This is a genomic window from Alcanivorax sp. 24, assembly GCF_004360225.1.
Classification (GTDB): Bacteria; Pseudomonadota; Gammaproteobacteria; order Pseudomonadales; family Alcanivoracaceae; genus Alloalcanivorax; species Alloalcanivorax xiamenensis.
Map to the genome: position 1 here is coordinate 1 of NZ_SNUA01000004.1, position 55,082 is coordinate 55,082.

General features: G+C 61.8%; 60 protein-coding genes. 32 read left to right on the top strand and 28 right to left on the bottom strand.

Features of this window, described 5'->3' with window-relative positions; genetic code table 11:
- Positions 1–156 precede the first annotated feature (156 nt).
- Complete coding sequence (locus tag E0L37_RS06770; protein ID WP_133491021.1) at positions 157–1,059, bottom strand: AraC family transcriptional regulator; 903 nt, start codon at positions 1,057–1,059, stop codon at positions 157–159.
- Positions 1,060–1,248: 189 nt separating this feature from the next.
- On the opposite strand from E0L37_RS06770, the gene E0L37_RS06775 reads away from it, so the two are divergent.
- From E0L37_RS06775 to mmsB, 4 genes are all read left to right on the top strand, one after another.
- Positions 1,249–2,754 carry a CoA-acylating methylmalonate-semialdehyde dehydrogenase gene (locus tag E0L37_RS06775; protein WP_133491022.1) on the top strand — a complete coding sequence of 502 codons (1,506 nt, stop codon included), beginning with the start codon at positions 1,249–1,251 and terminating at the stop codon, positions 2,752–2,754.
- Between the two features lie 78 nt (positions 2,755–2,832).
- Positions 2,833–3,984, top strand: a complete 1,152-nt coding sequence (locus E0L37_RS06780) for an acyl-CoA dehydrogenase family protein (protein WP_133491023.1) — start codon at positions 2,833–2,835, stop codon at positions 3,982–3,984.
- A 61-nt stretch (positions 3,985–4,045) separates the two neighbouring features.
- Positions 4,046–5,164, top strand: coding sequence for an enoyl-CoA hydratase/isomerase family protein (locus tag E0L37_RS06785; RefSeq protein ID WP_236563938.1), 1,119 nt, complete (start codon positions 4,046–4,048; stop codon positions 5,162–5,164).
- A gap of 53 nt (positions 5,165–5,217) precedes the next feature.
- Positions 5,218–6,111 (top strand): 3-hydroxyisobutyrate dehydrogenase, encoded by an 894-nt coding sequence (gene mmsB / locus E0L37_RS06790; protein WP_133491025.1) that lies wholly within the window; start codon positions 5,218–5,220, stop codon positions 6,109–6,111.
- A gap of 187 nt (positions 6,112–6,298) precedes the next feature.
- On the opposite strand, the gene thpD is transcribed toward mmsB, so the two are convergent.
- On the bottom strand, positions 6,299–7,243 hold the full coding sequence (gene thpD / locus E0L37_RS06795; protein WP_133491026.1) for an ectoine hydroxylase: 945 nt from the start codon (positions 7,241–7,243) through the stop codon (positions 6,299–6,301).
- A 193-nt stretch (positions 7,244–7,436) separates the two neighbouring features.
- On the opposite strand from thpD, the gene E0L37_RS06800 reads away from it, so the two are divergent.
- Both E0L37_RS06800 and E0L37_RS06805 read left to right on the top strand, forming a co-directional pair.
- Entirely contained in the window at positions 7,437–8,189 is a 753-nt protein-coding gene (locus E0L37_RS06800; RefSeq protein WP_133491027.1) for an SDR family NAD(P)-dependent oxidoreductase, read from the top strand.
- A gap of 1 nt (position 8,190) precedes the next feature.
- Complete coding sequence (locus E0L37_RS06805) at positions 8,191–9,111, top strand: LysR substrate-binding domain-containing protein (protein ID WP_080531761.1); 921 nt, start codon at positions 8,191–8,193, stop codon at positions 9,109–9,111.
- 147 nt (positions 9,112–9,258) lie between these two features.
- Here E0L37_RS06805 and E0L37_RS06810 read toward each other — a convergent pair whose 3' ends face one another.
- The 4 genes from E0L37_RS06810 to E0L37_RS06825 all read right to left on the bottom strand — a co-directional run bounded on the left by E0L37_RS06810 (position 9,259) and on the right by E0L37_RS06825 (position 13,330).
- The gene (locus E0L37_RS06810; RefSeq protein ID WP_133491028.1) at positions 9,259–10,566 is read right to left on the bottom strand and encodes a TRAP transporter large permease; all 1,308 of its coding nucleotides are present in this window, start codon (positions 10,564–10,566) and stop codon (positions 9,259–9,261) included.
- Positions 10,567–10,576: 10 nt separating this feature from the next.
- A complete protein-coding gene (locus tag E0L37_RS06815; RefSeq protein WP_097059080.1) occupies positions 10,577–11,134 on the bottom strand; it encodes a TRAP transporter small permease subunit in 558 nt (185 codons plus the stop codon).
- 91 nt (positions 11,135–11,225) lie between these two features.
- On the bottom strand, positions 11,226–12,335 hold the full coding sequence (gene dctP / locus E0L37_RS06820; RefSeq protein WP_133491029.1) for a TRAP transporter substrate-binding protein DctP: 1,110 nt from the start codon (positions 12,333–12,335) through the stop codon (positions 11,226–11,228).
- 125 nt (positions 12,336–12,460) lie between these two features.
- Positions 12,461–13,330 carry an HAD family hydrolase gene (locus E0L37_RS06825; RefSeq protein WP_080531762.1) on the bottom strand — a complete coding sequence of 290 codons (870 nt, stop codon included), beginning with the start codon at positions 13,328–13,330 and terminating at the stop codon, positions 12,461–12,463.
- Positions 13,331–13,519: 189 nt separating this feature from the next.
- Here E0L37_RS06825 and E0L37_RS06830 point away from each other — a divergent pair, with 189 nt between their 5' ends.
- Together E0L37_RS06830 and E0L37_RS06835 are read left to right on the top strand one after the other, a co-directional pair.
- Positions 13,520–15,238 carry a hypothetical protein gene (locus E0L37_RS06830; protein ID WP_133491030.1) on the top strand — a complete coding sequence of 573 codons (1,719 nt, stop codon included), beginning with the start codon at positions 13,520–13,522 and terminating at the stop codon, positions 15,236–15,238.
- On the top strand, positions 15,228–15,839 hold the full coding sequence (locus tag E0L37_RS06835; RefSeq protein WP_133491031.1) for a hypothetical protein: 612 nt from the start codon (positions 15,228–15,230) through the stop codon (positions 15,837–15,839). Before E0L37_RS06830 ends, E0L37_RS06835 begins: the two co-directional genes overlap by 11 nt.
- Positions 15,840–15,846: 7 nt before the next feature.
- On the opposite strand, the gene soxR is transcribed toward E0L37_RS06835, so the two are convergent.
- Positions 15,847–16,308, bottom strand: coding sequence for a redox-sensitive transcriptional activator SoxR (gene soxR, locus E0L37_RS06840; RefSeq protein ID WP_133491032.1), 462 nt, complete (start codon positions 16,306–16,308; stop codon positions 15,847–15,849).
- 161 nt (positions 16,309–16,469) lie between these two features.
- Between soxR and E0L37_RS06845 the strand changes: the two genes are divergently transcribed.
- Together E0L37_RS06845 and E0L37_RS06850 are read left to right on the top strand one after the other, a co-directional pair.
- The gene (locus E0L37_RS06845) at positions 16,470–17,429 is read left to right on the top strand and encodes an ABC transporter ATP-binding protein (RefSeq protein WP_133491033.1); all 960 of its coding nucleotides are present in this window, start codon (positions 16,470–16,472) and stop codon (positions 17,427–17,429) included.
- The gene (locus E0L37_RS06850; RefSeq protein WP_133491034.1) at positions 17,426–18,187 is read left to right on the top strand and encodes an ABC transporter permease; all 762 of its coding nucleotides are present in this window, start codon (positions 17,426–17,428) and stop codon (positions 18,185–18,187) included. The genes E0L37_RS06845 and E0L37_RS06850 overlap by 4 nt, the downstream gene beginning before the upstream one ends.
- Before the next feature lie 4 nt (positions 18,188–18,191).
- On the opposite strand, the gene E0L37_RS06855 is transcribed toward E0L37_RS06850, so the two are convergent.
- Positions 18,192–18,416, bottom strand: coding sequence for a hypothetical protein (locus E0L37_RS06855; protein WP_133491035.1), 225 nt, complete (start codon positions 18,414–18,416; stop codon positions 18,192–18,194).
- Positions 18,417–18,503: 87 nt separating this feature from the next.
- On the opposite strand from E0L37_RS06855, the gene E0L37_RS06860 reads away from it, so the two are divergent.
- Positions 18,504–18,845: a DUF3301 domain-containing protein gene (locus E0L37_RS06860; RefSeq protein WP_133491036.1), complete on the top strand. Its 342-nt coding sequence runs from the start codon at positions 18,504–18,506 to the stop codon at positions 18,843–18,845.
- 220 nt (positions 18,846–19,065) lie between these two features.
- Here E0L37_RS06860 and E0L37_RS06865 read toward each other — a convergent pair whose 3' ends face one another.
- From E0L37_RS06865 to E0L37_RS06880, 4 genes are all read right to left on the bottom strand, one after another.
- Positions 19,066–20,994 carry a hypothetical protein gene (locus E0L37_RS06865; RefSeq protein WP_236563937.1) on the bottom strand — a complete coding sequence of 643 codons (1,929 nt, stop codon included), beginning with the start codon at positions 20,992–20,994 and terminating at the stop codon, positions 19,066–19,068.
- A gap of 376 nt (positions 20,995–21,370) precedes the next feature.
- Positions 21,371–21,988: a glutathione S-transferase family protein gene (locus E0L37_RS06870; protein ID WP_133491037.1), complete on the bottom strand. Its 618-nt coding sequence runs from the start codon at positions 21,986–21,988 to the stop codon at positions 21,371–21,373.
- A 51-nt stretch (positions 21,989–22,039) separates the two neighbouring features.
- Positions 22,040–22,849, bottom strand: coding sequence for a mechanosensitive ion channel family protein (locus E0L37_RS06875; RefSeq protein ID WP_133491038.1), 810 nt, complete (start codon positions 22,847–22,849; stop codon positions 22,040–22,042).
- Between the two features lie 153 nt (positions 22,850–23,002).
- Positions 23,003–23,479 (bottom strand): peroxiredoxin, encoded by a 477-nt coding sequence (locus tag E0L37_RS06880; RefSeq protein WP_133491039.1) that lies wholly within the window; start codon positions 23,477–23,479, stop codon positions 23,003–23,005.
- A 266-nt stretch (positions 23,480–23,745) separates the two neighbouring features.
- Here E0L37_RS06880 and E0L37_RS06885 point away from each other — a divergent pair, with 266 nt between their 5' ends.
- The gene (locus E0L37_RS06885) at positions 23,746–24,465 is read left to right on the top strand and encodes an SDR family oxidoreductase (protein WP_097059075.1); all 720 of its coding nucleotides are present in this window, start codon (positions 23,746–23,748) and stop codon (positions 24,463–24,465) included.
- 13 nt (positions 24,466–24,478) lie between these two features.
- Here E0L37_RS06885 and E0L37_RS06890 read toward each other — a convergent pair whose 3' ends face one another.
- The 3 genes from E0L37_RS06890 to E0L37_RS06900 form a co-directional block, all read right to left on the bottom strand.
- Positions 24,479–26,548 (bottom strand): VIT and VWA domain-containing protein, encoded by a 2,070-nt coding sequence (locus tag E0L37_RS06890; RefSeq protein ID WP_133491040.1) that lies wholly within the window; start codon positions 26,546–26,548, stop codon positions 24,479–24,481.
- 289 nt (positions 26,549–26,837) lie between these two features.
- Positions 26,838–27,332, bottom strand: a complete 495-nt coding sequence (locus E0L37_RS06895) for a hypothetical protein (protein WP_133491041.1) — start codon at positions 27,330–27,332, stop codon at positions 26,838–26,840.
- Positions 27,333–27,366: 34 nt separating this feature from the next.
- Positions 27,367–27,852, bottom strand: coding sequence for a YajQ family cyclic di-GMP-binding protein (locus tag E0L37_RS06900; RefSeq protein WP_133491042.1), 486 nt, complete (start codon positions 27,850–27,852; stop codon positions 27,367–27,369).
- Between the two features lie 168 nt (positions 27,853–28,020).
- On the opposite strand from E0L37_RS06900, the gene trmY reads away from it, so the two are divergent.
- Complete coding sequence (gene trmY / locus E0L37_RS06905) at positions 28,021–28,620, top strand: tRNA (pseudouridine(54)-N(1))-methyltransferase TrmY (RefSeq protein WP_133491043.1); 600 nt, start codon at positions 28,021–28,023, stop codon at positions 28,618–28,620.
- A gap of 12 nt (positions 28,621–28,632) precedes the next feature.
- Here the strand turns inward: trmY and tmpT are convergent, their stop codons facing one another.
- From tmpT to E0L37_RS06920, 3 genes are all read right to left on the bottom strand, one after another.
- Entirely contained in the window at positions 28,633–29,292 is a 660-nt protein-coding gene (gene tmpT / locus E0L37_RS06910) for a thiopurine S-methyltransferase (RefSeq protein WP_133491044.1), read from the bottom strand.
- 68 nt (positions 29,293–29,360) lie between these two features.
- Complete coding sequence (polA, locus tag E0L37_RS06915; RefSeq protein ID WP_133491045.1) at positions 29,361–32,126, bottom strand: DNA polymerase I; 2,766 nt, start codon at positions 32,124–32,126, stop codon at positions 29,361–29,363.
- 159 nt (positions 32,127–32,285) lie between these two features.
- Positions 32,286–33,317: an alpha/beta hydrolase gene (locus E0L37_RS06920; protein ID WP_133491046.1), complete on the bottom strand. Its 1,032-nt coding sequence runs from the start codon at positions 33,315–33,317 to the stop codon at positions 32,286–32,288.
- Between the two features lie 163 nt (positions 33,318–33,480).
- Between E0L37_RS06920 and E0L37_RS06925 the strand changes: the two genes are divergently transcribed.
- Entirely contained in the window at positions 33,481–34,398 is a 918-nt protein-coding gene (locus tag E0L37_RS06925) for a homoserine kinase (protein ID WP_133491047.1), read from the top strand.
- 53 nt (positions 34,399–34,451) lie between these two features.
- Here the strand turns inward: E0L37_RS06925 and E0L37_RS06930 are convergent, their stop codons facing one another.
- Positions 34,452–35,579, bottom strand: a complete 1,128-nt coding sequence (locus E0L37_RS06930; protein WP_133491048.1) for a cellulase-like family protein — start codon at positions 35,577–35,579, stop codon at positions 34,452–34,454.
- Between the two features lie 78 nt (positions 35,580–35,657).
- The gene (locus tag E0L37_RS06935; protein WP_133491049.1) at positions 35,658–36,533 is read right to left on the bottom strand and encodes a metal ABC transporter substrate-binding protein; all 876 of its coding nucleotides are present in this window, start codon (positions 36,531–36,533) and stop codon (positions 35,658–35,660) included.
- A 91-nt stretch (positions 36,534–36,624) separates the two neighbouring features.
- On the opposite strand from E0L37_RS06935, the gene znuC reads away from it, so the two are divergent.
- The 10 genes from znuC (at position 36,625) to E0L37_RS06985 (ending at position 43,761) form a co-directional block, all read left to right on the top strand.
- A complete protein-coding gene (gene znuC, locus E0L37_RS06940; RefSeq protein ID WP_133491050.1) occupies positions 36,625–37,404 on the top strand; it encodes a zinc ABC transporter ATP-binding protein ZnuC in 780 nt (259 codons plus the stop codon).
- A complete protein-coding gene (znuB, locus tag E0L37_RS06945; protein ID WP_133491051.1) occupies positions 37,397–38,182 on the top strand; it encodes a zinc ABC transporter permease subunit ZnuB in 786 nt (261 codons plus the stop codon). The genes znuC and znuB overlap by 8 nt, the downstream gene beginning before the upstream one ends.
- A gap of 1 nt (position 38,183) precedes the next feature.
- Complete coding sequence (locus E0L37_RS06950) at positions 38,184–39,482, top strand: MATE family efflux transporter (protein WP_133491052.1); 1,299 nt, start codon at positions 38,184–38,186, stop codon at positions 39,480–39,482.
- Positions 39,483–39,835: 353 nt separating this feature from the next.
- Positions 39,836–40,132: a hypothetical protein gene (locus E0L37_RS06955; RefSeq protein WP_133491053.1), complete on the top strand. Its 297-nt coding sequence runs from the start codon at positions 39,836–39,838 to the stop codon at positions 40,130–40,132.
- Between the two features lie 96 nt (positions 40,133–40,228).
- Entirely contained in the window at positions 40,229–40,963 is a 735-nt protein-coding gene (locus tag E0L37_RS06960; protein ID WP_133491054.1) for a hypothetical protein, read from the top strand.
- Positions 40,964–41,121: 158 nt separating this feature from the next.
- On the top strand, positions 41,122–41,610 hold the full coding sequence (locus E0L37_RS06965; RefSeq protein ID WP_255433139.1) for an MOSC domain-containing protein: 489 nt from the start codon (positions 41,122–41,124) through the stop codon (positions 41,608–41,610).
- Positions 41,607–42,302 carry a DJ-1/PfpI family protein gene (locus E0L37_RS06970; protein ID WP_133491056.1) on the top strand — a complete coding sequence of 232 codons (696 nt, stop codon included), beginning with the start codon at positions 41,607–41,609 and terminating at the stop codon, positions 42,300–42,302. Before E0L37_RS06965 ends, E0L37_RS06970 begins: the two co-directional genes overlap by 4 nt.
- Positions 42,303–42,391: 89 nt before the next feature.
- Positions 42,392–42,748 carry a DUF6624 domain-containing protein gene (locus E0L37_RS06975; protein WP_370450523.1) on the top strand — a complete coding sequence of 119 codons (357 nt, stop codon included), beginning with the start codon at positions 42,392–42,394 and terminating at the stop codon, positions 42,746–42,748.
- Between the two features lie 96 nt (positions 42,749–42,844).
- Positions 42,845–43,282: a VOC family protein gene (locus E0L37_RS06980; protein ID WP_133491057.1), complete on the top strand. Its 438-nt coding sequence runs from the start codon at positions 42,845–42,847 to the stop codon at positions 43,280–43,282.
- Between the two features lie 107 nt (positions 43,283–43,389).
- Positions 43,390–43,761 (top strand): hypothetical protein, encoded by a 372-nt coding sequence (locus E0L37_RS06985; RefSeq protein ID WP_133491058.1) that lies wholly within the window; start codon positions 43,390–43,392, stop codon positions 43,759–43,761.
- A gap of 92 nt (positions 43,762–43,853) precedes the next feature.
- Here the strand turns inward: E0L37_RS06985 and E0L37_RS06990 are convergent, their stop codons facing one another.
- Complete coding sequence (locus E0L37_RS06990) at positions 43,854–44,453, bottom strand: cysteine hydrolase family protein (protein ID WP_133491059.1); 600 nt, start codon at positions 44,451–44,453, stop codon at positions 43,854–43,856.
- A gap of 109 nt (positions 44,454–44,562) precedes the next feature.
- Between E0L37_RS06990 and E0L37_RS06995 the strand changes: the two genes are divergently transcribed.
- Positions 44,563–45,417: a LysR family transcriptional regulator gene (locus E0L37_RS06995; RefSeq protein WP_133491060.1), complete on the top strand. Its 855-nt coding sequence runs from the start codon at positions 44,563–44,565 to the stop codon at positions 45,415–45,417.
- Here E0L37_RS06995 and E0L37_RS07000 read toward each other — a convergent pair.
- From E0L37_RS07000 to rd, 5 genes are all read right to left on the bottom strand, one after another.
- The gene (locus tag E0L37_RS07000) at positions 45,393–45,971 is read right to left on the bottom strand and encodes a hypothetical protein (RefSeq protein WP_022997292.1); all 579 of its coding nucleotides are present in this window, start codon (positions 45,969–45,971) and stop codon (positions 45,393–45,395) included. The genes E0L37_RS06995 and E0L37_RS07000 overlap by 25 nt on opposite strands.
- A 90-nt stretch (positions 45,972–46,061) precedes the next feature.
- Positions 46,062–46,478, bottom strand: a complete 417-nt coding sequence (locus E0L37_RS07005) for a VOC family protein (RefSeq protein ID WP_133491061.1) — start codon at positions 46,476–46,478, stop codon at positions 46,062–46,064.
- A gap of 119 nt (positions 46,479–46,597) precedes the next feature.
- Complete coding sequence (locus E0L37_RS07010) at positions 46,598–46,978, bottom strand: hypothetical protein (RefSeq protein ID WP_133491062.1); 381 nt, start codon at positions 46,976–46,978, stop codon at positions 46,598–46,600.
- Between the two features lie 29 nt (positions 46,979–47,007).
- Positions 47,008–48,156: an NAD(P)/FAD-dependent oxidoreductase gene (locus tag E0L37_RS07015; protein ID WP_133491063.1), complete on the bottom strand. Its 1,149-nt coding sequence runs from the start codon at positions 48,154–48,156 to the stop codon at positions 47,008–47,010.
- A 53-nt stretch (positions 48,157–48,209) separates the two neighbouring features.
- Positions 48,210–48,374, bottom strand: a complete 165-nt coding sequence (gene rd, locus E0L37_RS07020) for a rubredoxin (protein WP_022997295.1) — start codon at positions 48,372–48,374, stop codon at positions 48,210–48,212.
- A gap of 246 nt (positions 48,375–48,620) precedes the next feature.
- Between rd and E0L37_RS07025 the strand changes: the two genes are divergently transcribed.
- The 4 genes from E0L37_RS07025 to phoR all read left to right on the top strand — a co-directional run bounded on the left by E0L37_RS07025 (position 48,621) and on the right by phoR (position 52,271).
- Entirely contained in the window at positions 48,621–49,142 is a 522-nt protein-coding gene (locus E0L37_RS07025; protein WP_133491064.1) for a chorismate lyase, read from the top strand.
- 27 nt (positions 49,143–49,169) lie between these two features.
- Positions 49,170–50,042, top strand: coding sequence for a 4-hydroxybenzoate octaprenyltransferase (ubiA, locus tag E0L37_RS07030; protein ID WP_133491065.1), 873 nt, complete (start codon positions 49,170–49,172; stop codon positions 50,040–50,042).
- A gap of 137 nt (positions 50,043–50,179) precedes the next feature.
- The gene (phoB, locus tag E0L37_RS07035; protein WP_133491066.1) at positions 50,180–50,884 is read left to right on the top strand and encodes a phosphate regulon transcriptional regulator PhoB; all 705 of its coding nucleotides are present in this window, start codon (positions 50,180–50,182) and stop codon (positions 50,882–50,884) included.
- 76 nt (positions 50,885–50,960) lie between these two features.
- Positions 50,961–52,271 carry a phosphate regulon sensor histidine kinase PhoR gene (gene phoR, locus E0L37_RS07040; RefSeq protein ID WP_133491067.1) on the top strand — a complete coding sequence of 437 codons (1,311 nt, stop codon included), beginning with the start codon at positions 50,961–50,963 and terminating at the stop codon, positions 52,269–52,271.
- A 98-nt stretch (positions 52,272–52,369) separates the two neighbouring features.
- On the opposite strand, the gene E0L37_RS07045 is transcribed toward phoR, so the two are convergent.
- Both E0L37_RS07045 and E0L37_RS07050 read right to left on the bottom strand, forming a co-directional pair.
- Positions 52,370–52,576, bottom strand: coding sequence for a SlyX family protein (locus E0L37_RS07045; RefSeq protein ID WP_133491068.1), 207 nt, complete (start codon positions 52,574–52,576; stop codon positions 52,370–52,372).
- Positions 52,577–52,609: 33 nt separating this feature from the next.
- A complete protein-coding gene (locus tag E0L37_RS07050; protein ID WP_240687437.1) occupies positions 52,610–53,197 on the bottom strand; it encodes a TetR/AcrR family transcriptional regulator in 588 nt (195 codons plus the stop codon).
- Between the two features lie 82 nt (positions 53,198–53,279).
- Between E0L37_RS07050 and E0L37_RS07055 the strand changes: the two genes are divergently transcribed.
- The 3 genes from E0L37_RS07055 to E0L37_RS07065 all read left to right on the top strand — a co-directional run bounded on the left by E0L37_RS07055 (position 53,280) and on the right by E0L37_RS07065 (position 55,073).
- Positions 53,280–53,639, top strand: coding sequence for a DUF2306 domain-containing protein (locus E0L37_RS07055; protein WP_133491069.1), 360 nt, complete (start codon positions 53,280–53,282; stop codon positions 53,637–53,639).
- 326 nt (positions 53,640–53,965) lie between these two features.
- A complete protein-coding gene (locus E0L37_RS07060) occupies positions 53,966–54,514 on the top strand; it encodes a TMEM165/GDT1 family protein (protein ID WP_133491070.1) in 549 nt (182 codons plus the stop codon).
- Positions 54,515–54,533: 19 nt separating this feature from the next.
- A complete protein-coding gene (locus E0L37_RS07065) occupies positions 54,534–55,073 on the top strand; it encodes a YaeQ family protein (RefSeq protein WP_133491071.1) in 540 nt (179 codons plus the stop codon).
- Positions 55,074–55,082 lie beyond the last annotated feature (9 nt).

Below are 55,082 nucleotides of genomic sequence, written 5' to 3' on the forward strand. Positions count from 1 at the left end.
TGTAGGTGCGGGGTGGGGTCATTTCTCCCACGGTCTGTACCCGAAGGGGTCAGAAGCTGCCTAGGTCCCGCCACCCCGACAAGTCTCTCTGCCTACTATCGACTTGCCACGCCAACATACAAGCTGCCTTGGCGGCGAATAGCGCACGCCCCTCCATCAGCGTTCCGATCTCTCTCGCCGGTAATCCCTCGGCGCCACCCCCATGACTTTCTTGAACTGGCGCGAGAAATAATAGGGGTCGTCGTAGCCGAGATCGGCGGCCACCTGGGTGATACTGAGATCGGTGATGTCGAGCAGATAGCAGGCACGGGTGATCTTCAAATGCTGGAACGCCTGCATCGGCGTCTGCCCGGTCTGTCGTTTGTATTCGCGGATAAAATGATAAAGCGACAGTTCGCTGGTGGCACTGACCAGTTGTTCCAGCTCGATGCGTTGGTGCAGATGGGCCTGCAACCAGGCCTGGATCCGCGGCAAATCCAACGCCACGTTGCGGGCCTGACGCTGCCGTCGCATCAATGCCATGAACGAGAGCAGGCTCTTGAGCAGATTGGCGGCGTAAATCAAGTGATGGGGACGGAAGCGCGTCACGGTGGTCAACAGCAGCTCCAAATCCTCGGTGAGCCGCGAGTGCTGCCCGACGGTGGCGGTGAAGCCGTCCGGGGCGCTGAGGATTTCGTTGAAATAGGTATCCACCTCGGCACCGCCCAGGTGCACCCAATAGATGGTCCAGGGGTCCTGAGGGTTGGCCCGGTAACGGTGACGCTGGCCTTCCCGCAGCAACAGTACGTCCCCGGCCCGCACCGGCTTGCGCCGCCCTTCCAGCTCCGCCACGCCGGATCCCGACAGGCAATAAATCACCAGATGATCCCGAGGCTCGGCACGGCCCATATGGTGGCCTGCGGCGGCGGGATAGAACCCGACGCCATGGGGCATGCAATCCCGGCACAGCGGATGTTCCGCCAGCTCCGCCACCAGCGTATGGGGGATCACCACCCGCCGACCGGTCTTCGGCAATGGCCAGCGGGAGGTTTCCACCGGCGGGGTAAGAATGTCGCTCATAAGCGCAATTTTATCCAGGTATAGTCAATTGCCGCTATCTTACCGTCCCCCGCCCTGTGATACACAATAGCCATACTGTTGGAAACGCCACCCCGTGCAGCAGCATGATGGTGCCACCTCGCTCCGAAGGAGCGGCCGGGCTCGGCGCGCGTGGCCCGTTATACCCCTAATAATTATTTGGAGAGCGTTATGTCCACCCGACTGCCTCAACTGATCAACGGTGAGTTCGCGCAAAGTGCCACCGACACCTGGATTCCCGTCACCAATCCGGCCACTCAGGAAGTATTGTGCGAGGCCCCGGCGGCCACCGGCGAGGAAATGGAGCAAGCGATCGCCGCCGCCAAGGCCGCGTTCGAGGAATGGCGTGAAGTGCCGGTGACCGAACGGGCCCGGCTGATGATGCGGTATCAGGCCCTGTTGAAAGAACGCCATGACGACATCGCCAAGGTGCTGGCGAAGGAAACCGGCAAAACCTTCGAGGACGCCAAGGGCGACGTCTGGCGCGGCATCGAAGTGGTCGAGCAGGCCGCCAACATCCCGTCGCTGATGATGGGCGAAACGGTGGAGAACGTGGCCCGCAGCATCGACACCCATTCCTGGATCCAGCCGCTGGGTGTTTGCGCCGGTATCACCCCGTTCAACTTCCCGGCAATGATCCCGCTGTGGATGTTCCCGATGGCCATCGCCTGCGGCAATACCTTCGTGCTCAAACCTTCCGAGCAGGACCCGATGACCCCCAATCTGCTGGCGGAACTGTTCCTGGAAGCCGGCGCGCCGAAGAACGTGTTGCAGGTGGTGCACGGCGGCAAACAGCAAGTGGATACCCTGCTCACCCATCCGGAGATCAAGGCGGTGTCCTTCGTCGGTTCGGTGCCGGTGGGTCAGCATGTCTATCGCACCGCCACCGAGCATCTGAAACGCGCCCAGTGTTTCGCTGGTGCCAAGAATCACATGGTGATCATGCCGGACGCGCAGAAGAGCCAGGTGGTCGGCAATCTGGTGGGCTCCTCCTGCGGCGCCGCCGGCCAGCGTTGCATGGCGATCAGCGTGGCGGTGTTCGTCGGTGATTCCAAACAGTGGATCGACGACATCAAGGACGAGTTCGCCAAGGTGCGCCCCGGTGCCTGGGACGACGCCGGCGCCGCCTACGGCCCGCAGATCAGCCCGAAAGCCAGGGAGCGCATCCTTACCCTGATCAAACAGGGCAAGGAAGAAGGCGCCACCTGCCTGCTGGACGGTTCCGACTGCACCGTGGACGGCCTGCCGGATGGCAACTGGGTCGGCCCCACGCTGTTCACCGACGTGAAGCCGGAAATGAGCATCTACAACGAAGAAATTTTTGGCCCGGTACTGTGCTGCGTGTGCGTGGACACGTTGGAAGAAGCCATCGAGCTGGTCAACAACAGCCCCTACGGCAACGGCACCTCGATCTTCACCGCCAGCGGCGCCGCCGCCCGCAAATACCAGCACGAAGTGGAAGTCGGCCAGGTCGGTATCAACATTCCGATTCCGGTGCCGCTGCCGTTCTTCAGCTTCACCGGTTGGAAAGGGTCCTTCTACGGCGACCAGCACGCCTACGGCAAGCAGGCGGTGCGGTTCTACACCGAGACCAAGACCGTCACCAGCCGCTGGTTCGAGGACGACATCGCCGATGCCACCCACAGTGGCCCGAACATGACCATCCATCTGAAATAACCTCGCCGGCCGGCCCGCTCCCTCACCCGTACCGGCATGAGAGAGCGGGCCCGCCCGCCAACAGCGGAGACCGATACCGTGGATTTCTCCCTCAACCAAGAACAACAGGCGTTCCGCGATACCGCCCGTCAGTTCGCCGAAAAAGAACTGGCGCCCTTCGCCGCCGAATGGGATGAACACAGTACTTTTCCCAAGGACACCATCAAACGGGCCGGAGAACTCGGCTTCTGCGCGCTGTACTGCGACCCCGATCATGGCGGCATGGGATTGAGCCGGCTTGATGCCGCCTTGATCTTCGAGCAAATGGCCGCCGGCTGCACCTCCACCACCGCCTTCATCACCATCCACAACATGGCCACCTGGATGCTGTCGAACTTCGGTTCCGATGCGTTGCGGGCACAATGGGCGGACGGTCTGATGAGCGGGGAGCAGCTGGCGTCCTACTGCCTCACCGAACCCAACGCCGGTTCCGACGCCGCATCCCTGAGCACCAGCGCCAAAAAAGATGGCGATGACTATGTGCTCAATGGCGCCAAGGCGTTTATTTCCGGCGCCGGCGACACCGATGTACTGGTATTGATGGCACGCACCGGCGGCAGCGGCGCCGGCGGCGTCACCTGCTTCGCCATCCCGGCGGACACCCCCGGCGTCAGCTATGGCCGCAACGAAGACAAGATGGGCTGGAAAAGCCAGCCCACCCGGGCGGTGATCCTGGAAGACGCGCGCATTCCCGAGCGCTACCGCGTCGGTGAAGAAGGCCAGGGTTTCAAGATCGCCATGGCCGGCCTTGATGGCGGCCGCATCAACATCGCCAGCTGCTCCCTGGGCGCCGCCACCGCGGCGCTCAATCAGGCGCAAGGCTACGTACAGGAACGCAAACAGTTCGGCCAGGCCCTGAGCCAGTTCCAGAACACCCAGTTCACCCTCGCCGACATGGCCACCCATCTGGTGGCGGCGCAGCAGATGGTGCGGCTGGCGGCATGGAAGCTGGACCAGGGCGACGCCGACAAGTCCATGTACTGCGCCATGGCCAAGCGGCTCGCCACCGATCTGTGTTTCGACGTCTGCAACCAGGCGCTGCAGCTGCATGGCGGCTACGGCTACATCAAGGAATACCCGCTGGAACGTTACGTGCGTGACGCCCGCGTGCATCAGATTCTGGAGGGCACCAACGAAATCATGCGGGTGATTATTGCCCGCCGCGTGCTGGGCGACCTGGCGTTCCTGTGAACGACCGGGATAATGCCGCGCGACGCAATCAATTGATGGAGTCCTGTTGATGGAGAGCACTGTGAGTGACAGCAAGGCCCTGGTGACATTCGAGATTCTGGAAGGCGATCACGGCCGGATCGGTCGTGCCACTCTGAACGCACCCAAAAGCCTCAACTCCCTGTCCCTGGAAATGATCGATCTGCTGGAGGAGCAACTTGCCGCCTGGCAGACCGACAACACGATCCAGGCGGTCTGGCTGGACGCCAACGGCGATAAGGCGTTCTGCGCCGGCGGCGATATCGTGCGCCTGTACCAAAGCATGGTGGATACATCGCAGGGAGAACGGAACCGGTACGCGGAAGCCTTCTTCGGCCGCGAATACCGGCTGGACCATCGCCTGCACACTTTTGGCAAACCGCTGATCTGCTGGGGCAACGGCATCATCATGGGCGGCGGCCTCGGTCTGCTGGCCGGGGCCTCGCACAAGGTGCTGACCGAAACCGCGCGCATCGCCATGCCGGAAATCACCATCGGCCTGTTTCCGGATGTGGGCGGCAGCTACTTCCTCAGCCGCATGCCCGGCAAGGTCGGCCTGTTCCTGGGACTGACCGGCGCCAACATCAACGTCAGTGACGGGCTCGCCATCGGTCTGGGTGACGTGGCTATCGCCCATGAGCGCAAGACCGCGGTGATGACCGCGCTCAACGAACTGAACTGGAACGATGACGCGCGACATCACGACGGCCAGGTCAGCGCGCTGCTGGCCGGATTCAGCCTGACCGCCGGGGACCTGCCGGAAAGCCCGGTCAGCCAGCACCGTGGGGAGATCGATCGGCTTTGCGATAGCGACGATCCGAGCTATGTGGTCGAGGCCATCACCGGTCTCGACAGTGAAGACCGCTGGCTGAGCAAAGCCGCCGCGACGCTCGCCAAAGGCTGCCCGCAAACCGCCGCTCTGGTATGGGAAAACTGGCACCGGGGCGCCGACATGACGCTGGCTGATGTGTTCCGTATGGAATGGCGGGTGGCGGTGCAGTGCACGTTGCACGGTGATTTTCAGGAAGGCGTGCGCGCGCTGTTGATCGACAAGGACGGACAACCCCATTTCAAACACCGCTCGGTTGCCGAGATCACCCCGGCCTACCTGGCGGAATTTTATCAACTTCCCGGCGTACCCGATCCGTTAGCGGACTTGTAAAAGAGACCTGCGAAACGGGCACCGCGCCGGCTTCAGCAGCTGGAGGAATAATTATGAGAATCGCGTTTTTTGGTGTCGGACACATGGGCGGGCCGATGGCCGCCAATCTGGTCAAGGCCGGTCATGAGGTGTCCGCCTTTGATCTGGTGCCCGCCCTGCTGCAAGAGGCGGTGAACGCCGGCGCCAGCGCCGCTGACTCACCTGCACGGGCAGTGGAAAACGCCGAGGTGGTGATCAGCATGCTGCCCTCCGGTGCCGCGGCCAAGGGGCTCTATCTGGGAGACAACGGCATTCTCGACGCCATCGGCCAGGACAGTCTGATCATCGACTGCTCCACCATCGATGCCGCCACCGCCCGCGAGCTGGCCGCCGCCGCCGCCGCCGACAGCGGCCGGGTGATGATCGACGCCCCGGTATCCGGCGGCGTCGGCGGCGCCAAGGCCGGCACCCTGACGTTCATCTGCGGCGGCCCCGAAGATGCGGTGGAGCGCGCCCGCGCGGTGCTCGAGTGCATGGGCAGCAAGATCTTTCGCGCCGGCGACAACGGCGCCGGGCAAGTGGCGAAAATCTGCAACAACATGCTACTGGCGATCCACATGATCGGCACCGCGGAGGCCCTGCAGCTGGGCGTCGATCACGGTCTCGATCCCAAGGTCCTGTCGGACATCATGTTCGCCAGCTCCGGCCGCAACTGGTCGTTGGAAGTCTACAATCCGTGGCCCGGAGTCATGGAGGGCGTGCCTTCCAGCAACAACTATCAGGGCGGTTTCGGCGTCAACCTGATGAACAAGGACCTGGGCCTGGCGCTGGAAGCCGCGCTGGCGAGCAAGTCCGCCACGCCCATGGGCGCTTTGGCGAAAAGCCTTTACGGTCTGCACGCCAACGCCGGGAACGGCGGCCTGGATTTCTCCAGTATCCAGCGGTTCTTCAAGCATCGGGACGAATAAACGGAGCACCTAGACGCGGTTACAGCGTGCCATTCGCCAGCAGGCTGGTTCCCACAGATCATGCCACGAAGCCGCTGTGGGAAGCTTGCTGGCAAGCGAATGAACAACGGCCCCGAGGCATTCGCGGCCAAGGCCGCTTCCCACGGCAATGAACTACGAAGTCGCCCTGTGGGAACTTGGTCCGGCATCAGAGGTCCGGCGCCCATTCCCGATCCGGGTGGTGGGCCAGAAACTCCGGGCGCCGGCGGCGCGCGGCGAACGGCGCCCGGCAACGATTGTCACGGCGGTTATAGACAAAAAACACATTGCTGCGCGGGTCCGGCGACATATTGGCGTTGGAACCGTGCAGCGTGTTGCAGTCGAACAGCAGCAGACCACCGGCGGCGCCGGTGGGTGCCTCGATACCATGCCGCCGGATCAACTCCGCCAGCACCGCCTCGCCGGGAACACCGATCTCCTGCCGTCGCAATGATTGTTCATGATGATTTTCCGGGGTTTCACCGACACAGGGTACGAACACTTTGTGCGAGCCGGGGATCAGCATCAGAGGGCCGTTGAAAGTGTGATTGTCGGTGAGCACGATGGAGGCGCTGACCGCGCGCATGGCCGGCATGCCGTCTTCCGCGTGCCAGGTCTCGAAGTCCGAATGCCAGTTGAACCCCTTGCCCTTGAAGCCGGGTTTGTAGTTGATCCGGGACTGATGCACATAGGGTTCACCGCCCAGAATCTGGCGGGCCCGCCCGATAAGGCGCGGATCCTCCGCCAGTTGGCGGAAACGCCCGGACAGAAAGTGCACCGCGAACAGCGACCGGATTTCCTGGCTCTCCGGCTCGGTGATGGTGAAAGGACGCCCGCGAAACGACGGCGTGTTCATCAGTGACAACATTTCGCGTCGCAGCGCCCGGACTTCTTCCGTATCAAGAAAACCAGGTTCGAACAGGAAACCCCGCGTCTCGAAAGCGTCCAGTTGTTGCGCCGAAAGAGGGCCTTGATCGGGGTCGCCTTTGACCACCGCTTCGCGGCGTTGCAGCCAGGGCTGGTCCGGCGTTCGCGCCAGACGAGTGGGATAAGGGTCCGCTGGTGAGCGGGGCGTATATTGAACAGATTGACGTGATAGCGTCGGTGCTGACATCAAATCACCTCCGGGATTCGCGATCAGTTCCAGCGCGGCGGCACGATCCGCCTGTTGACTGGGTGTTCAAGGGTTTTGTCCATGACGTGGTGAGGGATGGTGGTGATCAAAAGGGAAATTTCAAGGCTTTCGGCGTACAGTACCCCTTTGTTCGGCCCGGTTTGGCCGACATCAACGGGAACGGGAGAAAGCCATGGGATTCGATTTCAACGACACGCGCGTGGTGGTGGCTGGCGGCAGCCGTGGCATCGGCCGCGCCATCGCCTTGGCGTTCGCGGCGGCCGGAGCCCGGGTCTCGGTCTGCGCCCGTGGCGCCGAGACGCTGGGTGCCTTGCGCCAGGACGCCGCCGCCAAGGGGTGGGAACTGCATGTGGCCACCTGCGACCTGGGCGACAAGACCGCTATCGACGGCTACATCCGTGACGCGGCGCAAGCTCTCGGCGGGCTCGACGTGCTGGTCAATTGCGCGTCGGCGTTCGGTCGCGGCGACGACGAGAGCGGCTGGGGCATGAGCGTGAACGTGGATCTGATGGGCACGGTCCGCGCCTGTCACGCCAGCCTGCCGTATCTGCGCGAATCCTCCCGGGCGGCGATCATCAACCTGACCTCCATCGCCCAATTCCATCCTTCCGTGCGCACCGCCCCCTATGCCGCGGTAAAGGCGGCGGTGAGCCACTACACCAGCAGCCTGGCGTTGCGGCTGGCCGGCGACGGTATCCGCGTCAACGCGGTGGCGCCAGGGTCAGTGGAATTTCCCGGCGGAGTCTGGGACGACGCCCGCCGCGATAATCCGACGCTGTATCAAAATATCCTGGCCGGCATCCCGTTCGGCCGCTTTGGCGCGCCGGATGACATCGCCGAACCGGTGCTGTTCCTGGCTTCCCCGCAGGCGCGCTGGATCACCGGCCAGACGCTGGCGGTGGACGGCGGCCAGTTGCTCAGCTGAGATGGCCAACTCCACGCAGCGGCTGTTCTTCGACCTGGTGGACCTGCGCCTGTTCATCAATATCGCCGAAGCCAACAGCCTGACCCGTGGCGCCGAACGCTCCTGCCTGTCCCTGGCGGCGGCGAGCATGCGCATCAAGAATCTGGAAGATGCCATCGGTACCCGTCTGCTCAACCGCGCCAGCCAGGGCGTGACGCTCACTCCCGCCGGCCAGGCCATGTTGCGCAACGCCTTGCGCATCCTGCAACAAAGCGAGCGCCTGCTCGGCGATTTGGCGGAATACGGACAAGGGGTCAAGGGCCGGGTGCGTCTGTTCGCCAACACCACCGCCATGACCGAGTTCCTGCCCGCCGCGCTGGGCCGATTCTTGTCCGACCATCCACGGGTGGATATGGATCTGCAGGAGCGGCTCAGTCACGATATCGTCAAGGCGGTCCAGGATGGCGCCACCGACATTGGCATCGTCGCCGGCTCGGTGTCCACCGAAGGCCTGCAGGCGCTTCCCTATCACGGCGACCGGCTGGTGCTGACCACCGCCTTGAACCATCCCCTGGCCAGCCGCGCGCGACTGGCCTTCAAGGAAGCGCTGGGCCACGACTTCGTGTCCCTTCACTCCGGCAGTGCCATCCACACCTTTATGGCCCAGGTGGCCAGCGAGTTGGGCCTGGATACCCAGATCCGTGTCCAGGTTTCCAGTTTCGACGCGCTGTGCCGCATGGTGGAAGCGAACGCCGGCATCGGTCTGCTGCCCCGCTCCGCGGCGCGCCGGCTGGCCCGGTCCATGGATATCCATGTCATCGAACTGTCCGACGCCTGGGCCGAACGGGAGATGAAAATCTGTGTGCGGGAGCTGGAAGCATTACCGACCTTCGCCCGCGAGTTGGTGGACTACCTGCTGGCGACGCCGGGACCTGGGGCTTAACGGAATTGGAGATATGAATTCACGCCGTATTCGCGAGCAAGCACGCTTCCCGCAGCAACGGCCACGGAGCCGCTGTGGGAGCTGCCTTGGCGGCGAATCGGCTTGCAGCCACTCCCAGCGTGTGCGTTATGCGATACTTGTTTTTTCTCAGCCCACCAGATTCGGCAACCATAGCGCCAGCTGCGGGAAGCTGCCCAGCAGCAGCAACAGCAGCGCTTCACACAGCAGGAACCAGAGCAGCCCCTTGAACACGGTGCCCAAAGCCACCTGGTCACCCACCACGCTCTTCACCACGTAGACGTTCATGCCTACCGGCGGCGTCAGCAGTCCGACCTCGATCAGCTTCACCACCAGCACGCCGATCCAGATCAGATCCATGTTCAGGGCATGGAATACTGGCAGGAACACCGGCAGGGTCAGCAGCATCACCCCCAGCGGATCGAGGAACATACCCAGTACCAGGTAAACCAGTACCAGTGCCAGCAAGGCCCAGGCCACGGTCATATCCATGGACGTCACCAGTTCCACCAGCCCGGTGGACAAACCGGCCATGGCCAGGAAACGGGTCAGCATGACCGCGCCGATGGCGATGAAGAAAATCGATGCGGTGGTACGCAGAGCTTCCGCCAGCGACGCGCAAAAGGCACGCCAGGGCAAACGCCGTTGCAGCAGCGCAATGGCCAGTGTCATGGCGGCTCCGAGAGCCCCGGCTTCGGTGGGGCTGGCGACACCGCCGTAGATACTGCCGAGCACGCCCAGCACCAACAACGGCAATGGCCATACCGCGCGCAGACTGGCCATGCGTTCCGCCCAGCTCACCTGCTCATGCCGTTGCGGCGCCAACTTCGGATTGAGCCAGCAGCGGATCACGATCATGGAGGCGAAAAAAACGGCGGTGAGCAGACCGGGAATCACTCCGGCGAGGAACAGCTTGCTGATCGATTGCTCGGTGTACCAGCCATAGATGATGAACAGGATCGAGGGCGGAATCAGCGCCCCAAGGGTACCGGACGCGGCCACGGTGCCGGTGGCGAGCCCTCGGTCATAGCCATAGCGGAGCATCTCCGGAATCGCCAGTCTCCCCATGGAGGCGGTGGTGGCCATGGAGGAGCCGGATACCGCGGCGAAACCGGCGGAGCCGAAGTTGGTCGCCAGGGCGAGCCCGCCGGGCACCCGCATCAGCCAGAGCCGGGCGGCGTCGTAAAGCAGCCGGGTCAGGCCGGAATGGTAAGCGAACGCCCCCATCAGCAGAAACATGGGCACCGCCGACAGGGTCCAGCTGGCGCCGAATTCATAGGGCATGGCACGCAGCATGCCCAGCGCCGGATCGACCCCCCTCAGGGCAACGATTCCCCCCAGGGATACCACGCCCAGGGACACCGCAATGGGCACACGCAAAGCCATGAGCAGCAGCAGAATGCCGACGCCGCTCAGGCCGATCATCATATCGGTCATGACAAATTCCTCAGGCCACGGTGTCGTCTTGGTCCCACGCGGAGAACGGATTGATCGGCTCCAGTGAGCGTTGACCGGCAACGAGCATGATCAGGTCATCCACCGCGTGCAGCAGGAACAGTGCCGCCATCAGCAGACCGCCAGCGGGTACCAGCCAACGGGCCGGCCACACCACGATCTCGCCAACACCGGCGGTCCAGGTTTCACCGATCAGGGTCATATCCCAGGCTTCCAGCGCCCCCATCCAGATCAGAACGCCGACGTAAACCAACGCCACCACGTTACCGAGCAGATCGAGCCCGGCTAGCGGGCGCTCGCCCATATGCCGGGTAAACAGCTCCACGGTGATGTGATCACGGGTATAGGTCAGCAGCCCCAGGGGCAGGAAAATCAACGCCACCATGTAGTAGTTGGCGACCAGTTCCAGGGTGCCATCGATGGGGTGGTTGGCGAGCCAGCGCAACAACACATCCAGCGTCACCTGGCCCATCATCACCAGCATGGCGCAGGCGGCGATCAGGGCGAACCCCTGCACCAACCGCATCAGCAGACGGTCGAGAGCCTTCATTGTATTTCCTTAAAAAAGAGGCTTGAAAGGGCGTCTTGAAAAGGGAGGACACGGCGGCCACCGGTGAAGGCGCCGCCCGTCGCTCTATCGGCTACAGCTTGGAGAAAATTTCGTCTTGCAGTGCCTGCTGATAGGCATCGTAGTCACCGTCCAGGTCGGCGACGAGTTTTTCCCATTTGCTCAGAGTGTCCAGGAACCCCTGGAGAAAAGCGGCCGGGTCATCACCGCCAACCCCACGCTCCTTGGCCAGCGCCAGCACCCGCTGGAATTCGCTATCGACATGATCGGCCAGCTTCTTGCTCTCGGTTTCGGAAGGCTTGGCGAATACCACGCCGGCGGCTTCGCCTTCGGAACGCGCCTTGGCGGAATCATCTTCGTAGCCTTCGGTGACGTCGCGAACCAGTTTCGCCAACTGGGACGAGATCACCGCGCGCTCGTCATCAGAAAGTTTTTTCCAGGTTTTGTCGTTCACTTCCAGGACGGTGGCGCCGTAATAGGAACCGAACGGCATGTCACTGACCCACTTCACCACTTCCTTCAGATTGAGCGTGTGCATGTAGGCCAGCGGGCCGACGTTGCAGTCCGCCTGTCCACGCTGCAGCGCCTGATAGATGTCCTCGGTGGGGACCGCGACGATGGTGGCGCCGAATTGCTCCACCCAGTTCACCAATGGCGTGCTGGTGGCACGCACCCGCTTGCCGGCCAGATCTTCCAGGCCGTCGAGCTGTTGCCGACATTCAAAGTGGTACGGAGCGGAACCATAGTACGCCAGCGGGCGGGCGTTGTGCTTGAGGTGTTCGTCCATGCACTCGGGGCATTTCAACAGGTAATACTCGTTGGCGGCGGCCGCGGCGACACGGGCGTCGCTTACCGCCAGCATCAGCGAGGCAATGGTATCGGTGGCCGGAATCTGGCTGGTGACCCAGGCCGGGACCACCAGGCCGGAGTCGACGATACCACGCTGAATAGTGGACAGCGTCGCCGGCCCCTTGGCCATCACGCCACCGGAATAGACGGTCAGCTTGACCTCACCGCCGGAAGCCTCCTCCACGGCTTTGGCGAAAGGCTCAATGCCCTTGGCCACGGTGGTGTGGTTGCTGGGAAACGGAGAGGAGTAAGACAAATTGGCGGCGCTGGCGATACCACTGAACAGCGTCAGACAGAAGGCGGCCAAACCGGCCGTACGGGCAGTCAGAGTCATAGTGTACTTCTCCTGGGGCCCAAGCACGCATCCACGGCCCCAATCACTGAATTGTTGTTGTCATCACCGGGCCGTGCCGTCGGGCCGGCTCTATCACACTGCCCGCCCGGGCCGATGGAGACAATTCAGTTTTCCCTAAGTCTGCCTTCAGGAGGAGTGAAGGCCGCTTCCGCCGCCCGCTGGACCCGTTTGCCGTTGGCCACCATGTCACGCACCAGCCGCACCAGCTCCCCGAAACGGGTCACCACCGCATCCGGGCGGTGGGGGTGGCGTGGCGAACCGGGGAAGATCTTGTCCAGCCAGGACTGCGACCACTGGGCGCCGTTGTAGAACACGGCGGTGACGCCGGCTTCCTTGCCCGCGATCACGTCGGTGGTGCTGTCGCCCAGATACCAGCAGGTGGGGCCGGGCTCCTGCCCAAGCCGTCGCAGGGCTTCGAGAATCATATCCGGGGCGGGCTTGCGGTGGGCCACGTCGTCACCGCAGACGATCACGTCGAACAGCTCGATCCAGGCCCCCTCCTCCAACCGGCTCAATTCGTGCTCCAGATAGTCCCTTTTACGGTTGCTGATGATGCCCATGGGGATGCCCAGTTCCCGCAGCCGGCGCAGTTGCGAGGTGGTATCCCCCTCCAACGCATGAACATCGTCCACGTACTTCTTGTAGCAGTCGTCGAAAGCCGCGTGGATGCGGGCCTTGGCGTCCTGATCCGAACCGAACAGGACTTCGAAGATATCGGTGCGCGAGATTTTGCGCTGGGCGGTGATTTTCGGATGCAGTCGATGGTGGTCACGGACGTACTTGACCAAACGGGCGTCTTCCAGCGTCTTGGACTGCTCAGTGGTCAACAGCCGGTCACGCAGGCCCAGTGCTTCCAGACGGGGGAGCACATCGTCGATGGCGTGATACATGGCGTCATGGGTATCCACCAGGGTGGCGTGCCAATCCATCAGTAGCGCCGTGGGCACCGCCTGGGGAAGCTGCAGAATACTCATGGTCCCTCCAACATCCGTTCTCACGCAATGTAAGGTACTCGACATCGCCATGCAGCATAGCATGCTCTTTTTACCTTTCCGGGACAGCAGCGGGTGGCCAGTGCGACCATCATTCAATACCATTCGCCTCGCCGCCCTGAAGCCTGCTCAAGGGCTCTTATTCACCGGGGCTGAGGGAGAGGAGCCCGCATGCGCATCACCCCCATCTGGTCCCGCATCACCGCCCTGCTGTGTCTGGTCGTGGCCGCCATCCTGGCGGGACTGGCCTGGACCACCGCCAGGACCGCCTCCCCGCTTTTCCTGGACCGCTATGCCCAGGCCGGCGTTGATCTCTTTTTTGCCGCCGTTCTCCTGGTCCTGGCGCTGACGCTGCTATGGCGCCGCCGTCTGCTCGGCCTGCTGTTGGTACTGGGCGGGGCTGCCCTGCTGATGCTCGCCGCCTCGCCGATAAGACTGGTACAGCTGGACTGGAGCGGCGAAGGGATCACCGTATCGCTCCGCTCTCTGCCGGAACTGGCGGGTGAAGGCTGGCGGCGTCAGTCCATGACCACCGAGCTGGTGAACTTCAATGAGCCTGCTCCCGGCCCCACGGCCTGTATTGAAGAGCGGGTGGAAGCCCGGGGCCTGTTTCGTTTCCAGCAGCGTTATCGCTGGCGCACGCCCGAGGCCCTGACCGAGTCGCGCACCGGCGGAATCGAGGAATGTCTGCGCTTCCGCCATCAATTGATGGCGCAATTGGACGGGCTGGAAGGCGCTCTGGTGAGGGGCGATGCCGACGGGGCCAGGGCCTTGCTTGATCAACACCACGCCGAGAAAGGCCGGCTCGCGCTGCAACTGACCGATGTGGGCGAGCCACTGCGCGGGGCGTTGGCGAAACTGCTGCACACCGATCCGGCCTCCCCGGCCCCGCTCACCTTGGCGGACATCGCTCTGGTGCTCGGCAGCCGGCCACACGTCCAGGCTTGGTTGCAGCCCGGCGACGCCCAATGGTATCAACGCTATGCCCTGTTCAAACTGGGTCTGACCAACCTTGTACCGGTGGAGATACCACGTGAAGACACCGGTTTCGGCTGGCGCGGGGAAGATCCGATGTCCGTCTCCCATCTGCGCGAGACCGGCGGCTACCGGGCATTCGACTACACCGCGGCCAATCTCCACTGCGACGCGGACTACGCGGGTTTTCTCAAAAAGCAAGGGCTCGCGGTGCCAACGGACAGCGCCGTGCTGCAGTTGTTTCTGTCCCGGCTCTGGGCGACGACACCGAAAGGCGCCACCGATGTGTCCCGGCGCATTATCAGTGTCAGTCTGCCCAATTTGCCCAGCCAGGCGGAAGACTCCCGGGATTGCGTGGCACTGGCCCGTTTCTACACCGACCCGGAACCTTCCGAACAGGTGATTACACTGCTGCGCCGGGCCACCGGTGCCGGAGTTTTCAACCACCAGCAGAGAATGCTGGGCGCTGAAATGGACAAGCTGCCCCGGGAAGAACGTTTCAAACGACACAGCAAGGCCGTACGGAAGGTCTATGAGCAGTTCGAGTTCAGTGAAAAGACTCTGCCCCTACCGGCTATCGTGCCCATGTTCACCGCCGTGCTGACACCAAGACGGGACACCAACGCTCTGTGTCAGGCGCTGTACGTCATGCCCTGGATGGTGAGCCACGACAGCGCCCTGGAGACGCTCTACGATCTGGCCCGGCAATGGCGCGGCGAACCGATCCGCCTGGACATGGCCGGCCCACCGGAGGACGTCTGTCAGCTTGGCCTGATGCTGCCGCCTGGCGGCTTCAAGCGCCAGACCCGCGAGCGCAACCGGTTCCTGGAACAAGCGGAACTCCCCTGCAAGGTGGTGCTACCCGACGGCACCTACATTTACAGCGAACCACTGGAGTGCCGCCATGAGCGATGAGCGCACCGTCGAATCGCCCCTGTACCGCCCGGCACCGGGGCTGATTCTTGCCATTGTGGCGACCTTGGGCTGGACCGCCCTGACTCTGATGTCGCTGTTGCTGGATTGGGACTATGTGGCCCCGGGCTACCGGACCGTGGGGGATGACATCAGCGCCGCCGGCGCTCAGATCTGGGGGCTGCCCTGGCTACTGGCCCTGCTGATGGCGGCGTCCGTGATCCTCGTGATGATTCTGTTTATTCGCCAGCTGCGCGGACGGCGCCCGGGCCTGATCTTCACGTTGACGACGGGCCTGGCCCTTTGCGCGCTACTGCTGCTGTTGGCGCCACCGGCCGTGGACTTCCAGGTGCGTTACTACCATGGTCCCGGGGACCGTACCATGGTGCTGTTCACCGGCCATCGCACACCGCTGTTCCGCTACACCGAGAGCCACGAGGAAAGCACTTTGTATGGGGAAGGCGACGGAGACACCCGCCATTTTGTCTGTCTGACGGATCGCACCTGGAAAGTCGGCGTGATCCGGGTGAGCCGGAGTCTGTTCCCGATTCTCGACAAGGAGAACCAGCAGCGCATTCTGGAAAGCCAATGCCAGGAACGGTGAGCCCGGTTCAGTCCGGGTCCACCAGACGGGCGCCGCTGCCTTCCTCCGCCAGTTCGTCCATGGGGTTGCGCAACGGGCAGGCGGACAGAGAAAGGCAACCACAACCGATGCAGCCGCTGAGCTGATCGCGCAACAGGGTCAGCCGTTCGATGCGCTTGTCCAGATCCTCACGCCACTGGGCCGATAGCCGCCCCCAGTCCTTGGCATTGGGGGTGCGCTCCTCCGGCAAGGTGGCCAACGCTTCGGCGATCTCGGCCAACGGAATACCAGTGCGCTGGGCAATCTTGATCACCGCCAGCCGCCGTAGCACGTCACGGGTATAGCGCCGTTGATTACCACTGCTGCGGCGGCTCTGGATCAGCCCCTTGGCTTCGTAGAAATGAATGGCGGACACCGCCAGGCCGGTACGCTCCGCTACCTGCCCCACGGTGAGTGCCTTGCCCACATTATCGGCATTGAGCCTTTCCATGATGCACCTTTGACCTTAACAATGCTTGAGGTTGTAGCGTTTTCTTTCTGAATTCGCAATACCGTGGTGGTATCGTCGTTTCTCGTTCTCGGCAACGCGGGACCGTCGATTTGCTTAGAACCGCTTCGACCAGTAACAAAGCCTCATCACAAGGAGCCCCCGTGGATACGGTTATCTCGGTCAGAAATCTCAACAAGACCTACGACTCGGGCTTCCAGGCCCTGAAACACCTCGACCTGGACATCCGTAAAGGAGAGATCTTCGCCTTGCTTGGTCCCAACGGCGCCGGCAAGACCACCCTGATCAGCATCATCTGCGGCATCGTCCGTCCCAGCGCCGGCACCGTGCTGGCCGGCGGTTTCGATATCCAGCACCAATATCGGGCGGCGCGCGGCAAGATCGGCCTGGTGCCACAGGAACTCACCACCGACGCCTTCGAGACAGTGTGGGCAACGGTGACCTTCAGCCGCGGCTTGTTTGGCAAGCCCCGCGATCCGGCCCATATTGAACGGATCCTGAAAGACCTGTCCTTGTGGGATAAACGCAATGACAAGATCATGGCGCTGTCCGGCGGCATGAAGCGACGGGTGATGATCGCCAAGGCACTGTCCCATGAGCCGGAGATTCTGTTCCTGGATGAGCCCACCGCCGGTGTCGACGTGGAACTGCGCCGGGATATGTGGCAACTGGTGGAGCAGCTGCGCGACCGTGGCGTCACCATCATTCTGACCACCCACTACATTCAGGAAGCCGAGGAACTGGCCGACCGTATCGGCGTGATCAATCATGGCAGGCTGGTACTGGTGGACGAAAAGAACGCGCTGATGCAGAAGCTGGGCAAGCGCGAACTGCATGTGCAATTGGCGGCGCCGCTGACGTGCATCCCCGAAGCCCTGTCGGCGCTACCATTATCGCTGTCCGAGGACGGCCTGGAGATCACCTTCACGTTCGACGCCCGTGACGAGCAAAGCGGTATCGCGCCGCTGTTGCGTCAACTTGAGGACAACGGCATCGAATTCCGCGATCTGCGCACCCGGGAAAGTTCGCTGGAAGATATCTTCGTGCACCTGGTCCACGAATCGCGCCCTGATGAAACCGCACCCGGGAGGGAGTCCGCATGAATCTCCACGCCATTCGCGCCATCTACCTGTTCGAAATGGCCCGCACCTGGCGCACGCTGCTGCAAAGCATCGCTTCGCCGGTGATTTCCACGTCGCTGTATTTCGTGGTGTTCGGGTCCGCCATTGGTTCTCGCATGGTGGAGATCGACGGCATCAGCTATGGCGCTTTCATCATTCCCGGGCTGATCATGTTGATGTTGCTCAACGAGAGCATCTCCAATGCGTCGTTCGGCATCTACATGCCGCGTTTCTCGGGCACCATCTATGAGGTCCTTTCGGCGCCGGTGTCCTATGTGGAAATCGTCACCGGTTATGTCGGCGCCGCGGCCAGCAAGTCGATCATTCTCGGCCTGCTGATCCTCGCCACCGCGCGGTTGTTCGTGGACTTCCATATCGCTCATCCGGTCTGGATGGTGGCGTTTCTGGTACTCACCGCGGTGACGTTCAGTCTGTTCGGTTTCATCATCGGGGTGTGGGCGGACGGCTTCGAGAAATTGCAGATCATCCCGATGATGATCGTGACGCCACTGACGTTTTTGGGGGGCACTTTCTATTCAATCAATATGCTGCCTCCGGTGTGGCAGACGATAACGCTGTTTAACCCGGTGGTGTATCTGATTAGCGGGTTTCGCTGGAGCTTCTACGGTGTCGCCGATGTCAACGTCGGCCTCAGCCTGGGCATGACCGTGTTGTTCATGGTGCTGTGCGTGGGGGTGATTCACTGGATCTTCAAAACCGGCTACCGGCTGAAGAATTGACCGGTCAGCGGCGATCCTGCCGGTCCTGGTCATCGTCGCCGCCCAGCAACTGCTCCAGTTCATCCTCGCTAAGGTAGTCCAGATCCCAATGGCTGGTGTACCGTTCCTTCAATCGGTGGCGGCCGCGATGCAGATCCTCCGGCTCGTCACCGGCATGGGCGGCACCGGAGCCTGCCTCCGGCGGCGCTGACGGGGGGCGGTGGAACCAGCGTTTCAACCAGGCCAGCATGAGCACCTCGCTTGGCTTTCCAGGAGCCATTGACCGTGCTTTTACCCGGAGTGAATACCGGGTAATCACCAAATTGACGGACATAACATGAATCTGCAACTCACGGACCTGCTTTTGCTCAGCGCCCTGTGCATCGCCGCGGCCCTGTTCTGGCGCGCCCAGAAGATTCGCGAAAGCGCCCTCCTGGCCACCCGCCGGTATTGCCAAAGGGAAGACGTGTCGTTGCTGGATGAAACCGTGGCGCTGCGCCGTGTGCGGATACGCCGCGATCCGGGCCAGGGCTGGTGCCTGCTGCGTTGTTACAGCTTCGAATTCACCGTCACCGGCGGCGAACGCTACCAGGGCGAAATCCGGATGCTGGGCCCCAGGGTGCTCAGCATTACTCTGCCGCCACATCGCTTCAGTCCGGAGAACGAACGCCTGCACTAGGGACAGCAGTGGGGCTTTGCCGGGCGGGGGCGGCTGCAAGCAAATTGGCGCCACTGAGCCTCAAGAATTCGCTTGCCAGCAAGCTCCCACAGCGGCTCCGTAGTCCCTTCCACGGGAAGCGGGCCGTCCCATAACGATGGGACACCTTTGCCCTGCTTACCTCAAAGAAAACGCCCCGGGAATCGCTTCCCGGGGCGTTTCAATCTGACGGGTTATCGGCTTAAGCGCTGCACAGCACGCCCAGCAGCCCGCACAGAAGGCCATCGCGCAGACTGGCCAGCAGATCACCCAGGCCGGGAATGCCTTCCAGCGTATCCAGAACCGGATTCAGCAGGTTCTCCAGCAGACTGTCGTCGGTACCAGCCAGGGTATCCAGCACGGTCACCAGCGGTTCGCCGAGAGCCGGGACCTGCTCAAGCAGGTCGCCAATCGCCGGTACCAGTCCACCGTCAGCGCCAATCACACCGCCGAACAAGCCATCCAGGTCCACGTCACCGGAGGTCAGACCACCCAGCAGGCCGCTGAGCAGATCACCCAGCACCGGAATTTCTTCCAGCAGGGACAGGTCAGGCTCAAAACCGCCATCGCCACCCGGCAAACCGCCGCCAAGGGTGCCAAGCAACTGGTTCAGCAGGTCACCCAGTAGCGGGATCTGATCCAGGGCACCGGTAATGGTATCCAGCGGGTTGCCATCACCACCCGGCAGGCCGCCGTCGGCCAGGCCGAACAGGGTGCTCAGGAGCGGATCCAGCAAGTCACCCAGTACCGGAATCTCACCCAGCAGGCCGGTCAGGCCGGACAGTTGGTCACCGGCACCAGCCAGACATTCCAGCGGATTACCGGATTCACAGGTCAGCGCACCCAGGACCTGTTCCAGCACGTCGCCCAGCACCGGTACTTGGTCCAGCAGGCCGGTCAGAGCGTCCAGATCGCCACCGCTCAGACCACCCAGCAGACCTTCCAGATCCAGCGGCAGGCCGCCGTCGCCACCGATGTCACCGCTGAGGATGCCGCCGATGATGTCGCCCAGTACCGGAATCTCGCCGGTCAGGTCACCCAGCATGCCCAGGTTTTCCAGCAGGCCGGTGAGCGGATCGGAACCGTCACCCGGAACCGGCAGGCCGCCTTCCAGCAGACCGCCCAGCAGGTCGCCAAGAACCGGGATGCCGCCCACGGCGTCGGCGATCGGGCTGAGGCCATCACCGATGTCCAGCAAGCAGGTCAGCCCCGCCAGCTCGGACAAGCCCGCGGGCAACTCCGTGCTGCTTTCACAGATGCTTTCCAGACCAACAATGGAAGTCACGCCGGTCAGCACTTCCGTCAGACAGGATTGCGGATTGAAGGACTCTTCGCCGGTGGCCACCGGGCACAACGCGGTAGACACGGTATTCACGGTGGAAAGCAGCAGTTCGCCGCTGGCCAGGTTATTGGCCACGCCAGTCAGACAGGTCTGCGGATTCTGCACGTCTTCGCAACCCAGAATGCCCAGCACCTCGCCAACAGCAGCCGGTACCGTTTCCGGTGTGGTCTTGAGCACGTCGACCAGACAGGTCACAACGTTATCCGAGCTCGGACACAATTCCTGGGTCAACGGGCTGGTGCCATCAAGCAGACCAGTGATGGTGTCTTTCAGATAAACGCCACTTTCCAGTACGCAGGCTTGCAGGAAATCCGGGTTGGTAGCACTACCAAGCAAACCGGATTCGGTTTCGGCCACGGCGTTGGCACAGAGCAGCCCGAGAACGTCGTCATTACCCAGGGAAATATTTTCCAGGGCTTCGTTCTGGCAGGCCAGCACCTCAACCGGAGACAGCAGAGTGCCCAGCACGGATTCATCGTGACCGAGCATGGCATCCGGACATACGGAAAGGGTGAAGTGGTTTTCGCTGTCGATCAGCGTCAACAACTCTTCTTTTTCTTCCGGAGTCGGCTCGTCGGGATCGTCAGGGTTGTCGGGGTTATCCGGGTCGTCGGGATCATCCGGATTATCGGGGTTGTCCGGATCGTCAGGGTTATCGGGGTTGTCCGGGTTATTCGGATTGCCCGGATTGTTCGGATCGTTCGGCGTACCACCGCCACCACCACCGCCACTGCCACCACAGGCGGCCAGGGCGACCACCATCAAACACAGTAGCAGGCCTCTTGCCATGGACGTAATCATCGCTTCCACCCTCATTGAGTAACCATTGTTCGAAACATTCAGGTCATCCAGTGACCAGGGTTAAGCTCCCCGTCCCCCTGAAAACCGATGAACCTCGAATGAACGAATGTACAAAGGGTGGCTATGAAAAAATGTAGAATGTGATTTACGTCATGTTAACGGGGCGTCCCCAGGTAACCCCGCGGTTTCCGTTGTCAGCGGCTGTAACCAAACTGTGACTTTTGTCTAACAGATCAGGAGACCCACGTAACGGAGTGGAGCAAAAAACAACAAGATTGGCGCGCTCTGACCGGCGCGCCGAATGAATTTTTGCTTCAGGCAAGATGGCTGCCAGCCAGAACGGCCAACAGGACAAGACAGGGGATCAACTGATCTCAATCATCACCCGGTGGCGATACGCGGGACGCTCGGCCAGACGGTGATACCAGGCTTCCAGATGGGGCAGATGCGGGCGCTGGTCATCCAGCTCAAACCACGGATAGCTCAGGCAGCCCAACGGGATATCGCCCATGCCAAAGTCATCACCGGACAGGTACGGCTGTCTGGCCAGGGCCTGGTCCACCACCGCCAGTTGCTCGCGCAAAAACCGCAGCCCTCGTTCCATGGCCGCCGCATCACGGGTCTCCGGTGTCTTACGCACCCGATTGATGAACCAGTCCTTGTAGGCGCCCACCAGGGTGGTGGAAGCCCAATCCATCCATTTGTCCGCGTTGGCCCGGCGTTTCGGATCGGTGGCGTACACCCGGCCCGCGCCGTACTGGGCGCCGAGATAACGGACAATGGCATTGGATTCCCACAACACCAGGTCGCCGTCCTGCAGGCAGGGAATCAGGCCATTCGGGTTCATTTCCCGATACACGGGTTCGTCCAGCCCGCCGTACCGGCCACCGAGTGGCTGATGCTCCACTTCCAGCCCCAGCTCGTCGGCGCACCAGAGCACCTTTTTCACGTTGGTGGAATCCTTACGGCCCCACACTTTCATCGCTTTTCTCCCGGCCGGGCCGGCGCCACCAGGCAGCCGGCCACTCTACAATCAGCCATCCACCTTGTTCAGGTGCACATCCATTTGCGGGAAGGGGATGTTAATGCCCGCTTCATCGAAGCGGCGTTTTACCTTCTCGGTAGTATCCCAGAGCACCGCCCAGTAATCCGCACTCTTCACCCAGGGACGGCAAAGGAAATTCACCGAGCTATCCGCCAGTTCGGACACCACGATGGTCGGGGCCGGATCCTTGAGACAGCGCTCGTCTTCGGCGATCACTTCCTGCAGGATCTGCTTCACCTTGCTCAGATCCGAGTCATAGCCAACCCCGAACACCATATCCACACGGCGGGTGGGCATCTCCGAGTAGTTGACGATATTGCCGGCGATGATCGGACCGTTGGGCACCGTCACCACTTTGTTGTCCGGCGTGTTGAGGATAGTGGCGAAAATCCGGACTTCCTTCACGGTGCCGGAGGTGCCCGCCACTTCCACATAGTGCCCGACACGGAAAGGCCGGAACATAATCAGCATGACTCCGGCGGCGAAATTGCCCAGGGAGTCCTTCAGTGCCAGACCCACCGCCAGGCCGGCGGCACCGACGATGGCGACCAGCGAGGTCGTTTCCACACCCAGTTGATCCAGCGCGGCGATCACCACGAAAACGAACAACAGGATATGGACGATATTCCCCAGGAAGTTCGCCACGGTCGGATCCAGGCGTTTGTTCAAAAGCCCTTTGCACCAGTTGGCGATACGCTTCGCCACCCAGATACCGATGACAAAAACCACCACCGCCATGGCGAAACTCCAGGCGTATGGCATCAGGTTTTCATTGATAAATGTCTTGATCTGCTCCATGTACCCACCTTTTTCCTGAAAGCCGGAACTGTCCGTGAATGAAAGGACCGCATTCTACGCGATCCCGCCATTTCTGGGCGGAGCCCGGACCCGTGTTTTTACACAATATTCATGATGCAAAGGCTGTCCCACCGCCTCGCGGGGGAAACGGCCTTACCCCAGTTCGGCCAACACGGTTTCCGCGCTGCTCTTGTCCACGCCTTTGGCGTCCACGCCCAGATACTTCACCACGCCGTCCTCTGCGATCAGGGCGAAACGCTGACTGCGGATACCGAGCCCGGCACCGCTGGCGTCCAATTCCAGCCCCAGGGCACGGGTGAACTCAGCATTGCCGTCCGCCATCATGGTAATGTGCTCGGCGTTCTGGTCCTGCTGCCAGGCGCCCATGACAAAAGCGTCGTTCACCGCCATGCAGGCAATGGCGTCCACTTTTTCCAGCAAGGCATCGGCGTTCACCACGAAACCAGGCATGTGTGTCACGGAACAGCCGGGGGTAAAAGCGCCGGGAACGGCGAATAAAACCACCTTGCGGCCTTTGAAGAAATCACCGGTGGACAAGTCTTCCGGTCCTTTGGCGCCATTGGTTTTGATGGTGACGTCGGGCAGTTTATCGCCAACGGATATAGTCATGATCAGGTCCCGCTTGGTTGTCGTTGAAGCCAGGGCGCGCTCCGCGCCAGGAAATCCGCATCAATGTAGCATGCCATCAGGGCATTCTCCCAACACACCCCAAGTCCACCACCCAGCGGCACCGACGACATCGGCCCGGCCATTCACATCCTCCTCACGATCATCGGCAAGCCCCACCAACGGCCGGTCTTTGCCACACTTGACCTAAAGCGGAGTTGAGGTTTTACCCTGCGGCACCGAGAAAATTGGCTATCAGGAGCAATGCGATGCGAATCATGATCATAGGCGCGAGCCAGGGGCTGGGCAGGGCACTCATCGATGGGCTGGGGAATACCGGCGATACACTGATAGGCGTCTCACGAACCGTGCCCGATCCGCTGCCTCGGCGCGACGATGTGATTGTCGACTGGGTCCCGGCGGATGCCGGCCAACCCGCGCAGGCCGCCCGCCATCTGGCGAAAGCCGTGCAAAAGGAAGGCCTCGACGTGCTGATCTACAATCTGGGCCTGTGGGAAAACCGTGCCTTTGAGGAGGATTACCGTTTCCTCGACGATCCGGACGATGACATCCAGCATCTGGTGGCGGTCAACATCACCGCCACTCTCCTGGTGATCAAAGCGCTGTTGCCGGCTTTATTGCAAGCCACCGCGCCACGGATTCTGCTCACCGGTTCCACTTCAGGGTTACCCGGCAGCGGCCGCCCCGAAGTAACCTTCGGTGCTTCCAAGTTCGCCCTGCGTGGTATGGCCGAAGCGCTGCGCGAGGGCTTCCGTGGGCAAGGCCTCGCGGTCAGCTGCCTGCAATTGGGACACCTCAACACCGATGATCCGTTAACCACGCCTTGTGAACAGGCCGCGCAGCGGGGCGATGGTACGCTGATTCCGCTGCACGACGTGGTAAGCATGGTGCGTTCCCTGCTGGCGCTGTCTCCCGCCTCTTACGTCAGGGAACTGGTGTTACCTGCTATCGCGGATCCTCGCTTCTAGAAAGCCGATGGGATCAGCGGCGCTGCCGCCACCATCCCCCCAGCAACAGAATCAGGAACGGCAGCCAGGCCAGCGGGCCGAAGGCGCCGCCACCACCGCCACCGCCCATGGAAGGCCGGTGGCCCTTGAACATCGGCTGCGAACCGTCAACCCGATTGGAGACCGGCGCCTGCTGTTCACGCTGGGCCTTGGCCAGGCGTTCGATATCGCGGCGTTTGGCGTTAGCACGGTCAATACCGTACTGCTGGAACATGTCTTCCCGCACCACCACCATGGAGGTATGGTTGGTGACCAGACCATACTCCAGCCCCAGATCGACGATGCCGTTACGCAGGTCAGCGTTGTCACCGAAGTTATTCAACTCGCGCTGCACCCCCTCAATCGTCGCGTAGGCCCACAGCCGCTCCAGTTCCGGGTTGTCGCCACCGCTGGCGGGAAACTCAAAACGGGTTTTGTAGCGCCGTTTCTCGCCACCGACCTCGGCGGTAAGCGTTACCTCCGCCGGGCCCTGCCCCCAATAGTGTCCCATCAGCACCATCTGGCGGCCCCGGTATACGGTGCCCAAACGTTCAGGGGTGACATCAGCGGTTTTCACGCCGTCGATGTCCACCTTCACATTGTTCATGGCCTGGTGAGTGACCTTACTGGTGGCCAGCAGGATCTGCCCGACGATGTCATCGCTGTTGGAAACGTTCACCGCGAAGCCCTTGCTGGCGTCGGTGAGCGCGGTCAACATCGGCCGGTTGGCACTGTTGCCCATGACAAAAGTGAACAACCGGATGTCATGGGTCTCGAGCAGTTCGAGGAACTTCTTCTGATCGGTAACGCCAACATTGGCGACACCATCGGTCACCAGCACGATACCGGTGGGCCGGTCCGCGTCCAGAGGCCGCAGCGCCAGTTTCAAGCCGTCAAACAGATTGGTTCCGCCCTGGGGACCCACGGCCTGGACCCGTTTCACGTAATGGCGCACATTCTCCGGGTTCACCACCACATAGCCATTGGTCAGCTCGGTGGCGCGATCATCAAACAGAACAATGCGGAAACGATCGCCGGGACGCAGTTTGCCCAGCGCCTGACTGACGCCTTCGGTCAGAGTCGCCAGCTTGCCCTGCATGGATCCGGAAATATCCAGTACGAACACCCAGTCACTGCCGGTGCTGATCGGCTTCAGGTCGTCCCCCGGGGTCAGGCTCAACATGAAGGTGCCGCGTGACGCGCCGGCGGCCCGATAGGCCACCAGATCCACGCTGCCGGGCAGATCCGCCGCGTGACGCCAGTACACCGCCACATCCTGGTCAAGCCGGAAGGCCGTCGCTGGTGAGGCCGGGTCTTCCCCTTCATCAGGCACTGCCGCGCCTTGTTCCGCTGACGCCTTGGCGCCGGCACGGCTGTCCAGCGTCACTCGCCACTGCTGCGGCCCCAGTTGTTCTACCTGAGCCTGCGGATGCTTGGGCAGGCGCACCGCCTCCACCGGGTAGCCGGTGCGCAGATTCATGGTGAAGGTGAAGTGTTGCTCCACTTTGTCATTGGCGGTCCAGAACGCCATGCGTTCTTCATCCACGCCGCCTTCCTCCAGCGGATAGACGTAACGTCCGATACCGGTATCCACGAAGGTCGGCTGCAGATACACCAGCCGCACCCGGGTGTCCTGGCCCGCCCGTACCGGGCTGACGAACACGTCGAAGGTGCGGTAATCGTCCTTTTCCATCAGACCGGCGTCCCGGCCCGCGGCTTTCTCCTGCTCGTAGACCTCGCGGGCTTTTTGTTTCTCCAGCACCTCGCCGGTGACCGGTTTGCCGTCGATCCACACCGTGAACTCCGCCACCGCCGCCTGGCGCGGTACCGGGAAGCTGTACCAGGCCTCGAAATCGCGGTCGTGGGGGTTGTGGAACACTTGTTCCACCTCGGTGACCGCGTAACCGTCCTCCACATCCACGGTGACATGCTGCTCGCGGATGCTCAGCGGCGGCTCACTGCCGTCCGCCGGGGTCATCAACCCGGCCGCCGCCGCGATCTTCGTTCCTATCACCAAGGCCAGTCCCAGCAACCAATGTCCGAAGGTTCGTCCTGTGAGTGTCATTGTCATTCCCCTTATTTGAACGTTGTTTAATTTAGGCACAGGACGACCGATTTATTAAACGGTGTTCATTAACAAGATGTTTCGGACAGTGTTCAATTAGGACGATCCGCCGTCTGCTGGCGAATGGGGAGAGCCTCCAGGGAACCCCTGAAAAACACCCGTCATGCCGGACTTGATCCGGGATCTCCCTCTGCACGGGGCGTGATTCATGGGGGGATGCCGGATCGGGTCCGGCATGACGTTTTTCAGAAGTCCCTTGGCGACGAATGCGCGCTCGGGCGTGTTGTGTTCAGGAGGGGCGACGCAGCTCGGCGGTCACGTCATCGATCAGAGCGGCGAAATCCGGTTTCGCCACCACCGCCAGGATCAGGCTGTAAATCCCGTTGAAGACCCCCAGCACCACATCCGCGTGGGCCAGGCTCAGAGCGATCGTCAGCACCGACACCAGATCGACCACGCCCAGAAACGAGAAGGCCCCGGCCCGCGCCTTCAGTATGGCCAGTTGCTGCCCCTCCGCGCCCTGGCCGTCCTTGAGCGGCCGGCCGGCGACCGTCTCCGGGGCCAGCAACACGTTACGCAGCGGCCGCGCCACCACCAGCATCAGCGCCATGGCACCCACCGCCACCATACGCGCGGTCTCCGGCGGCGCCAGTTCCGCCAGGGGCTGAAAGCCGCCGTAGGTCACCAGCAGGAGCAGAGCAATTCCCACCGCCAGCGGCACGGCCAGCGCCGCGAACCATACCAGCGTTAATGTTCTGGCGGCCGCCGCTGTTGCATTGGACATGATCCGGTTTCCTGTTGTGAAAGGAGGCCCGCTTTCAGTCGCGGAAATTATTGAATTGCAGCGGCAGCTCCAGCTTGGATTCCTTGAGCATGGCGATCACCTGCTGCAGGTCATCCCGCTTCTTGCCATTGACCCGCACCTGATCCCCCTGGATCGACGCCTGCACCTTGATCTTGCTGTCCTTGATCATCTTCACGATCTGCTTGGCGGTGGGCTGGTCGATACCCTGCTTGAAGGCCAGGGTCAGTGAGAAGGTCTTGCCGCTGTGCACCGGCTTGTCTTCCCGGTCGGCGCCGGCGGCGCTCAGGTTCTGTTTCACACAGGCCTTGGCGAACAGCTCCTCGAGCTGGCGAACCTGGAATTCCGATTCAGTTTTCAGCGTCACCGACAACCCGTTCTGTTCGATACTGGCTTCCACGCCGCGGAAATCAAAGCGGCTGGCCAGCTCCCGGTTGGCGTTATCCACGGCGTGGCGCAGCGCCACCTCATCGGTTTCGGAAACGATGTCGAAGGACGGCATGGTTCTTTCCTTGCTTCAGTTGATTCCGGCCAGGACGGCCCCGCGGGAGATTATACGGCATTGCCGTGAGCGCTGGGGGCTTCCACAGCCAGCATTGGTCCGTGCCGCATTGCCGCCCCCGTCACAATCGCCGACACTAGCCGCCCCTGTCACCATGAAGCAACGATCATGAGAGCCTTCGTTCTGCGCGCCCGCGCCGCCCCCACCGACAGCAGCCGCCTGCGCGAGAGCGTGGGGCAGGCCGCCCATACCGAGATTCTGGCGCACAGTCTGATGAACGCCCTGTTCGTTGCGCAGTCCCACCGCGACGACGTCACCATCTACCTGGTATTGGAAAGCACCCAGGACTATTCACGCACCATCGCGTTCGCCGCTAACGATATCCGTGATCTCGGCGGTTTCCACGAACAGGCGTTACTGGACAGGATCGCCACCGCCCTGGATGTGTCCCAGGGCATGAGCAAGGAACAAACCCGGGCAGTGGCACCGGGTATTACCGTGAGTACGCTGAGTTTCGAGAAGCTGGTTCAGGACCTGGCCAGCAACTATCAGCTTTATGTCATGGACAAGAAAGGCGAGCCGATTCAGGGCGTGGATTTCCCCGGCAACCCCTGCTTTCTGCTCACCGACCACATTCCCATGCCGAAGAAGAGCTTCAACAGCCTCAAGCGGCTGGGGGCGGAGAAAATCAGCCTGGGCCCGAAAATGCTGTTCGCATCCCAATGCGTGGTGCTGATTCACAACGCCCTGGATATTCAGGGCGTGTGACGCCTCTCCCGCTCAAACGACCAGCGGGCTCAGCTTCCACGCCACTTGCACGAAGGACGTCACTCCAGCGTCCTTGAAACGATCCTGAGTCTCGATGACCTCCTGGCGGGCCAGTTCCCGCAAGGTGTAGCGCGCCTGGTAGCGTTGCCGCACTTCCTCGGCGAACACCGGGAACGGCGGACCCGCCATCTCCGCCGGATCGTATTCAAAGCTGATCAGCAATTGCGGCGCACCGCCGGACAGCTCGCATACATGGGGCGCATAGCGGGCACGCATGGCCTCGGGCAGGGCCACCAGAGCGGCCCGGTCATAGACCAGATCCACCGGGCCCAATTGCTCAGCGGTGAGCTCGAACAAATCGCCCTGGAACACCGTCAGGTTTCCGTGGTGCCAACGGCGCCCACCGGCCCAGTCGTCCACTTCGGGCTCCACACCCCATTCCTCGAACAGCTGGCGCACCGCCAGCTCGCTCAGTTCGGCGCCTACCACCCGGTGGCCTTGTTCCAGCAGCCAGATCATGTCCAGGGTCTTGCCACACAGAGGCAGGAACACCCGGGAACCGGCCGGCAAGTCAAAGGCGGGCAGGTTACGTTTGAGTACCGGGTTCACGAAAGGCAGATGAAAGCCGATTTCCCGCTTGTGCCACCGTTCTTTCCAGAAATGAGATTCCATGGAGACTCCAGATCAAAGGTTCCGTTGTCGCGGATCGCTCGCGATATTGTGCCCAGGGGCCGAGGGGCTCAATGCGCCTCTTCCCAATTATCACCGATACCAGCATCCACGATCAGCGGTACTTTCAGTCCGGCGGCGGCCTCCATGCGCTGGCGCACTTCCTTGACCAGGGATTCCACCTGCTTCTCCGCCACCTCGAAGACCAGTTCGTCGTGCACCTGCATGATCATCAGGGCATCAAAGTCCGTGGTATCGAGCCAATCGTGGACCTGCACCATGGCCCGTTTGATGATATCGGCGGCGGAGCCTTGCATCGGCGCGTTGATCGCCGTGCGTTCGGCGGCCTGGCGGCGCTGGCCGTTGCGGCTGTTGATCTCCGGCAGATACAGACGGCGCCCAAACAGGGTTTCCACGTAGCCCTTGTCGGCGGCGGTGGCGCGGGTGTCATCCATGTAGCGGCGCACGCCCGGATACTTCTCGAAGTAGCGGTCGATGTATTCCTGCGCTTCGCCACGCGGTATGCGCAGTTGCTTGGCCAGACCAAAGGCGCTCATGCCATAGATCAGGCCGAAGTTGATGGCCTTGGCGTTGCGGCGCTCATTGTCGCTGACCTCATCCACGGTTTTGCCCCAGACCTCGGCGGCGGTGGCCCGGTGAATATCCAGACCTTTTTCGAAGGCCTCCAGCAGGCCCTTGTCGCCACTGAGGTGAGCCATGATCCGCAGCTCGATCTGGGAATAGTCACAGGCAACGATCTTGCGGGCCCCTTTACCGTCCGAGGGGGGAGCGGAAAAGGCCTGACGGATTTTGCGGCCTTCCTCGCTGCGCACCGGAATGTTCTGCAAGTTGGGATCGCTGGAAGACAACCGTCCGGTGGCCGCCACCGCCTGATGGTAGGAGGTGTGCACCCGGCCGGTGCGGGGATCGATCAGCTCCGGCAGCTTGTCGGTGTAGGTGTTCTTCAGTTTGGCCACCTCCCGGTAGCCCATGATCACTTCCGGCAGCGGGTATTCCAGTGCCAGTTCCTGCAATACCGCCTCGGCGGTGGAAGGCGCGCCCTTCGGGGTCTTCTTGATTACCGGAATTTCGAGTTTGGTGTAGAGGATTTCACCGAGTTGCTTGGGCGAGCCCAGATTGAATTTTTGCCCCGCCAGCTCATAGGCTTTCTCTTCCAGCTCCGCCATGCGCTTGGCCAGATACTGGCTTTGGTGCCGTAGTTTGGCGGCGTCCACATAGGCGCCGTTGCGCTCGATACGGCTAAGCACCGGCACCAGCGGCATCTCAATTTCCTTGAATACCCGCTCCAGGGGCTTTTCCTTCTCCAGTCTCGGCCACAGTGCTTCGTGCAGCCGCCAGGTGATGTCGGCGTCCTCGGCGGCGTAGGTGCCGGCTTCCTCCAAGCCAATCTGATTGAAGGTCAGCTGCTTGGCGCCTTTGCCGGCGATCTCCTCGAAACTGATGGTCTTGTGGCCCAGGTATTTGAGCGCCAGAGAATCCATGTCATGGCGGGTGGCGACGGAATCCAGCACATAGGATTCCAGCATGGTGTCGAAGGCCACGCCGCGCAGGGTAATGTTCGCGTCCACCGCCAGTACGCTCATGTCGTACTTGAGGTTCTGGCCCACCTTTTTGACGTTGTCGTCTTCCAGAATCGGTTTGAGCGTATCCAGCACGTGATCGCGGGCAAGCTGATCCGGTGCTCCGGGGTAATCGTGGCCGAATGGAATATAAGCGGCCTCGCCCGGCGCCAGCGCCACGCTCACACCCACCAGACGTGCCTGCATGTAATCCAGGCTGGTGGTCTCGGTGTCGAAGGCAAACACCTTGGCTTTGCCCAACTTCTTCACCCAGACATCCAGCCCTGCCTCGTCGACGATGGTGACGTAGCCGTCACGCTGAATGACGCCCTGCTCTCCCCCTCCACCCTCAACCGCCGAAGCGCCGGCGGCCGGATCCTCGCCCTCCAGCAGTTCCGCCAGCCATCCCTTGAATTCCAGAGTGCGGTAATGGTGCGTCAGGGCTTCCGTGTCCGGGTCGCCCATTTTCAGGTCCTTGAGCGCTTCCTTGAGCTCGCAGTCCACCTTGATGGTGGCCAGCTTGTAGGAAAGGAACGCCTGCTCGCGATGCTCTTCCAGCTTCTTGCCCAGGGTTTTGGCGCCACGCACGGAGAGTTCCGCCACCTTGTCCAGGTTGGCGTAGATCCGTTCCATCGATCCGAGCCCCTGCAACAGGGCCAGAGCGGTTTTCTCGCCGACACCGGGCACGCCGGGAATGTTGTCCACCTTGTCGCCCATCAGCGCCAGGAAGTCGATGATCAGCTCCGGGCCGACCCCAAACTTGTTTTTCACCCCGTCAACATCGAGCAAGGTGTCGGTCATGGTGTTGATCAGGGTGACCTTGCCATTGACCAGCTGCGCCATGTCCTTGTCGCCGGTGGAGATCAACACGTCCTTGCCCTCGCCGCCGAACTGGCGGGCAAAGGTGCCGATCACGTCGTCCGCCTCGACCCCCTCTTCGACGATCAACGGCAGCCCCATGGCGCGGATCAGATCATGCAGCGGCTGCACCTGTTCGCGCAGCTCGTCGGGCATCGGCGGCCGGTTGGATTTGTACTCCTCGAACAGTTCATCGCGGAACGTCTTGCCCTTGGCGTCGAACACCACCGCCATGTATTCCGGGTCGTAGTCCTTGATCAGCTTGCGCAGCATCGACGCCACGCCCCGTACCGCGCCGGTGGGCTGCCCGTTGGAGGTGGTCAGCGGCGGCAAGGCGTGGAAAGCGCGGTAAAGATAGGAAGAACCGTCGACAAGAATGATCGGTTTGGACTCGGCCATGGGGGTCCCTGGGTCACTGTGAGGAAAGGCCACAGTGTAACGCGAAGGCTCGGGCCCAATCGACCGGAGAACGTCCTGCCCGCCATTCGCGAGTGAACTCGCTTCCCACGGCCGGGACTACAAAGTCGCCGCGGGAAGCGGCTCTGGCGGCGAACCGGCTCAGAGACGGTCGCGCACCTGCCGGCAGATGGCGTTCACCGCATTACGGGCGGCGGGAATGGCACCGCCCATGGTGATGAAGCCGTGCACCAGTTCCGGGTAGTCCAGATTGACCACGGTGACGCCGGCGGCCTTGAGTTTCTCACCATAGGCCAGGCCTTCGTCGCGCAATGGATCGGTGGCGGTGACCAGGATGGTTTCCGGCTGGCCCTCCAGCTCCGGGTTGCGCAGCGGCGAGATGCGAATGTCGTCCACCAGGCTGTCATCAGGCAGATATTGTTGATGGAACCAGGTGATCATGTCCCGGTCCAGCCCGCCTTGACCGCCCCCCAGGGTCACCGCCGACTCGAAATTCGTCTCACCGTCGGTTTTCGGATATACCGCCACCACCAGTTTTGGCTTGATAAGCCCCTCCCGCGCCGCCTGCTGCGCGGTGACAATGCTCAGATTGCCGCCAGCGCTGTCGCCCATCACGGCAAGTCGCTGGTCATCCAGACCCAGCTTGTCAGCCTGGGCCAGAACCCATCGCCAGGCGGCCACTACGTCATCGGCGGCGGTGGGCGCCACATGCTCCGGCGCCAGCCGGTAGTCCACATTGAGGATCACGGCGCCGGTACGGTTAGCCAGATAACGGCACAGACGGTCGTATTCCGCGGCGGAACCGATGGTAAAACCACCGCCGTGGAAATAAACGATGGCCGGAGCCGGAATCGGCGCCGCCACCGGGCGGTACAAACGCACCAGGATATCACCGCCAGCCACCGGAACGCGCAGATCGCTGACCTGGGCCACCGTTTCGCGGCCGACATCGAGCATGTCGATCATCTGGGCATAGAGGGCACGGCCCTTGGGTAACGGCAATTGATGAAACCCCTTGCGGCCGTCGCCGAGCGCCAATAGCAGGCGCAGGCGGGGATCCAGGCGGCCGCGGTCGACCTTTTCCAGCAGGCCGGCCAGGCGCCCGAGGGCGCTGCCGGGAAGTTTCATCAAAGTGCGAACGGTATGCCGCTCCAGGGTGTGTTGTAACGCCATGACGTATCCTTTTTGAGGAATTTGTAAAATATTTTTTACAAATCGTGCCCGGGAAATGCGGGAGTTATACCATCGGTCAATGTAAACGGCTCGGTCATCCCCGGCCGTTTTTTCGGGTGCCCTCTCTCCCCAGTGGGTGCCCTGTGTTTCAAGGAAGACGTTCATGTCCGTCTACACGCCCGTGTCCCAACGCCGCATCGCCGAGGTGCTGGCGCATTACAATCTGGAGCTGGTATCGGCCACCGCCGCCAGCCATGGCATTGAAAACAGCACTTTCCTGATCGAAGCCCGCCAGTACGACGGCAGCCCCCGGGAGGTGGTGCTGACGGTGTTCGAGCAATTCGAGGAAGACGAGCTCGCCCCCTACATCAAGGTGGTCTCCGATCTGGCTCTGGCTCGCCTGCCGGTGGCGCCGGCACTGGCCGATGGCAAAGGGCGCACCGTGCATGAGGTGGAGGGCAAACCGGCGGTGTTGATGCCGCGCCTGCGCGGCGAACATTGTCTGACCCCGCAAGTGGAACACTGCCGCCAGATCGGCCATGTGCTGGCGCAACTGCATCAGGCGCCGATTGACGATCTGGGCCGCCTGCCCAATGAACGGGAACGGCTGGCCCGCTTCATGGAGCAGTCCACCCGGCTGCCGGACGCCGCTGTCCATCAGGCCGCTCAGATCCTGAAACGCTGGAAAAAAACGCCCCCCGCCGGGGTGCTGGTCCACGCTGACCTGTTCCGCGACAACGTGCTGTTCGACGACGGCCACCTGAGCGGCGTGCTGGACTTCTACAACGCCTGCGCGGAACGGCCGGAATACGATTTGGCGGTGGCGCTGAATGACTGGTGCGTGGCCGCCGATGGCCGGCCGGTTCCACGCCGCGAGGCGGCGTTAATGGCTGGTTACCGGGAAGGCGGCGGCCATTACGATGAGGAAGTGCTGTCACTGGCCCTGGCGGTGGCGGCACTGCGTTTCTGGCTGTCCCGGCTGGCCGGGCCGGTATCCGCCGATGCCGAGGGGCAAGGCAGCAAGGATCCGGCGGAATTCGCGCGCATTTTCGGCTACCGCTTCAACGCGCTCAGTCTGTAATCCTGCCCGGGAACCGGTAAGCCGAGCCGGTTGCTTCAAACATGCCGGTGGCGTTAGCCGCCGGCGCGGATACGCTGGTTGAGCCGCGCCAGCCAGTCCTGCTCCCGCCACAGCCAGGCCGTCTGCGGCCGCGCCAGACTGGTCGGCGTCATCACCGACACCCCGGCGGTGAGCGCCTGATCCACGGTGGCTTCAATGAACGCCGCCCAGCCCCGGGGCAGCGACGCGGGTGAACGGGACACCTGCAAATAACCGTCGCCGAGGACCGGCTCCATGCGCCGCAGGCGGGCGAACGCCAGCCGCCGGTTCAACTGATCGTGCAGACGTCGCAGCCACTGTTCTCCGGTGGCCTCCATCAGCAATTGCCGTACCGGCGGCGCCAGCATCCGGCCAAGCCGGCCGGGCACCGGCAAACGCTCGCCGCTGGCCAGTCGAAAACGGGGATCGTCATCGAGCCACAGCGCCAGTTCCAGGAAATCCAGTTCTCCGGTGTCCATCTGCCGCAGATACTCACTTTGCCCGGCGCCGCAACTGACCCCGAAACGCACGCCGGGAAACAACGCCCGCAGCGCCCTGGGCACTTCCACCAGATAGGCTTCCAGGGACCGTTCCTCGCGCTCGCTCCAATGCCGGGGCAGCGGCCGCTCCGGCGACCGCCCGAACACCCGGCGAATCAACCCGTGGGCCGCTGGCGGTTGGGGAAACTGGTGGCAAAAATCCACCGCCATCACTCGGTCCAGCAGATCCCATTCCCGGATCAGTCCCAGGGTCTGGGCCCAGACATCGACGAAATCCTCCGGTCGCCGCACGAAAGACCGGCGGGCACGGGAGTCCGGCAGGAAATGGCTGTGCAGCCACAGCGACAGGCCACGGTCGGCGGCACCTTGCAGCAGCCGTCTCACACCACGGCGGATACGGATGGTGGCCTTGCTGGCGGACAGGTCACGGCGCGGGTCGGCGGCCACCTCCAGTTCGCAGCGGTCCATGTGGACACCGCGCGCCGGTGCCGCCAGCAGATGAGGAAAAGGATCCAGGCGCAGAGCATTGAAACCGCGTGCTAACGTCTCATCCAGCACACGGTCCAGAGACCGGTACTCACGCGCCAGCGGCCAGGCATAATCCCAGCACGCCAGGGCGAGGCGCTCGCTCTCCATACCTTCTGCCGGTCCCTGCTCACCCATCCGCTCTGCTCTTATTCAAACAAGCGCATCAGCATACCGGTTTCGGCGCCGCGCTCAATGGGCCCGGCCGGGCCAATATCACTGTCCCGCTTGCAAGCAGGCGGCGAAGGCGGGGGTGACCACCTGTTCCAGCCAGTCGCTGTAACCACTGTCGGTGTGGTCCCGGCCCAACGGATCCAGCCTGATCAGCTCACACTCCGGGCACAGCCGTTTCACCAGCTGCCCCTGGGCTTCCGGCTCCAGCAAGGCGCAGCGAATATCGCTTTTGCTGATCCCTGCCGCCAGCAGGACGAAACGGCGGCTGCTCGGCCCCGCCCCCAACTGCTCGCTGATCACCAGCGGGTCGGCCAGGCCGAAGTGGTGTTGAAAATAAGCGTAGGGGTGATGATAGGTCAGCCAGGGCCGCTGTTGCAGCGGCGCCAGGCGCGTGGCGATGGCCTGCTCGGCGACATCCAGCGCGGCGATGAAGCGGCCTGGCTCCGTCGCGGGTAAGGGCACCCTGTCCTGCTCCGACAGCGCCCGGGCCAACAGCACCATATTGGCGGGCGCCAGCCACAAATGCGGATCGATCTGGCTGTGCGAATGGCCGGCGTGGTCGTCGGTATGGTCGTGGCCGGCGGTGCCGTCACGTACTTCGGCGCCCGGCAGATCCGCCAACGCCAGACTGGGACCGGAGCGGCGCCGGATCAGCGTCGCCACCGGAGGCTCGGCGTCCTCGCCAAGCCACACCACCAGGTCCGCGTCCCGTACTGCCAGCGCCTGGCGTGGCGACAGCGACAAATGATGCGGATTCTGATTCGGCGCCAGCAGCGTGACCACCTCGGCCTGGTCGCCATACAGTTGGCGCAACGCCATGGCCAGCGGCTCGACACTGGCGACAATGGTGGCGGCGGCAACCGGTGACGAAACCGGCAACCCCGCCAGGAATAGCAGGATCAACAAGAAGCAGCGCATGGGGCATTCCCGAAAGCAGCAAAACCGGACGCCAAGCGCCTCGGAACAAGTGAAATAGTATATCATCACGGCTTTTAAGAATGGGCCCGTTATGAGCACGGCATTGGTGCAACTGGATGATGTTTCCCTCTCCTTCGGCGCGGAGCCGGTGTTGGAGCGGGTATCCCTGACCCTGAATCCAGGCGGCATCACCACTCTGATCGGCCCCAACGGCGCCGGCAAGAGCACCCTGGCGCGCGTCGTGCTGGGCCTGCAAACGCCGGATCATGGCCGTGTCTGGCGCCGACCGGGTCTGCGCATCGGCTACATGCCCCAGCACCTGCAAGTGGACGAGAGCCTGCCGCTCACCGTCGATCGTTTCCTCTGGCTCGCCGCGCCGGGCCGTACCCGCCACCGCCGCGAGGCCCTGGCCCGCACCGGCGTCTCCCACTTGCGCCGCCGGGCGGTGCGACGGCTCTCCGGAGGTGAATTGCAACGGGTGCTGCTGGCCCGCGCGCTGCTGCGCAAACCGGACCTGTTGGTGCTGGACGAACCGGCCCAGGGCGTGGACGTGGCTGGCCAGGACGCTCTCTACGGCCTGCTCAGCGAGGTGCGCGAAAGCACCGGCTGCGGCATCCTGCTAATCTCCCACGATCTGCACCTGGTGATGGCCCGTACCGATCAGGTGGTGTGCCTGCAACATCACGTGTGCTGCTCTGGTACCCCGGAATCGGTGAGCCGGGACCCGGCCTATCACGAGTTGTTCGGGCCCCGCGCCGGCACCCCCAATCTGGCGCTGTACACCCACGACCACGATCACGCCCACGATCTGCACGGCCATGTGCACGATAATCCTGAACACCATGATCACGGGGAGCACCACCATGATTGAGTTGTTGCTTCCCTCGCTGCTGGCCGGCCTGGCGGTGGCTCTGGTCTCCGGCCCCATGGGCTCGTTCGTGGTATGGCGGCGGATGGCGTTCTTCGGCGACACCCTGGCCCACGGCGCCCTGCTCGGCGCCGCCCTCGCGTTGGCCCTTGACGTGAACCTGTACCTGGCGGTGGTGGTGGCCTGCCTTTCCATCGCCCTGGCTTTGACCGGCCTGCAGCAGCAACGACAGATCGCCGGAGACACCCTGCTCGGCATCGTCGCCCATACCACCCTGGCCCTCGGGGTAATCAGCCTGAGCGTGCAACAAAGCGTGCAGGTGGACCTGATGGCCTATCTGTTCGGCGACCTGCTGGCGGTGACCTGGAACGACGTGCTCGCGCTGTGGGCCGGCGCGGCATTGATCATCGCCCTGGTAGTCTGGCAATGGCGCGCCCTGTTGAGCATCACCGTGAACGAGGAACTGGCCCAGGTGGAAGGCGTGCCCGTCGCCTTTACCCGCTTGCTGCTGATGCTGCTGCTGGCACTGCTGATCGCCGGCGCCATCCGCACCGTGGGCGTATTGCTGATCACTTCCCTGCTGGTGATTCCCGCCGCCGGCGCCCGGCGCCTGTCCAGCACCCCGGAGCAAATGGCCATGCGCGCCAGCGTGCTCGGACTGCTGTCGGTGACCCTGGGCATGGCGATGAGCTGGTACGCGGACACCCCGGTGGGGCCGTCCATCGTGGTAGCCGCCGCGGCGCTGTTTGTCCTCACGCTACTGCGCCGGCCACCGGCCTGACATGAACCGCGACGCCAACCTGGACCGGCGTATCTGGGCGCTGGCCTGGCCCTTGCTACTATCCAACGCCACCGCCCCCTTGCTGGGCCTGGTGGACACCGCCGTGGTCGGCCATCTGTCGTCGCCGGTGTTCCTGGCGGCGGTGGCCCTGGGCGGCAACGTGTTCATGTTCCTCTATTTCTCCTTCAACTTCCTGCGCATGGGCACCACCGGCTTCACCTCCCAGGCGCGCGGCGCCGGCGACAATACTCTGGTGGTACTGCTGCGGGCCTTGCTTCTCTCCGTCGCCATTGGTGTCGCCCTGATCCTGCTGCAGCCGGTATTGCGCGAACTGTCGCTGTGGCTACTCGGCGGCAGTGCCGAGGTACAAGCCCTGGCCAGGGACTACATCAACCTGCGTATTCTTGGCGCCCCGGCGGCGCTGGCCAACTTCGCCCTGATCGGCTTCGCCATCGGCATGCATAACACCCGGGTGCCGCTGAAAATGACTCTGCTGATGCACAGCAGTAATGCCCTGCTGGATGTGCTGCTGGTGCAGGTCTGGCACTTCGATGTGCGCGGCGTGGCAGCAGCCAGCGCGGCGGCGGAGTACATCGGCCTCGCCGGCGGCCTGTTCTGGCTGCGCCAACATCTCTTCGGCGACACCTGGCGGGCTCTGCCAAAACACCTGCTGCTGCAGGCGGCGCCGATGATGCGGCTGATGGCGGTGAACCGGGATATCTTTCTGCGCACCGTGGCTCTGCTCACCGTGTTCTTCTTCTTCGCCGCCCAGGGCGCCCGCCTGGGCGACACCCTCCTCGCCGCCAACGCCGTGCTGATCACCTTTCTGCTGCTACTGAGCAACACCCTGGACGGCTTCGCCAACGCCGCCGAGGCCCTGGTGGGCGACGCCCTGGGACGAGGCCGGACCACGGAGCTTCATCAAGCGGTACGCCGCACCGGACTGTGGACACTGATAGTGGCGGCGATCGCCCTGATCGGCTTTGCCCTGGGCGGCGTGCCGCTGATCCACTTGCTCAGCGATCTGTCCGCCATTCGCGACACCGCTACCCACTACCTGCCCTGGATGCTGCTGCTGCCCCTCACCGCCAGCGCCGGCTTCTGGCTCGACGGCGTCTTCGTCGGCGCCACCCTGGCCCGGGAAATGCGTAACACCATGCTGGTGGCCACGCTGCTGTTCTTCCCCGTCTGGTGGCTCACCCGCCCGCTGGACAACCACGGCCTGTGGCTGGCGATGAATATCTGGATGGCCAGCCGGGGACTGCTGATGGCCTGGGTTTGGCGGCGGCGGGCAATGTAAATCGAGGGAGTCTCATGGAAGTAAACGTCCATTCCCAAAAATACTAAAGGTCAAAGGCGTAACGGGCCGGAGATCTCTGGACGTTGAAGTCCCAGAAAACACAATACGAGCAATCAATATTGGTCAAAGCAATAATATCGCAGAGGAACTTTTACCTGTATATGACACCATCAAAGGCCAAATAGCATTCAGATTAATTTTCCCCAATATCAGAAAAACCCTTCAAATCGAATTTCGCGACCAAGGCCTTTAACAATTAATCACTGTATGATTTTCTGTTTTTCGTAAAAAGAAAGGCATATCTTCCCCCACAGACACAGACTCATTCACTCGAACACCAGGAGGCGGCAAGCGTGAAAGTTCTCGACCACGAACCCTATCGATGGTTTCTTCTTGAAGACTCAGGGGATCTGCTATTGGATGTAAACTGTCACCATAGCTTTGTCAGCTATAACGTCCTCATCCAGTTGACGCCTGATGAAATGCAAGAGTATCAGCGGCATGGTCGGGATTATCTGAACGGACTTTCCGAGGACATCCATAACAGCGCACCGATCCTCAAAGTCAGCAAATCGATCTACAAGGGGCGTGACATTTCGTCCCTACATAAAGAGCGGGTCATTGAAGCAATAAGAACGTGGCGCTCGTAAACCCGAGGCCCGGCTTTTCCTTTGTCTTTTCTTGCAGGCCGTGGCGAAGGAGTTCCATTAACAAAACTATCTCGGATTAACAGACAGGTTACATTCATGCCAAAAGAAATGGATTGGAAACAAAGATCGAAAGAGCTCGATACGCTTGATATCGAGATAGGATTTCTGATCTCGGATTCATTCTACACAGGCGACCCAAATAATATTTCCCAAATTCAAAACAAGGAGTATGAGGATAAAAACAAGTTGCCGGGCTTCAAACGAGAAGCGGAATCCATTGCCAGAACGTCTGAAGTAATGGGTCATGAAGAGGAGTTGACCCTCTTCTATAGGCAGATAGTTGAAAAGGCCGCTAGCCACGGAAAGGACTTTAATTCTATTCGATCATACTTCTGGATTCGGCTTTGGCTGCGGGACAAGAATGAAGAAAGCACAATCTCGTTTCCTTGGTATGATTCACTAAATGAAATGCAGCGCTTCTTCTTTGCTCTTGAATCCTACAATGATCCCGACAAAGTATACTGGGATGCGGATCAGGGCTGGGAAATTCATGTCGCGGCCGACGATATTTTTTTCTATTTCAGGCAGCTCGACCCCGATGAAGGCGAAGAGCATGAAAACATTAAGCTGCCAAAGGACGGCTTGATTACAGCGGTTTATGAACTGAATCAGCGCGCTACGTCCATCATCGCTGCTTTGACTAAAGGTGTCGGAGTTGATGTGTGGTCCGAACACATAAAAGAAGCCCGTTTTGGCACCCATGAATGGCAACCTGGCGATTTGATTAATCAGAAAAAGCGGAGCTTTTTCAGCCGATTATTGAGGCGTTAGAAGCGAGCACAACATAGTTAAGCCCGTTCAACTTGATCACAAAAGTCAAAAAAAACCCTGACCTTCTTAGGCCAACGTATCATTCTGAATATACTCTTACTTACGCAGTAAAAGATGACATGGAGACGCCAGTGACATCAATCGGAACCGTCGGCTAGCTGTGGCGTTATCCCGTCAAATCGATGCTGGGCGAGCGGTGCAAAACGCTTCGGATGACGGAGCGTGGTGTCGGCGGGGATCGCCTGTTCACCGTTAGAGATACCGAGGGAAGGTTTGGAAGCGGTAAGAACACCCGGCGCTTTCGCCCCAACCTGGTCATCGACGTTCCAGGTGCTGATTTGGTCGAGCAGACTTGGTTGGGTAAGCGGTTGCGCGTGGGAGAGAAAATCGAACTGGAAGTGTGTGCTGCCACCGAACGTTGTGGCATGGTGGCATCTACGCAAAGCGACTTGCCGGAGGAACCGAGCATTCTACGGCGTATCGCGCGGCAGGCGTACCTCAAATTCGGGGTTTATGCTCGAGTCGTGGCACCCGGGACCGTACACTTCCATGATTCGGTAGTCCTTGGTAATGGTGAAACGCGAAATCTACCCCAAGGTGTTGACGCCACTGAACTCACAAGCCAGATAAAGGAAAACATATTATGAGCAAGAAGCTGGCCGGCAAAATCTTATTGATTGCTTTCGTTTTGTTCTCATCACCTTCGATAGCCGCCCAAAAGCACATCGGAATTCTGGTCTACGACAAAGTATTGAGCAGTGACGTGACAGCCCCAGCCGAGGTCTTTGGCGTTGCCACGCGGAAATCCTGGTTCTCGGATTACAAGGTGTTACTAATCGGAGTGGATCGAGATGCCTCCGTAGTGACCACTGAGGAGGGCATACGCCTGACGGTGGACACAACGATCTATGACAACCCCGAATTAGATGCCCTGATCGTAACCAGCTCTTATGTCATGGATACCCTTTTCGAAAACAAGGATTTAACGGAATTCCTCAAAAAGCAGGCCAAAAATGTTTCCTGGCTGGCAAGCAATTGTTCTGGCGCCTTTTTGTACGCCCATGCGGGCTTGCTTGATGGTTACACAGCGACGACTTGGGCTGGTGGTGAAAAACAATTACAGCGCGAATTCCCCAGAATCAATGTGATCGAGGATCGCAATGTTGTCGTTGATCGCAACAGAATTTCCAGCAATGGAGGGATTCCATCGTACCAGGGCGCTCTGGTCCTGCTGGCCCAGATGAGCAGCGAGAGGAAGGCCAAACAGGTATTCGAAACGATCCAGCTAAATCGTCTCATACCCTGGACCGAGGTAACCCGATATTTTCCTGAAAAATAGGTGTGAACCACATACGGTATCGCTTGTTGCTGTAGCGGTATCAGACCGTTAAGTAGAAGAAACATGGAAACAGGCCCGGATTGTCACTGGTGGGGAAGGACGGTGCCAAGGCCACGTGGCTGATCGCTCAGCATTCCGTTTCAGATCCGAAGTTCATGGCCGAGTGCGCGGGTCTTTTGGAAGAAGCCGTTTCCAGAGACGATGCGGAAGGCTGGCAGTTGGCATTCCTTCAGGATCGGGTGTGCACTTTATCCGGGAACCCTCAGTACTATGGCACTCAGTTCGATACCGATGAAGAGGGCTGGCCTATACCGTTTCCCATTGAGGATCGCGCTGCCGTCAATGTGCGCCGTGCATGTCTTGGCCTCAACTCTCTTGAGGAACGGCAGGAACAAGTGGTTAAGCAGGAGCGGAAGCGTCGTGCCAACGCCGCCAGACCCCGTTGACCCAAACCTTCTCGAGATAGACAAAAGACAGGGCTGCTCCCTACATTCTCTGCACTTCCATGGCCTAACTCCGGAAACACGCGCCAAGGAGACATTATGACCGTCAAGCGTATGGACAACGTGGGCATTGTGGTCGAAGACATCGATGCCGCCATTGAGTTCTTTAGCGAACTTGGCCTCGAACTCGAGGGGCGCGCACCTGTCGAGGGAAGCTGGGCCGATGACGTCACTGGATTGCGCGGCATGCGTGTCGAGATTGCCATGATGCGTACGCCGGATGGTCACAGCCGGCTCGAACTCTCCCGGTTCCTGGCGCCGCCTGTGATTAGCGATCACCGCACTGCCCCAGTGAACGCTCTCGGCTATCTGCGTGTCATGTTCACCGTGAGTGACATCGACGATACGCTCGCCCGGCTCAGCAAACACGGCGCGGAACTCGTCGGCACGGTGGCGCAATTCGGAGACACGTATCGTCTCTGTTACATCCGGAGTCCCGAAGGCATTCTCATCGGGCTTGCCCAGGAGCTTGGGTAGTTAACTGCCTTGGAATGGTGTGGAAAGGTCAATGAATAGATAAGTTATACATCAACGGGTAGGCGACGGGCTTCGTTGAGTTCACTACCAGACGCCGGGGAGAGATCATGTACGACACGCTTATCATGTTGAAGCCGGAGGCTTCATTTACCGTGGACCAACTGTATGCGCTCGTCATGGAGGTCGTGGCGTCCGGGGAAGCCACCGTCGAACGTGACGTTGAAGCCATACGTATCACCACGGACAGCGCAACGCTCAATATCGACTGGAACGACGATGCCCATGTTATCGAAGAGAGCCATGAGATTGCCGCTGAGTTTGGTGTACCGTCTCAAGGTTGTCCGGCCCGCTTCGAGATGGCCGGTGACGATCCCGACATGGATTTTTTCAACGATTACCTGATCATCAATGAGAAGCTGCAGGCGACCGGTAAGTTCGTTATTTTCGATACTCAGGAAGGTAGGTTGTTGTTTGATTAGCTCTTATCTATTGGGGCAATTCACGCGGACACGGCGATTCGCTGCCAAGGCAGCTTCCCACAGGGCTATGAAGTCGCCGGCCCGCTGGCCGATCAGACCTCCTCTACCGTCGCCAGCACCGGCACGAACACGTCCGACATCGCCGCCAGGGCCGCGTTGTGCAGTTGTTCGGCCGGGACCACGCCGGCGCCATGGGTGGCGGGCAGGTCGCGGGTGGCGCAGGCGGCGGCGACCACCGCCATGTCGAAGCCCAGGTCGTAGCCGGCCCGCACGGTGGAGGAAACGCACATGTGAGTCATGAAGCCGACTACCAGGACCGGGCCCTCAACGTCGCGCAGATGCTGTTCCAGATCCGTGCCGGAGAAGGCGTTGGGGCGGGGTTTGGTGATCACGACCTCGCCTTCCACGGGCTGGGCGCGTTGCAGGAAGGCGCCGCCACCGGCGGGATCGAAGGGGCTGCCCGACGGCCCTTCATGGGCCACATGGATCACCGGCCAGTCCATTTGCTCTGCCCGTTCGCGCAGCCGTTCGATCTGCGTCAGGGCCTCATCAAGGCCAGTGAGCGGCAAAGCGCCGCTGCCATACACTTCCTGGGCGTCGATGATCACCACCGCCGCCTTGCTACGTTGCGGGGTTTGCCAGGCTGGTGCGCCGGCCAGGGTTCTCAGGGTTACCGGCTTATCGTTACTCATATCGCGTGCTCCCGTGTCAGCGCATGGATTCAAGGAGGCCTCATGGTGACCTGCGTATTCGCCTGATCCAAGCTGGTATTTTGCGAGCCTTACCTGCAAAAATGCAGGCATGAAAGATTGGGACGATTTTCGTTTTCTGCTGGCCCTGAGCCGCTCCGGCACCCTGCGCGAAGCGGCACGCCGTCTTGGGGTGAACGAAACCACCATGGCCCGCCGCCTCGCCGCCGTGGAAGCACGCCAGGGCACCTCCTTGTTTCTGCGCGGGCGGGACGGCCTGCAGCCGACGCCCACGGGGGAACGGCTGGTGGGGGTGGCGGAGCGCATGGAACAGGCGCTGCTGCGGACAGACCCGGATCATGGTCAGGGGACGGTATCAGGACTGGTACGGCTGACTTCGGTGGCCTGGATCGTGGAGGCGCTGCTGGCGCCCCGGCTGATTGACCTGCATCGGCGCCATCCGGCGCTGACCATGGAGTTGGCGGCGTCCAACACCACCGTCAGCCTGTCCCGCCGGGACGCGGACCTGGCGCTGCGTCTGGCCCGCCCCCGGGAGGAGCATCTGGTGGCCCGGCGCCTGGGTGCCCTTGGATTGACGCTGGCCACCTCGGTCCGGGGCTCCGCCCAGGGCTGGATCGCCTACCAGCGCGGCTGGGACGATCTGCCAGAGATCCAGGCCATGGCCGGCGTATTCCGGGATCCGCCGGTGGCGCGTATTGCCGGTCTCACCGGTATTCAGGCGGCTGTGCGTTCGGGGTTGGGCATGGCGATGCTGCCGGATCCAATGATCGACGCCGACCCCGGCCTGGTGGCGGCACAGCCAACCATAAGGGTGAGTCGGCCTCTGTGGGTGGTGCTGCACGAGGATTTGCGCGGACGCCCGGCGATCCGGGCCTGCCTGGATTGGCTGGAAGAGGTGGTACGGGACGCCGGCTGGACCGATCAGTCCTCGCTGAAATCGAAGTAGAGCACGTTGGACCAGTTGCCCAGCCCCAACTCATGGAGCGGCGCCAGCGGGTTCGCCGGTTGCAGGTTCAGCATCCGCGCTAGGGGGCCGGGAGCCGAGGGTTTGACCTGATTGAGGTGGCGCAAGGTGCGTTCCATTTCCTGGTCCAGATCCGCCAGACTCCCGAACAGGTCCCGGTTCTGCTGGGCCAGTGGCGTCTCGTCCAGGTCGAAGATCTCGGCGCACTCCAGCACAATGTGATCGGCGCGATTCTCCGGCGCATTCAGGAAGGCTTCCGCCTCTTGCACCAGTTCCGCTGCCTCGGGCCAGTCGATGCGCGCCAGGAAGTCACACAGGCGCCTTACGCCCTTGTCGTAATCCCCCGCCAGCGCCACGTCGTCGTCCAGTTCCCAGATCATGGAGGGGCAGATCACGGTATCGGCGGACACCAGCAGCCGGTAGCTGAGCGGAATCGCGTACCCCCATTCGGACAACCCCCGGACCACGGGTTTGGGCTGATCCGGCGTCCGCGCGGGAACCCGGTCGGTCGCGTAAAGATAGCTTCGGTTCGCCATGAGATGCCGCCTGCGCTGCTTTCGAATGAGCCGCCCATGGTGACCTCACCGCACAGCGCCCACAAGAGAGGCCCGTTTTCCAGAACTTGATTATTCTTCCCAATCCGGATTCCAGGCGACCTCCCAGAGGTGGCCATCCGGATCCTGGAAGTAGCCGCAATAGCCGCCCCAGAACGCTTTTTCCGCGATCTTGGTTACGTGGGCACCGGCCTCCTCGGCCTGCCGCATAACCTCGTCCACTTCCTCCGGCGAGCCCACATTATGGGCCAGAGTAAAGCCTCCGGCCGAGGCGGGTACCAACGGGACGCCCGCTCCCTTGGCCAGGGCCGGGCGAGGATACAGCGCCAGCACCAGGCCACCGTCGAGATGGAAAAACACCACCGCGCCGTCCTCGAATTCGGTGCCAACGATGCCTTCCGTGGGCAAACCGAGGCCATCGCGATAAAACGTCAGGGAACGATCCAGGTCATCCACGCCCAGGGTGATGACTTTGATGCTTGGTTTCACGGGTCTTCTCCCAGATGCCGGAACAGGAACCAACGAGCCCAACCCGCCGCCAGGCCCGTGGTCTTGAATAAATCGGACACGATCCGCGCCGACGGGGACACTGGGTGTTATTCAGGGAATCAGCGCTTCTTTTTCCCGGGCATGATGTATTTCATCAGGGTCATGAACCACATCAATTGGCCGGGGTCGCCTTCCACCTTGATGTCGCCGGCCTGCATGCCTTCCATGAACACCATCTGGTTCTTGCCGGAGGCGCGCAGGGTGCGGAACGCGTAATCCGCATCTCGGAAATTCAGGGTCATGGTGGGGGCGCCATGCAACCCGGCGCCGTGCTTTACGCCTTGCGGCGTGAAGTGATACCAGCGGGCCACCCGGCCATCAAAGGTGCGCCATTGCATCAGCACATCGCGGTGCTCCAATTGCTGGCGGAAACCCTCGTTGTGGCGACCCAGCCAGCGCAGGCGCCAGCCGAGCAGCATCAATACGAAACGAAACTTCATTATGCGCTCCCGGCCGGCGGCCGGCCCGGTCAGGGCATCAGGGCCGGCAGCTCCTTGTTGAGTTTGAGCTTTTCCTTCACCGCGTCACCGGTGAGGGCGTAACCCAGCAATGTGCCATCGGTGCCGCGAAACAGGGCGGTCACATTGTTTTCTTGCTCCGTCACTTCCCATTCGCCCTCGTGGTCCGCCGGCGGCGGACAGACCACCACCGGGCAGGCCGGGGTCTTGATGGTCACCGGCATGACGCCGTAACTCACCGCGGTCTCCTCACCGGCCAGGGTCTTGGCCAAGGCGCGAGCGCCGGCCATCAGCGGTAGTACATAGGGCAGCACATGGCCTTCCACTTCCGCGCAATCGCCCAAGGCGTAGATGTCCTCGGCGCTGGTGCGCAGGGTGCGGTCGGTGAGGATGCCCCGGTTGGTGCGCAGACCGGCTTCCTTGGCCATATCGATGCGCGGACGCAAGCCAATCGCGGACAGCACCGCTTCGGATTCCATTCGGGTGCCGTCGGACAATTCGGTGATCAGGGTGTCGTCATCGCCGTGGTGTACCGCCTGGGCCAGGGGGCCGAAGTGGAAACGCACGCCCAGGGTCTCAAGCCCCCGGCCCACCGCCTCGGAAGCGGCTTGCGGCAACAGCAGCGGCAAGCAACGTCCCATCGGTTCCACCAGGGCCACTTCAAAGCCGCCGTTGCTCAGATCGTTGGCGAATTCGCAGCCGATCAGGCCACCACCGAGAATCGTCACGCGACGCTTGCCTTGCAGGGCTTCGCGGAAGCGGCCGTAGTCCATCAGGTCGTTGACCGAGAACACCTCGCCCACGGCGTCGCCTTCCAGCGGCGGCGTCCAGGTATCCGCGCCCAGCGCCAGCACCAGTTTGCTGTAATCCAGGTGATCGTCCGGCAGCAGCACCCGATGCCCGTCGACGTCGATCCCGGCGACATGAACGTGGGTCCGCACCGTGACATTGAACTGCTCGGCAACCTGTTCCGGCGAGGCCATGGCCAGTTCATCGGCGGTTTTTTCCTTGGTGAAACCGGTGGAAAGCATCGGCTTGGAATAACTGCGGCCGTCGTCGGCGGTCAGCACCACCAGCGGCGTTTCCTTGTCCAGCTTGCGGAATTCCTTGACCACGTTGAATCCGGCCAGACCGGATCCGATCACTACGATGGGCTTCATTGGCGCTCCTTATGTGGTGCCAGGGTGGTGCCAGGGACGGGAATGGCGGTCGCTCAGATTTCCACCATTTCGAAATCTTCCTTACCGACGCCGCAGTCCGGACATACCCAATCGTCGGGGATGTCTTCCCACTTGGTGCCGGGCTCGATGCCCTCCTCGGGGAGCCCTTCCGCCTCGTCATAGATGAAGCCGCACACCACACATTCCCATTTCTTCATGTCATACCTCGTTGATCAGTATCCCGGACAGCGCCAGGGGCCGGAAACCAGGGGCCCGCTAACGTAGCCACGCCGTCCTGAAAAATCAATGACATCAACGGATGTCACCATGGCGGCGGGGCCGATAACCTCATCACCACCACCCCCATCCTGACGGCGACCCTGCCAGATTCGTGCCGCTCTCTTGCTCCCCGCGCCGCCTTGCGCCATAGTCCACGCCGCCGGTCGAGAGCGGAGTGTCACACTATGCCAAATTCACCTCTGGACGCCGACCCGAAATGGCGCCCACTGGATCGTCTTACCGTCCCACCGCTCATCCGCGACTGGCTCGGTGATCCCGGTTCCCTGACCGTCCGTCTGCGCCGCCACGGCGCTTTTCATGTGGAACACACCCGCTCCCTGGTGGCGGTCCCCGCCACTTATGAACGCGAACAATTGCACCAGAGTGGACGCCGCATCGCGCTGATCCGGGAAGTCACCCTGATGCTGCGCGGCACTCCGGTGGTGGAAGCCCGCAGCGTCCTGCCGCTGCTCAGTCTGCGCTGGGCCAACCGCAATCTGGCGCATATGGGTGGCCGTTCGCTGGGCAGTGAGTTATACCGTTATCCCGAGGCGCATCGGGATCAGGTGTGGGTCCGTCATGGCCTGTCGCCAGCCGGCCGCGGGCCCTGCTGGGGGCGCCAGACCCGTTTCGTCAAAAGGGGACGACCGTTACTGGTGGCGGAATACTTTCTGCCCGCGCTCTGGCCCCTGGTCGGAGAACAATAGGTCGGGGAACAGATAGAAGGAACAATCATGCTGGCTTTCGTGGAACACCGTTATCCGTCGCTGTGGCCCTGGATTCAGCTCATGCGTCTGGATCGACCGATCGGCAGCATGCTGCTGATGTGGCCCACGCTGTGGGCACTGTGGATCGCTGCTGACGGCACGCCGAGTCTGAAGAACATCGCCATCTTCGTGCTCGGGGTGTTCGTGATGCGAGCGGCCGGCTGCGTGATCAATGACTTCGCCGACCGTGATTTCGATGGTTCGGTGGAGCGCACCCGGGGTCGTCCGCTGGCCACCGGCGCCCTGAGCGCCAAACAGGCCCTGGGATTGTTCGTGGGCTTGCTGTTCATCGCCCTGATCCTGGTGTTATTCCTCAACCGCTTCACCTTCTGGCTGGCGTTCGGCGGGCTCGGACTGGCCATTCTTTATCCATTCACCAAGCGCTTCACCAATCTGCCCCAGGTGGTGCTGGGCGCTGCCTTCAGTTGGGCCATTCCCATGGCGTTCGGTGCCGAAACCGCCAGCGTGCCGCCGATCGCCTGGCTGCTGTTCATCATCAATCTGCTGTGGACAGTGGCCTACGATACGGAATACGCCATGTGCGACCGCGAGGACGACCTCAAGATCGGAATCAAAAGCACCGCCATTCTGTTCGGGGATCTGGACAAGGTGATCATCGGCATTCTCCAGGGCCTGGTTCTGGCCGGACTGGTGCTGGTGGGGCTGCGCCTGGGCTTCGGCCTGCCCTGGTATCTGGGCCTGCTGGGCGCCCTTGCCCTGTTCGTTCATCAGCAATGGCGTATCCGCTATCGGGAGCGCTGGCCCTGTTTTCACGCCTTTCTCAACAACCATTGGGTGGGTGCCTGCGTGTTCGTCGGCCTGTTTCTGCAATATTTGTGACCCCCGCGAGAACGCCGCCGCATGGCGCAATGCCGTAAGCGGCGGCGAAAAGGTTGGCAAATCTGTCATCAAGATGTCATAAAAAAGCCATCTAATGAGGCTCCCCACATCCGGGCGGGAAAGCGGAAGACCGAACTATGTCAAAAAATCGCATCCTCATTGTCGATGACGAGCCGGCCATCCGGGAGATGGTGTCCGTGGCTCTCGAACTGGCCGATTTCGACGTGCTCGAAGCCGAAAGCGCCCAGCAGGCCCACGAACGCATCGTTGACGAACGGCCGGACCTGGTCTTGCTGGACTGGATGCTGCCCTCGATAAGCGGTATCGAACTGGCTCGTCGCCTGAAACGGGACGACAACACCAGCGAAGTGCCAATCATCATGCTCACCGCCAAAAGTGAGGAAGATAACAAGATCCAGGGACTGGACGTGGGCGCCGACGATTACGTCACCAAGCCCTTCTCCACCCGCGAACTGATCGCGCGTATCCGGGCGGTACTGCGCCGCTCCTCCGCCGCCGCCGGTGAGAAGGAAATCGACGTCCAGGGCCTGTGTCTGGATCCGGTCAGCCATCGCATCAGCGCCCACGGCACCCCCGTGGACATGGGCCCCACCGAATACCGCCTGCTTGAGTTCTTCATGAGCCATCAGGAACGGGCCTATTCCCGAACCCAGTTGCTGGATCAGGTCTGGGGCGCCAATGTGTACGTGGAGGACCGTACCATTGATGTGCACATTCGCCGGCTGCGCAAAGCCTTGGCACCCCATGGCTTTGATGGTTTCATTCAGACCGTGCGGGGCACTGGTTATCGCTTTTCGGTAAAATCCGCCCAGGTGTCCTGATACGGCCCTGGCACGGATCGCGCCGGCTGGAACGGGCCTCTCCCTCCGCCACGGCCCAGAGAGGAAGCAACGGCCAATGAAAAGCAGTCTGGCCAAGGAAGTAAACCGCATCATTGTTCTGATCGCGCTGTCGCTGGTGGCGGCCTTGGCGGTACAGAACGTCTGGCCCCTGGTGGTGGGCCTGCTCGGCTACATCATCTGGAGCACCCGCCAGCTGTTTGCCCTCTACACCTGGCTGATCCGCGAAGAGCATACCGAACCGCCGGACAGCGTCGGGCTGTGGGGCGAGTTCTATACCCGGCTGGAACACCTGTTTCAGCAGGAGAGGCGCGCGCAGGAGAACCTGCAGGGCATCATTCTTCGCGCCCAGCAATCGGTGAATGCGCTGGAAGACGCGGTGGTGCTGATCGACAGCCATGGTTACCTGGAATACTGGAATCACGCCGCGCACCGGCTGATGGGCCTGAATGAGGAAAAGGATCTCGGCCAGCCGCTCACCAACCTGATCCGCCACCCCCGCTTCACCGAATACCTGTCCCGGGGCGATTTTCGTGAACCGCTGGAAATCCCCGGGCCGGTGGACGACAACCGTATCCTGCAATTCCGCATCACCGAGTTCGGCGTCGGTGATCAGTTGATCCTGGCCCGCGATGTCACCCGGTTGCATCACCTGGAAGAGATGCGAAAGGATTTCGTCGCCAACGTCAGCCATGAGCTGAAAACGCCGCTGACCGTACTCAAGGGCTATCTGGAAACACTGCAGGACACCGTGCCGGAAGAACAAACCCGGTTACGCCGGGCGCTGTCACAAATGGCCAACCAGTCCCAACGCATGGAAGCCCTGGTGCATGACTTGCTGCTGCTGTCGCGGCTGGAAAGCACCAATACCGACAATACTCACCAGGCGGTAACCGTGCATGGCATGCTCAAGCGCATGCGCGAGAGCGCCCTGGCACTGGCGCCGGACAAGCATCATGAGATTGTTCTGGAAGTACCGGAGACCGCCCGGCTGGTGGCCAACCCGGCGGAACTGGAAAGCGCCTTCGGCAATCTGATCACCAACGCGGTGAAGTACACGCCGGAAGGCGGCCATATCCTGATCCGCTGGTGGCAGGACGACAAAGGCGCCCATTTTTCCGTCTCCGACGACGGCATCGGTATCGACCCGAAACACATTCCGCGCCTGACCGAGCGCTTCTACCGGCCCGACAACAGCCGGGTGACACAGACCGGCGGTACCGGCCTGGGGCTGGCCATCGTCAAGCATGTGCTGATCCGTCATGGGGCAAGGCTGGAGATTCGCAGCGAACTGGGCAAGGGCAGCGTCTTTACCTGCCATTTCCCGCAGGAGCGGCTGGTGAGCAAACCCACCGCGTTGGCGCAATAGCGCCCAAGTTGAAACCGTTCGCTGCCAAGGCAGCTTCCCACAACGGGAGCTACGAAGCCGCTGTGGGAAGCTGCCTTGGCAGCGAATGCCTTATCACCTCAATAATGCGGCGGCGGCGCGTCCTGGATGCGCAGGGCGGTGAGCTCCTCGTTCAGTTCCACCACCCGCTCCACCAGACGCTGGCACACCTTTTCCAGCTCATCCAGGGAACGCTGCTGACCGCTGACAATGCGGTTCAACTCATTCACCAGATCCTCCTGGTAGGCCAGTTTGGTTTCGATATCAAGAAAACGATCGTCGCTCATCGGGGTCTCCGGTTAGGGCCTGGCGGGCCGCCATTATAGTGGTCCATCCACCGCATCCGTCAGTGCCTGTTCCGCCACCGCCAGCGGCGACTCGGCCCGCCACCCGAACTGGCCGTCCAGCATCAGATGGCTCAGTCCATGTACCAGGCCCCAGGTTCTCAGTGTGGCGCCTTCCACGCCAGCGGCCTCCTCGTCCACGCCCCGCGCCACCGCCACGGCGGAACGCAGCGCCCGGAAGGAAGCCGCGGCCACCCGTGTCAGCTCTTCATCCCCCTGATGGTTGAGCGTGGGGCCGAACATCAGGCGGAACAGCGCCGGGTGCCGCCAGGCGAAACGGAGATAGGCCAGTCCCGCTTCCCGCAGTCCCTGCCCTGGATCGGCGAGGCGCACGGCCTCCCCCTGCCCCTCCTGCAAACGCCGGAACCCCTCCGCCGCCAACGCCGCCAGCAGCGCGTTCTTATTGGCGAAATGACGGTAGGTGGCATTGGCGGTAACGCCGACCCGGCGCGCCAACTGGCGCAGACTGATATCACCGCCAGCACTCTCCGCCAGCAACGCGATCCCTTCCTCAATTAACGTTTCACGCAGGTTTCCGTGGTGGTAAGCACTCCCTCTCTCCATTTTTTCACACCCAATGTTGACACTGTGAACTTTGCCTTTCAAACTAATGTTCACAGCATATACTTTTGCCCGGAGGGGCACCATGATCACTGTCCATTGGGTCGCGGCGTTAATCGCCCTGCTTTTTGGCGCGGTACAGTTGGCGGCACAAAAGGGAGGCGGCCAACACCGGCTGCTTGGCCGGATCTGGATACTGGCCATGGCGGTCACGGCCTTGTCGTCCTTCGGCATCCACAGCTTTCTGCCCATACTGGGGACCTTCGGTCCGGTCCACTTGTTGTCGGTCTGGATTCTGATCTGTCTGGCGTTATCACTGATCGCCGCCCGCCAACGACGGATTGAGCGGCACAAACGCTTCACCGTGGGCGCTTACCTGGGTCTGGTCGGAGCGGGCCTGGGCGCCCTGGCACCGGACCGGCTGATCGGCGGCTGGCTGTTCTGACCCGTCATAGTGTTGCCAGCTTCCCCCAAGACGGCTATGGTTAGCGCCGTCTTGGGGGAGTAGTCGCTTGGGCACCCCGCCCTTGACGGTCATCAACACAGTTGCGCCTCAATGCGCATGGTGGCCGTGTCCTTGGATTGACGAGACCTGAGACATTGTCTGCTGACAGACCGCGGGGCGGGATGAGTGGACAGTGTCTCTTGTGTTTGTCATCCCGCCCCCGGAGTCCTACCCATGACCCACCCAGTTTCCCGAGGCCGTGCGCGCCTTGAGAACAGGCAGGTCCACGCCATCCGCCTTGCCTTGTCCACCGGGGAGACGCGCTGATGGAAGCCTTTCTGTCCTCCGCTGTGCTGGTTACCCTGGGAGAAATCGGCGACAAGACGCAGCTGTTGTCCCTGGCGCTGGTTTGCCGCTTTCGCAAACCCTGGCCGATCCTCGCCGGCGTCGTCATCGCCACGCTGATCAATCACGGACTGTCGGTGTGGTTCGGTGACTGGCTCAGCACGCACATTCCGGAACAATGGCTGCGCTGGATTCTCGGCGCTGGTTTTATTGGCCTTGGTCTGTGGATGCTGATCCCGGACAAAGACGAGGAGGTCAAAGCGGATCCCCGATTCGGCCCCTTCCTCACCGCTCTGGTGTTGTTCTTCATCGCCGAGATCGGCGACAAGACGCAGCTGGCCACGGTGGCCCTGGCGGTGCGCTTTCAGGAATTCTGGCCCGTGCTGTTGGGCAGCACTGCCGGTATGATCGCCGCCAACCTGCCGGTGATCTGGGTCGCCCACCGCCTGGCCGGCGAACGCCTGGAACGCTGGGCCCACCGCATCAGTGCGGCGCTGTTCATCGTTTTCGGAATCTGGGCACTGGTGTAACCCCCTTGCTGGAGTCGTCATGGCACTGAAAGCCACCATCTACAAAGTCGAACTCACCGTCTCCGATATGGATCGCGACTATTACGCCACCCATGACCTGACGCTGGCGCTGCACCCTTCGGAAACCGAGTCGCGCATGATGCTGAGGCTGATGGCGTTCGCCCTGCACGCCGACGAGGATCTGGCTTTCACCCGCGGCATCTCCAGTACCGAAGAGCCGGATCTGTGGCAGCGCAACCCGGACGGCACCCTGGCGCTGTGGATCGAGCTGGGCATGCCGGACGAAAAACGGCTGCGCAAGGCCTGCGGCCTGGCTGAGCAAGTGCTGGTCTATTGCTATGGTCCGCGCGCGCCGCAAGTGTGGTGGGAAAGCATGGCCAACAAGGTACGCCGCTTCGATAACCTCATCGTTCGTCATGTCGCCACTGACAGCGAAACCGCCCTGGCCGGACTGGCGCAACGAAGCATGCGCCTGCAGGCCATGATCCAGGACGGGCAGCTGTGGATCGGCGATGACAGCCGCAACGTGGAGATCCAGCGGCCGCAATGGTATCCCTAGGCGTCATGC

Coding starts and splice junctions, on each gene's coding strand:
- tmpT (WP_133491044.1), bottom strand. CDS start 29,292: ATGGAATCTCATTTCTGGAAAGAACGGTGGCACAAGCGGGAAATCGGC.
- E0L37_RS06920 (WP_133491046.1), bottom strand. CDS start 33,317: ATGGCGTTACAACACACCCTGGAGCGGCATACCGTTCGCACTTTGATG.
- E0L37_RS06880 (WP_133491039.1), bottom strand. CDS start 23,479: ATGACTATATCCGTTGGCGATAAACTGCCCGACGTCACCATCAAAACC.
- E0L37_RS06995 (WP_133491060.1), top strand. CDS start 44,563: ATGAAAGATTGGGACGATTTTCGTTTTCTGCTGGCCCTGAGCCGCTCC.
- soxR (WP_133491032.1), bottom strand. CDS start 16,308: ATGGAAAGGCTCAATGCCGATAATGTGGGCAAGGCACTCACCGTGGGG.
- E0L37_RS06850 (WP_133491034.1), top strand. CDS start 17,426: ATGAATCTCCACGCCATTCGCGCCATCTACCTGTTCGAAATGGCCCGC.
- E0L37_RS07065 (WP_133491071.1), top strand. CDS start 54,534: ATGGCACTGAAAGCCACCATCTACAAAGTCGAACTCACCGTCTCCGAT.
- znuB (WP_133491051.1), top strand. CDS start 37,397: ATGATTGAGTTGTTGCTTCCCTCGCTGCTGGCCGGCCTGGCGGTGGCT.
- phoR (WP_133491067.1), top strand. CDS start 50,961: ATGAAAAGCAGTCTGGCCAAGGAAGTAAACCGCATCATTGTTCTGATC.
- E0L37_RS07060 (WP_133491070.1), top strand. CDS start 53,966: ATGGAAGCCTTTCTGTCCTCCGCTGTGCTGGTTACCCTGGGAGAAATC.
- rd (WP_022997295.1), bottom strand. CDS start 48,374: ATGAAGAAATGGGAATGTGTGGTGTGCGGCTTCATCTATGACGAGGCG.
- polA (WP_133491045.1), bottom strand. CDS start 32,126: ATGGCCGAGTCCAAACCGATCATTCTTGTCGACGGTTCTTCCTATCTT.
- E0L37_RS06980 (WP_133491057.1), top strand. CDS start 42,845: ATGACCGTCAAGCGTATGGACAACGTGGGCATTGTGGTCGAAGACATC.
- E0L37_RS06860 (WP_133491036.1), top strand. CDS start 18,504: ATGAATCTGCAACTCACGGACCTGCTTTTGCTCAGCGCCCTGTGCATC.
- E0L37_RS06815 (WP_097059080.1), bottom strand. CDS start 11,134: ATGAAGGCTCTCGACCGTCTGCTGATGCGGTTGGTGCAGGGGTTCGCC.
- dctP (WP_133491029.1), bottom strand. CDS start 12,335: ATGACTCTGACTGCCCGTACGGCCGGTTTGGCCGCCTTCTGTCTGACG.
- E0L37_RS06825 (WP_080531762.1), bottom strand. CDS start 13,330: ATGAGTATTCTGCAGCTTCCCCAGGCGGTGCCCACGGCGCTACTGATG.
- phoB (WP_133491066.1), top strand. CDS start 50,180: ATGTCAAAAAATCGCATCCTCATTGTCGATGACGAGCCGGCCATCCGG.
- E0L37_RS06775 (WP_133491022.1), top strand. CDS start 1,249: ATGTCCACCCGACTGCCTCAACTGATCAACGGTGAGTTCGCGCAAAGT.
- E0L37_RS06870 (WP_133491037.1), bottom strand. CDS start 21,988: ATGAAAGTGTGGGGCCGTAAGGATTCCACCAACGTGAAAAAGGTGCTC.
- E0L37_RS07050 (WP_240687437.1), bottom strand. CDS start 53,197: ATGGAGAGAGGGAGTGCTTACCACCACGGAAACCTGCGTGAAACGTTA.
- mmsB (WP_133491025.1), top strand. CDS start 5,218: ATGAGAATCGCGTTTTTTGGTGTCGGACACATGGGCGGGCCGATGGCC.
- E0L37_RS06855 (WP_133491035.1), bottom strand. CDS start 18,416: ATGCTGGCCTGGTTGAAACGCTGGTTCCACCGCCCCCCGTCAGCGCCG.
- E0L37_RS06950 (WP_133491052.1), top strand. CDS start 38,184: ATGAACCGCGACGCCAACCTGGACCGGCGTATCTGGGCGCTGGCCTGG.
- E0L37_RS06990 (WP_133491059.1), bottom strand. CDS start 44,453: ATGAGTAACGATAAGCCGGTAACCCTGAGAACCCTGGCCGGCGCACCA.
- E0L37_RS06900 (WP_133491042.1), bottom strand. CDS start 27,852: ATGCCGTCCTTCGACATCGTTTCCGAAACCGATGAGGTGGCGCTGCGC.
- E0L37_RS07000 (WP_022997292.1), bottom strand. CDS start 45,971: ATGGCGAACCGAAGCTATCTTTACGCGACCGACCGGGTTCCCGCGCGG.
- ubiA (WP_133491065.1), top strand. CDS start 49,170: ATGCTGGCTTTCGTGGAACACCGTTATCCGTCGCTGTGGCCCTGGATT.
- znuC (WP_133491050.1), top strand. CDS start 36,625: ATGAGCACGGCATTGGTGCAACTGGATGATGTTTCCCTCTCCTTCGGC.
- E0L37_RS06895 (WP_133491041.1), bottom strand. CDS start 27,332: ATGTCCAATGCAACAGCGGCGGCCGCCAGAACATTAACGCTGGTATGG.
- E0L37_RS06835 (WP_133491031.1), top strand. CDS start 15,228: ATGAGCGATGAGCGCACCGTCGAATCGCCCCTGTACCGCCCGGCACCG.
- E0L37_RS06875 (WP_133491038.1), bottom strand. CDS start 22,849: ATGGAGCAGATCAAGACATTTATCAATGAAAACCTGATGCCATACGCC.
- E0L37_RS06960 (WP_133491054.1), top strand. CDS start 40,229: ATGCCAAAAGAAATGGATTGGAAACAAAGATCGAAAGAGCTCGATACG.
- E0L37_RS07015 (WP_133491063.1), bottom strand. CDS start 48,156: ATGAAGCCCATCGTAGTGATCGGATCCGGTCTGGCCGGATTCAACGTG.
- trmY (WP_133491043.1), top strand. CDS start 28,021: ATGAGAGCCTTCGTTCTGCGCGCCCGCGCCGCCCCCACCGACAGCAGC.
- E0L37_RS06800 (WP_133491027.1), top strand. CDS start 7,437: ATGGGATTCGATTTCAACGACACGCGCGTGGTGGTGGCTGGCGGCAGC.
- E0L37_RS06985 (WP_133491058.1), top strand. CDS start 43,390: ATGTACGACACGCTTATCATGTTGAAGCCGGAGGCTTCATTTACCGTG.
- E0L37_RS06930 (WP_133491048.1), bottom strand. CDS start 35,579: ATGGGTGAGCAGGGACCGGCAGAAGGTATGGAGAGCGAGCGCCTCGCC.
- E0L37_RS07025 (WP_133491064.1), top strand. CDS start 48,621: ATGCCAAATTCACCTCTGGACGCCGACCCGAAATGGCGCCCACTGGAT.
- thpD (WP_133491026.1), bottom strand. CDS start 7,243: ATGTCAGCACCGACGCTATCACGTCAATCTGTTCAATATACGCCCCGC.
- E0L37_RS06830 (WP_133491030.1), top strand. CDS start 13,520: ATGCGCATCACCCCCATCTGGTCCCGCATCACCGCCCTGCTGTGTCTG.
- E0L37_RS06805 (WP_080531761.1), top strand. CDS start 8,191: ATGGCCAACTCCACGCAGCGGCTGTTCTTCGACCTGGTGGACCTGCGC.
- E0L37_RS06885 (WP_097059075.1), top strand. CDS start 23,746: ATGCGAATCATGATCATAGGCGCGAGCCAGGGGCTGGGCAGGGCACTC.
- E0L37_RS06925 (WP_133491047.1), top strand. CDS start 33,481: ATGTCCGTCTACACGCCCGTGTCCCAACGCCGCATCGCCGAGGTGCTG.
- E0L37_RS07045 (WP_133491068.1), bottom strand. CDS start 52,576: ATGAGCGACGATCGTTTTCTTGATATCGAAACCAAACTGGCCTACCAG.
- E0L37_RS06865 (WP_236563937.1), bottom strand. CDS start 20,994: ATGGCAAGAGGCCTGCTACTGTGTTTGATGGTGGTCGCCCTGGCCGCC.
- E0L37_RS06935 (WP_133491049.1), bottom strand. CDS start 36,533: ATGCGCTGCTTCTTGTTGATCCTGCTATTCCTGGCGGGGTTGCCGGTT.
- E0L37_RS06810 (WP_133491028.1), bottom strand. CDS start 10,566: ATGACCGATATGATGATCGGCCTGAGCGGCGTCGGCATTCTGCTGCTG.
- E0L37_RS06770 (WP_133491021.1), bottom strand. CDS start 1,059: ATGAGCGACATTCTTACCCCGCCGGTGGAAACCTCCCGCTGGCCATTG.
- E0L37_RS07055 (WP_133491069.1), top strand. CDS start 53,280: ATGATCACTGTCCATTGGGTCGCGGCGTTAATCGCCCTGCTTTTTGGC.
- E0L37_RS06890 (WP_133491040.1), bottom strand. CDS start 26,548: ATGACACTCACAGGACGAACCTTCGGACATTGGTTGCTGGGACTGGCC.
- E0L37_RS06970 (WP_133491056.1), top strand. CDS start 41,607: ATGAGCAAGAAGCTGGCCGGCAAAATCTTATTGATTGCTTTCGTTTTG.
- E0L37_RS07010 (WP_133491062.1), bottom strand. CDS start 46,978: ATGAAGTTTCGTTTCGTATTGATGCTGCTCGGCTGGCGCCTGCGCTGG.